General features: G+C 57.9%; 51 protein-coding genes, 2 tRNA genes and 2 pseudogenes (1 of these 55 only partly in view). 33 read left to right on the top strand and 22 right to left on the bottom strand.

All coding sequences use genetic code 11. The annotated features are described in order from the left end of the window. Window positions 1–132: 132 nt before the first annotated feature. Window positions 133–840: an RNA-guided endonuclease InsQ/TnpB family protein gene (locus tag ACVWY9_RS07925; protein WP_011432770.1), complete on the bottom strand. Its 708-nt coding sequence runs from the start codon at window positions 838–840 to the stop codon at window positions 133–135. A 256-nt stretch (window positions 841–1,096) separates the two neighbouring features. Here ACVWY9_RS07925 and gcvT point away from each other — a divergent pair, with 256 nt between their 5' ends. After that, on the top strand, window positions 1,097–2,221 hold the full coding sequence (gcvT, locus tag ACVWY9_RS07920; RefSeq protein ID WP_414413391.1) for a glycine cleavage system aminomethyltransferase GcvT: 1,125 nt from the start codon (window positions 1,097–1,099) through the stop codon (window positions 2,219–2,221). Window positions 2,222–2,230: 9 nt separating this feature from the next. Here the strand turns inward: gcvT and ACVWY9_RS07915 are convergent, their stop codons facing one another. Beyond that, the gene (locus tag ACVWY9_RS07915) at window positions 2,231–3,190 is read right to left on the bottom strand and encodes a sigma-70 family RNA polymerase sigma factor (protein ID WP_011432772.1); all 960 of its coding nucleotides are present in this window, start codon (window positions 3,188–3,190) and stop codon (window positions 2,231–2,233) included. 934 nt (window positions 3,191–4,124) lie between these two features. Between ACVWY9_RS07915 and ACVWY9_RS07910 the strand changes: the two genes are divergently transcribed. The 5 genes from ACVWY9_RS07910 (at window position 4,125) to ACVWY9_RS07890 (ending at window position 12,207) form a co-directional block, all read left to right on the top strand. Continuing rightward, window positions 4,125–4,499, top strand: coding sequence for a DUF1257 domain-containing protein (locus ACVWY9_RS07910; protein WP_457384385.1), 375 nt, complete (start codon window positions 4,125–4,127; stop codon window positions 4,497–4,499). Window positions 4,500–4,521: 22 nt separating this feature from the next. Continuing rightward, on the top strand, window positions 4,522–5,637 hold the full coding sequence (locus ACVWY9_RS07905; RefSeq protein WP_457387992.1) for a pentapeptide repeat-containing protein: 1,116 nt from the start codon (window positions 4,522–4,524) through the stop codon (window positions 5,635–5,637). A gap of 111 nt (window positions 5,638–5,748) precedes the next feature. Continuing rightward, entirely contained in the window at window positions 5,749–8,124 is a 2,376-nt protein-coding gene (locus ACVWY9_RS07900; protein WP_457387991.1) for a phosphoketolase family protein, read from the top strand. A gap of 173 nt (window positions 8,125–8,297) precedes the next feature. Continuing rightward, window positions 8,298–9,320, top strand: coding sequence for a phospho-N-acetylmuramoyl-pentapeptide-transferase (gene mraY, locus ACVWY9_RS07895; RefSeq protein ID WP_457387998.1), 1,023 nt, complete (start codon window positions 8,298–8,300; stop codon window positions 9,318–9,320). Between the two features lie 295 nt (window positions 9,321–9,615). Then, entirely contained in the window at window positions 9,616–12,207 is a 2,592-nt protein-coding gene (locus ACVWY9_RS07890; protein ID WP_457387990.1) for a DUF3536 domain-containing protein, read from the top strand. Window positions 12,208–12,249: 42 nt separating this feature from the next. Here the strand turns inward: ACVWY9_RS07890 and ACVWY9_RS07885 are convergent. Continuing rightward, a tRNA-Pro gene (locus ACVWY9_RS07885) sits at window positions 12,250–12,323 on the bottom strand. 144 nt (window positions 12,324–12,467) lie between these two features. Between ACVWY9_RS07885 and ACVWY9_RS07880 the strand changes: the two genes are divergently transcribed. After that, window positions 12,468–12,923, top strand: a complete 456-nt coding sequence (locus ACVWY9_RS07880) for an HHL1-like protein (protein WP_457387989.1) — start codon at window positions 12,468–12,470, stop codon at window positions 12,921–12,923. Here the strand turns inward: ACVWY9_RS07880 and ACVWY9_RS07875 are convergent. Further along, window positions 12,920–13,831 carry an alpha/beta fold hydrolase gene (locus ACVWY9_RS07875; protein WP_457387988.1) on the bottom strand — a complete coding sequence of 304 codons (912 nt, stop codon included), beginning with the start codon at window positions 13,829–13,831 and terminating at the stop codon, window positions 12,920–12,922. The two genes, ACVWY9_RS07880 and ACVWY9_RS07875, sit on opposite strands and share 4 nt — an antisense overlap. 308 nt (window positions 13,832–14,139) lie before the next feature. Here ACVWY9_RS07875 and ACVWY9_RS07870 point away from each other — a divergent pair, with 308 nt between their 5' ends. The 3 genes from ACVWY9_RS07870 to ACVWY9_RS07860 all read left to right on the top strand — a co-directional run bounded on the left by ACVWY9_RS07870 (window position 14,140) and on the right by ACVWY9_RS07860 (window position 17,552). Next, window positions 14,140–15,333, top strand: coding sequence for an RNA-guided endonuclease InsQ/TnpB family protein (locus tag ACVWY9_RS07870; RefSeq protein ID WP_457387997.1), 1,194 nt, complete (start codon window positions 14,140–14,142; stop codon window positions 15,331–15,333). A gap of 218 nt (window positions 15,334–15,551) precedes the next feature. Further along, on the top strand, window positions 15,552–16,979 hold the full coding sequence (locus ACVWY9_RS07865; protein ID WP_414349870.1) for a folate/biopterin family MFS transporter: 1,428 nt from the start codon (window positions 15,552–15,554) through the stop codon (window positions 16,977–16,979). Between the two features lie 117 nt (window positions 16,980–17,096). Beyond that, on the top strand, window positions 17,097–17,552 hold the full coding sequence (locus ACVWY9_RS07860; protein WP_011432782.1) for a DUF6679 family protein: 456 nt from the start codon (window positions 17,097–17,099) through the stop codon (window positions 17,550–17,552). A 151-nt stretch (window positions 17,553–17,703) separates the two neighbouring features. On the opposite strand, the gene ACVWY9_RS07855 is transcribed toward ACVWY9_RS07860, so the two are convergent. Continuing rightward, a complete protein-coding gene (locus tag ACVWY9_RS07855) occupies window positions 17,704–18,456 on the bottom strand; it encodes a segregation/condensation protein A (protein ID WP_457387987.1) in 753 nt (250 codons plus the stop codon). Between the two features lie 156 nt (window positions 18,457–18,612). Here ACVWY9_RS07855 and ACVWY9_RS07850 point away from each other — a divergent pair. Then, window positions 18,613–18,684 (top strand) — tRNA-Val (locus tag ACVWY9_RS07850). A gap of 125 nt (window positions 18,685–18,809) precedes the next feature. On the opposite strand, the gene ACVWY9_RS07845 is transcribed toward ACVWY9_RS07850, so the two are convergent. Next, entirely contained in the window at window positions 18,810–20,003 is a 1,194-nt protein-coding gene (locus ACVWY9_RS07845; RefSeq protein WP_457387996.1) for an RNA-guided endonuclease InsQ/TnpB family protein, read from the bottom strand. Window positions 20,004–20,278: 275 nt separating this feature from the next. Here ACVWY9_RS07845 and ACVWY9_RS07840 point away from each other — a divergent pair, with 275 nt between their 5' ends. Both ACVWY9_RS07840 and ACVWY9_RS07835 read left to right on the top strand, forming a co-directional pair. Beyond that, complete coding sequence (locus tag ACVWY9_RS07840) at window positions 20,279–20,719, top strand: hypothetical protein (RefSeq protein ID WP_238376922.1); 441 nt, start codon at window positions 20,279–20,281, stop codon at window positions 20,717–20,719. Next, window positions 20,707–21,603: a sulfatase-like hydrolase/transferase gene (locus tag ACVWY9_RS07835; RefSeq protein ID WP_457387986.1), complete on the top strand. Its 897-nt coding sequence runs from the start codon at window positions 20,707–20,709 to the stop codon at window positions 21,601–21,603. The genes ACVWY9_RS07840 and ACVWY9_RS07835 overlap by 13 nt, the downstream gene beginning before the upstream one ends. 153 nt (window positions 21,604–21,756) lie before the next feature. On the opposite strand, the gene ACVWY9_RS07830 is transcribed toward ACVWY9_RS07835, so the two are convergent. From ACVWY9_RS07830 to ACVWY9_RS07815, 4 genes are all read right to left on the bottom strand, one after another. Then, a complete protein-coding gene (locus ACVWY9_RS07830) occupies window positions 21,757–22,905 on the bottom strand; it encodes an AI-2E family transporter (RefSeq protein ID WP_414341734.1) in 1,149 nt (382 codons plus the stop codon). Window positions 22,906–22,937: 32 nt separating this feature from the next. Continuing rightward, complete coding sequence (fabI, locus tag ACVWY9_RS07825; RefSeq protein ID WP_457387985.1) at window positions 22,938–23,714, bottom strand: enoyl-ACP reductase FabI; 777 nt, start codon at window positions 23,712–23,714, stop codon at window positions 22,938–22,940. A gap of 219 nt (window positions 23,715–23,933) precedes the next feature. Further along, window positions 23,934–25,739, bottom strand: coding sequence for an aspartate--tRNA ligase (gene aspS / locus ACVWY9_RS07820; protein WP_011432789.1), 1,806 nt, complete (start codon window positions 25,737–25,739; stop codon window positions 23,934–23,936). 72 nt (window positions 25,740–25,811) lie between these two features. Next, on the bottom strand, window positions 25,812–26,777 hold the full coding sequence (locus tag ACVWY9_RS07815) for a metal ABC transporter solute-binding protein, Zn/Mn family (RefSeq protein ID WP_457387984.1): 966 nt from the start codon (window positions 26,775–26,777) through the stop codon (window positions 25,812–25,814). A 59-nt stretch (window positions 26,778–26,836) separates the two neighbouring features. On the opposite strand from ACVWY9_RS07815, the gene ACVWY9_RS07810 reads away from it, so the two are divergent. After that, window positions 26,837–27,598, top strand: a complete 762-nt coding sequence (locus ACVWY9_RS07810) for a metal ABC transporter ATP-binding protein (RefSeq protein ID WP_457387983.1) — start codon at window positions 26,837–26,839, stop codon at window positions 27,596–27,598. A gap of 24 nt (window positions 27,599–27,622) precedes the next feature. After that, window positions 27,623–28,456: a metal ABC transporter permease gene (locus tag ACVWY9_RS07805; protein ID WP_011432792.1), complete on the top strand. Its 834-nt coding sequence runs from the start codon at window positions 27,623–27,625 to the stop codon at window positions 28,454–28,456. A 75-nt stretch (window positions 28,457–28,531) separates the two neighbouring features. On the opposite strand, the gene ACVWY9_RS07800 is transcribed toward ACVWY9_RS07805, so the two are convergent. The 3 genes from ACVWY9_RS07800 to ACVWY9_RS07790 form a co-directional block, all read right to left on the bottom strand. After that, window positions 28,532–28,819 carry an RNA recognition motif domain-containing protein gene (locus ACVWY9_RS07800; protein WP_414329140.1) on the bottom strand — a complete coding sequence of 96 codons (288 nt, stop codon included), beginning with the start codon at window positions 28,817–28,819 and terminating at the stop codon, window positions 28,532–28,534. Between the two features lie 195 nt (window positions 28,820–29,014). Further along, window positions 29,015–29,797, bottom strand: a complete 783-nt coding sequence (gene rsmG, locus ACVWY9_RS07795) for a 16S rRNA (guanine(527)-N(7))-methyltransferase RsmG (RefSeq protein ID WP_457387982.1) — start codon at window positions 29,795–29,797, stop codon at window positions 29,015–29,017. Further along, window positions 29,794–30,783 (bottom strand): hypothetical protein, encoded by a 990-nt coding sequence (locus ACVWY9_RS07790; RefSeq protein WP_414341740.1) that lies wholly within the window; start codon window positions 30,781–30,783, stop codon window positions 29,794–29,796. The genes rsmG and ACVWY9_RS07790 overlap by 4 nt, the downstream gene beginning before the upstream one ends. A 420-nt stretch (window positions 30,784–31,203) precedes the next feature. On the opposite strand from ACVWY9_RS07790, the gene guaA reads away from it, so the two are divergent. Then, complete coding sequence (gene guaA / locus ACVWY9_RS07785; RefSeq protein WP_457387995.1) at window positions 31,204–32,754, top strand: glutamine-hydrolyzing GMP synthase; 1,551 nt, start codon at window positions 31,204–31,206, stop codon at window positions 32,752–32,754. Window positions 32,755–32,799: 45 nt separating this feature from the next. On the opposite strand, the gene ACVWY9_RS07780 is transcribed toward guaA, so the two are convergent. From ACVWY9_RS07780 to ACVWY9_RS07760, 5 genes are all read right to left on the bottom strand, one after another. Further along, window positions 32,800–33,021 (bottom strand): hypothetical protein, encoded by a 222-nt coding sequence (locus ACVWY9_RS07780; protein WP_011432797.1) that lies wholly within the window; start codon window positions 33,019–33,021, stop codon window positions 32,800–32,802. Between the two features lie 2 nt (window positions 33,022–33,023). Next, window positions 33,024–33,350, bottom strand: coding sequence for a hypothetical protein (locus tag ACVWY9_RS07775; protein ID WP_238376924.1), 327 nt, complete (start codon window positions 33,348–33,350; stop codon window positions 33,024–33,026). Window positions 33,351–33,441: 91 nt separating this feature from the next. Continuing rightward, the gene (locus ACVWY9_RS07770; RefSeq protein WP_457387981.1) at window positions 33,442–34,479 is read right to left on the bottom strand and encodes a CobW family GTP-binding protein; all 1,038 of its coding nucleotides are present in this window, start codon (window positions 34,477–34,479) and stop codon (window positions 33,442–33,444) included. Between the two features lie 398 nt (window positions 34,480–34,877). Further along, the gene (locus ACVWY9_RS07765) at window positions 34,878–35,906 is read right to left on the bottom strand and encodes a DUF4335 domain-containing protein (RefSeq protein WP_457387980.1); all 1,029 of its coding nucleotides are present in this window, start codon (window positions 35,904–35,906) and stop codon (window positions 34,878–34,880) included. Then, window positions 35,887–36,531: a DUF3038 domain-containing protein gene (locus tag ACVWY9_RS07760; RefSeq protein WP_011432801.1), complete on the bottom strand. Its 645-nt coding sequence runs from the start codon at window positions 36,529–36,531 to the stop codon at window positions 35,887–35,889. The genes ACVWY9_RS07765 and ACVWY9_RS07760 overlap by 20 nt, the downstream gene beginning before the upstream one ends. 502 nt (window positions 36,532–37,033) lie before the next feature. On the opposite strand from ACVWY9_RS07760, the gene ACVWY9_RS07755 reads away from it, so the two are divergent. From ACVWY9_RS07755 to ACVWY9_RS07710, 10 genes and pseudogenes are all read left to right on the top strand, one after another. Further along, window positions 37,034–37,450, top strand: coding sequence for an FHA domain-containing protein (locus tag ACVWY9_RS07755; protein WP_238376925.1), 417 nt, complete (start codon window positions 37,034–37,036; stop codon window positions 37,448–37,450). A 30-nt stretch (window positions 37,451–37,480) separates the two neighbouring features. After that, window positions 37,481–38,224: a class I SAM-dependent methyltransferase gene (locus ACVWY9_RS07750; protein ID WP_457387979.1), complete on the top strand. Its 744-nt coding sequence runs from the start codon at window positions 37,481–37,483 to the stop codon at window positions 38,222–38,224. A 17-nt stretch (window positions 38,225–38,241) separates the two neighbouring features. Beyond that, window positions 38,242–39,024: an ABC transporter permease gene (locus ACVWY9_RS07745; protein ID WP_457387994.1), complete on the top strand. Its 783-nt coding sequence runs from the start codon at window positions 38,242–38,244 to the stop codon at window positions 39,022–39,024. A gap of 344 nt (window positions 39,025–39,368) precedes the next feature. After that, window positions 39,369–39,686: a DUF4394 domain-containing protein gene (locus ACVWY9_RS07740; RefSeq protein WP_457387978.1), complete on the top strand. Its 318-nt coding sequence runs from the start codon at window positions 39,369–39,371 to the stop codon at window positions 39,684–39,686. Between the two features lie 234 nt (window positions 39,687–39,920). Continuing rightward, window positions 39,921–40,118, top strand: a pseudogene (locus tag ACVWY9_RS07735) (DUF4394 domain-containing protein); the annotation flags it as partial. A 303-nt stretch (window positions 40,119–40,421) separates the two neighbouring features. Beyond that, window positions 40,422–41,003, top strand: coding sequence for a sigma-70 family RNA polymerase sigma factor (locus tag ACVWY9_RS07730; protein ID WP_457387977.1), 582 nt, complete (start codon window positions 40,422–40,424; stop codon window positions 41,001–41,003). Beyond that, window positions 41,000–41,755, top strand: a complete 756-nt coding sequence (locus tag ACVWY9_RS07725; RefSeq protein ID WP_457387976.1) for an anti-sigma factor domain-containing protein — start codon at window positions 41,000–41,002, stop codon at window positions 41,753–41,755. Before ACVWY9_RS07730 ends, ACVWY9_RS07725 begins: the two co-directional genes overlap by 4 nt. Before the next feature lie 150 nt (window positions 41,756–41,905). Beyond that, entirely contained in the window at window positions 41,906–42,127 is a 222-nt protein-coding gene (locus ACVWY9_RS07720) for a DUF2839 domain-containing protein (protein WP_414329235.1), read from the top strand. A 40-nt stretch (window positions 42,128–42,167) separates the two neighbouring features. After that, on the top strand, window positions 42,168–42,995 hold the full coding sequence (locus ACVWY9_RS07715; RefSeq protein WP_457387975.1) for a carbon-nitrogen hydrolase family protein: 828 nt from the start codon (window positions 42,168–42,170) through the stop codon (window positions 42,993–42,995). A gap of 9 nt (window positions 42,996–43,004) precedes the next feature. Continuing rightward, the gene (locus tag ACVWY9_RS07710) at window positions 43,005–43,271 is read left to right on the top strand and encodes a glutaredoxin family protein (protein ID WP_457387974.1); all 267 of its coding nucleotides are present in this window, start codon (window positions 43,005–43,007) and stop codon (window positions 43,269–43,271) included. A 37-nt stretch (window positions 43,272–43,308) separates the two neighbouring features. Here ACVWY9_RS07710 and ACVWY9_RS07705 read toward each other — a convergent pair whose 3' ends face one another. Then, a complete protein-coding gene (locus tag ACVWY9_RS07705; protein ID WP_457387973.1) occupies window positions 43,309–46,806 on the bottom strand; it encodes a DNA polymerase III subunit alpha in 3,498 nt (1,165 codons plus the stop codon). Between the two features lie 117 nt (window positions 46,807–46,923). On the opposite strand from ACVWY9_RS07705, the gene selD reads away from it, so the two are divergent. From selD to ACVWY9_RS07690, 3 genes are all read left to right on the top strand, one after another. Next, window positions 46,924–47,991 (top strand): selenide, water dikinase SelD, encoded by a 1,068-nt coding sequence (selD, locus tag ACVWY9_RS07700; protein ID WP_414406871.1) that lies wholly within the window; start codon window positions 46,924–46,926, stop codon window positions 47,989–47,991. A 143-nt stretch (window positions 47,992–48,134) separates the two neighbouring features. Further along, a complete protein-coding gene (locus ACVWY9_RS07695; protein WP_414381897.1) occupies window positions 48,135–48,632 on the top strand; it encodes a hypothetical protein in 498 nt (165 codons plus the stop codon). Window positions 48,633–48,774: 142 nt separating this feature from the next. After that, window positions 48,775–49,911: an ABC transporter permease gene (locus tag ACVWY9_RS07690; protein WP_457387972.1), complete on the top strand. Its 1,137-nt coding sequence runs from the start codon at window positions 48,775–48,777 to the stop codon at window positions 49,909–49,911. A 47-nt stretch (window positions 49,912–49,958) separates the two neighbouring features. Here the strand turns inward: ACVWY9_RS07690 and ACVWY9_RS07685 are convergent, their stop codons facing one another. Next, a complete protein-coding gene (locus ACVWY9_RS07685; RefSeq protein ID WP_414357722.1) occupies window positions 49,959–50,900 on the bottom strand; it encodes a hypothetical protein in 942 nt (313 codons plus the stop codon). A gap of 322 nt (window positions 50,901–51,222) precedes the next feature. Here ACVWY9_RS07685 and ACVWY9_RS07680 point away from each other — a divergent pair, with 322 nt between their 5' ends. After that, window positions 51,223–51,810, top strand: a complete 588-nt coding sequence (locus ACVWY9_RS07680) for a hypothetical protein (RefSeq protein ID WP_457387971.1) — start codon at window positions 51,223–51,225, stop codon at window positions 51,808–51,810. A gap of 221 nt (window positions 51,811–52,031) precedes the next feature. Here the strand turns inward: ACVWY9_RS07680 and ACVWY9_RS07675 are convergent, their stop codons facing one another. Then, window positions 52,032–52,916, bottom strand: coding sequence for a hypothetical protein (locus tag ACVWY9_RS07675; protein ID WP_457387970.1), 885 nt, complete (start codon window positions 52,914–52,916; stop codon window positions 52,032–52,034). 72 nt (window positions 52,917–52,988) lie between these two features. Between ACVWY9_RS07675 and ACVWY9_RS07670 the strand changes: the two are divergent. The 3 genes and pseudogenes from ACVWY9_RS07670 to mnmA all read left to right on the top strand — a co-directional run. After that, window positions 52,989–53,172, top strand: a pseudogene (locus ACVWY9_RS07670) (hypothetical protein); the annotation flags it as partial. A 249-nt stretch (window positions 53,173–53,421) separates the two neighbouring features. Continuing rightward, window positions 53,422–54,171 (top strand): HEAT repeat domain-containing protein, encoded by a 750-nt coding sequence (locus ACVWY9_RS07665; RefSeq protein ID WP_049749566.1) that lies wholly within the window; start codon window positions 53,422–53,424, stop codon window positions 54,169–54,171. Window positions 54,172–54,273: 102 nt separating this feature from the next. Beyond that, the gene (mnmA, locus tag ACVWY9_RS07660; protein ID WP_457387969.1) at window positions 54,274–55,380 is read left to right on the top strand and encodes a tRNA 2-thiouridine(34) synthase MnmA; all 1,107 of its coding nucleotides are present in this window, start codon (window positions 54,274–54,276) and stop codon (window positions 55,378–55,380) included. A 58-nt stretch (window positions 55,381–55,438) separates the two neighbouring features. On the opposite strand, the gene ACVWY9_RS07655 is transcribed toward mnmA, so the two are convergent. Beyond that, on the bottom strand, window positions 55,439–55,529 hold the 3' portion of the coding sequence (locus tag ACVWY9_RS07655; RefSeq protein WP_457387968.1) for a glycerophosphoryl diester phosphodiesterase membrane domain-containing protein. The gene runs 617 nt beyond the window's last position; 91 of the gene's 708 nt are visible here — the last part of the coding sequence; its start codon lies beyond the right edge, outside the window; its stop codon occupies window positions 55,439–55,441.

Raw genomic sequence — 55,529 nt, 5'->3', positions numbered from 1 at the left:
CAGAGTAGGCTTTTAGTAGCCCTGCAGTTAGTAAACTAACCACGGACCTCTGGGATGGTTTACGACACCCCCAATCGACCGTTACCAGTGCCTTAAACAACCGTTTCTGGTGTCCGCATTATTATTATTATATCACAAGGCAAGTGAAGTTGTGTATTCCTCCCGATACTGACTTAATCTGCGCTGGTGCTGCTTTAACCTCCTTTCGCTGCGTCTGAGAAACTTTGGACACTCTACAGAGTTGCCGTTCTGGTCGGTGTAGAAAGCCTTCCAGCCCAAGTCAATGCCAATAACATTGCCTGTGTATTCTCCCTGCTCCTTGCGCTCCACATCCAAGCAGAACTGGGCATAGTACCCATCTGCCCTGCGTATCACCCGCACCCGATTGATTTTGGAGTTTAGGATATGGTGTCTTGCCTCACCATTGCAGTACAAGGCAAATGTTCCTGCGTTGAAGCCGTCGGTGAACGTGATGGACATGCCGTCAGGAGACAGCTTCCAGCCGGACAGCTTGTACTCGACCGACCGACAGTTCTTCTTGAACTGCGGATAGCCTTTCCTTGGCTCTTTGTTCTTGCAACGGCGGTAGAAGTTGGAGAGGGCAGACCAAGCTCTTTCGGCACTAGCTTGACGGGCGGCAGAGTTGAGCTGGCGGGCGAAGGGGAACTCTTTGGCCAAGTCCTTGCAGAGGGAATACAGAACCGCTTTGGTCGCGCCCCGGTTATCCATCCAGTACCGTAGACACTTGTTTTGCACAAACTGCGCAGTGCGAATGGCTTCATCCAGAGCTTGGTACTGCTCTGCTGTGCCGTTGAGCAGCTTGGCTTCTCTGACCAACATATTGCTATTTTAAAGTGCTACGCACCGCTACCGCGAACAGCGTTCCTGAAGGGATAAAACGGTCTGCGCCTTACATCCCTACCCTCAAGGGCAGGGCTTTACGGCGTTTTTTCGGTAAAACCGCAGGGAGCGCTCCAGGTTGCCGACGCGGATCATGGTGTGGAGAAGGCGCATGGCACAAGCTCCGAGAAATGGGCGATGCTGCACTTATTTTAGTCTTTGACCTTTTAGTCTTTAGACCGCTGAGGATCCCTTGATGAGCCAAACGCCTCTGCAACGCACCCCCTTGTTCTCCCTTCATCAAGCTTTGGGGGCGCGATTTGTCTCTTTTGCCGGCTGGGAAATGCCGCTGCAGTATCGGGGAGTGATAGCAGAACATCGGGCAGTGCGGGAGAGGGTGGGGACATTCGACATTTCCCACATGGGCAAGTTCACCCTCTGGGGGCCGGAGCTGGGATCCCACCTCAGCCGTCTGGTTCCCAGCGATCTGAGCGCCGTTCCTGTGGGATCCGGTCGCTACACCGTCCTGCTCAATCCACTGGGGGGCATTTTGGATGATGTCATCTTCTACCGGCATCCACCGGAGGGTGAGCTGGAGCACTGGAGCGTGATCGTCAATGCAGCTACCCGGCAGAAGGATTGGGATTGGCTCAACCACCACTTCCAAGGGATCCCCGGAGTCAACCTTCAGGATCACTCCGACACTCGGGTCTTGTTGGCGGTGCAGGGGCCGGCAGCCGAACAGGTTCTCCAGCCCTTTTTGGAGGGATCCCTGAAGGCTTTGCGCCGGTTTCAGCACGGTCAGTTTGCCGGAGCGGCGGGAGCCTTGGGAGAGTCTATCTTCGTGGCCCGCACCGGCTACACCGGAGAAGATGGCTTTGAAGTCATGCTCAGCCCCGAAGACGGCATCCGCCTTTGGGAGCAACTGATTCAGGCCGGCGTACAACCCTGTGGGCTGGGCTGCCGCGATACCCTGCGCCTGGAGGCTGCCTTCCATCTTTACGGGCAGGACATGGACGAGAGCACCACTCCCTTAGAAGCCGGCTTGGGCTGGTTGGTGAACAACCCAGGGGACTACATCGGCAAGCCCGCCATCGAAAGCCAACGGCAGCAAGGGATCCCTCGCCACCTGGTGGGGTTTCGCATGCTGCATCCGGCCATCCCCCGCAGCGGCTATGCCATCTACGCTCCCAACTCCCCTGAGCCGATCGGACGGGTAACCAGCGGCACCCATTCTCCCAGTTTGGGCTACGGCATCGGCTTGGGCTATGTCGCTCCGGCTTGGGCCAAGGTGGGATCCCGGCTGGAAATTGAAATTCGGGGGCAGCGCCAGCCTGCCGAAGTGGTGAAAAAACCTTTCTACAGTGCTGCGCACCGCTGACGCAAACGGTTACAGGTTCCCGTTAACCCAGGGTTTGGCAGCTTTGGGCGTGGAGTATTCCTGTTGCAGCCGCCGCAATTTCCGCAAGGCCCGCCGCTCAATTTGTCGGACTCGCTCTCGCGAAAGGCCGATGTGCTCCCCAATTTCCCGCAGCGTTAGGCCCCTCGATCCATCCAGCCCATAGCGAGCCACAATGACCTGTCGTTCTCGTTCACTCAGTTGGCCCACCAGCGCGCGGACTTCCTCTCGACGGGCAAGCTGGGTTAGGTGTTCAACAGGGTCGTTGTCTTCATCTGGGATGAAGTGCTGCAGCTCGGTGCCGTCTTCATCCCCTACCCCCACGTTCAAGGAACGCATCTCTGCCATGTGGCGGGTGATCAGCTCCCGGTAGTTATCGCCAATATCCAGAGAATCAAAAACTTCTTCTGCCTGGGGGCGGGATCCCCTTTCGGCAGATAACTCGCGGTAGCGCCGCTTCACCTGGGAGACTTTTTCGTACATGTGGGCCGGCAGACGGATCATCCGCCCCTTGTTCTGGATGCCCCGGTTCACGCTTTGCCGGATCCACCAAGTGGCATAGGTGGAGAACTTGTAGCCACGGGTGGGATCGAACTTTTCCACGGCGCGGGTGAGGCCGATGGTGCCTTCCTGAATCAGATCCAGAAACGGCAAGCCGCGATTGCGATAGCGCTTGGCAATCGACACCACCAAGCGGAGGTTACACTCCACCATTCGTTTCTTGGCTGCTTCCCCCTGCCGCAGGATCTGCTGCAGCTCTGCTAAAGGGATCCCCAGCCGCTGGCTCCAACCTTCCACAGACTCATGGGGCTGCCGTTGCTCCAAGAGCGTCACCATCCGCTGCACCTGGTGAGCCAGGCGGAGCTCTTCTTCAGCGGTGAGCAACGAGTAGCGGCCAATCGTCTTTAAGAAACGCCCCACCGCATCTTGCAAGTCAAGACTTTCTGACATATCAAACCCCACACCATAAATTCATGTCCTGTCAGAATCTCTACTTCTCCTGCTGCATCGGGCCCTCTTCCTACACACGAAGCTGACCTTTCTGCAAACAGCACCTTATTCATACCAGCACAAAAGCCTTTTCGTAAAGGCTTTGACTTCGAAAAATCTAATCCAGAACTCGGTGTTTGACTCACTAAATTTATTGAGGCTGCTTCACTAGACACTACCGGCAGTGCTTTAAGTCCTTTTTTGTTGAGTAGTAACTCTACCTTAAGTAGGAGGGAAGAGATCAACTATTTTATAAACTCAATCTTAAGTTCTAGATAGATTGAAAAAATTATTCCACTTGCTTGACCAGTTTTTGGTACCAAATCAGATCTTCAAGAGATCTTCAAGAGACAAAAAAGCAATTTTTTCATCCAATTTGTGGGACTAGAGATGAGTATTTTTGTTCGCAGAGCCATCGGAAAAGCTTACTTGGCAAGGCACAGCAAGGGTCATCGGCGGGTTTTTGGAACGGCTTGGGGCTGGTTTGGTACCTCATCGCCGGCAATTCCAGCCGGAGACAGACGAGAACAGATCCCTGTGGGACAGATTTTTGCTGCTGCCTCCAAACATAGTGGAGACTATCGTCAATTCTTGACTTTAGACTCTAGATGTAGATCCAAGATTTCTGTGTTACCGAACACGCCAGGCGCGGATGCCTCAGCCTTGGTGCTCCGTACCGCTATCGCGAATGCCGCAGCGCGCGCCTACATAAGAAGGCAGGTCAGGCCAGCCCAGCGACCCTCCAGGCCCAGGTGTGTTGCACTCCTGCGGGAGAAAGGGGGAGCTGCGTTCCGCTCGCTCGACCCACCGCAGGATGGTTTACATTTCTTCCACCACCCCAAGGGCGCTTTATAGTGAGGATCCGGTCTCCATCGGTCAAAGGATTGGAAGGGCCATGTCTCACTTCACCACCCTGCAAGTGCAAATCAAAGACGCCGATCTCCTGGAAGAGACTCTGAAGGAATTGGGCTACGCTGTGCAGCGGAATGCCAGCCTGCGGGGCTATCTCTGGAACCGCACCCGCGCCGATCTGGTGATCCGGCAAAAGAATGGCTTCGACATCGGGTTTCGTCGCAACGGGGATCACTACGAGCTGGTGGCCGATCTGTGGGGGGCGGGCATCGATCCCAAGACCTTCCTGGAGCCGATTTTGCAGCGCTACGCCCACAAAAGTTTGCTGCGCTCAGCCCGTGAGCAGGGCTATACCATCGAGGCCGAAGAAGTGCTGGAGGATGGCACCATCCGCGTGGTGGTGGGGCGTTGGGTATAGCTAGGCCCATCGGCATCCGCCCATGGTAGGTAAGCCTCAGCCGGCTGTCAGGACTGACCAGGGATCCCGGCCCCAACCTTGGGATCTGGTGTTGGGGGGGCAAACGGCAACCGGGAGCGCCCCGGCCCATGCCTTAGTGCTGGGAGGTCTCGAGGGGGCGCGGCGACGACTCGCCCATAGCGATGAAGCCGTGCGCTTAGCCACGCTATCCCAGTTGCTGCAGTACGGGTCGGCGGGCCTGGCCGAACTCATTGCAGCCCTCGCTGGCAACAGCTCTTGGGCGGTGCGGCTGGAAGCTTGGCGGCTGTTGTCTCAGCTAGGCCAGCCGGAGGCAGAACAGGCCTGTTGCACCTACAGCCCCTTTCGCCCGGTGGGGGGAGCGCAAGGGGTGATCGTGGCCTATCGGCGTGGGGAGCGGAACTTTGCCTACGCCGACCTGGAGGGAGTGGATCTGCAAGAGGCGCGGCTAGGGGGCGTTAACCTCTACGAAGCCAATTTGAGAAAGGCCAACCTGCGCCTTTGCAACTTCAACGGCGCCCGGCTGCGGCAAACGGATTTGCGCCAAGCGGATTTGCAAGGGGCCAAGCTGAGCGGAGCCGACTTACAGGGAGCCGACCTGCGGGGATCCGACCTGAGGGGGGTAAAAGTTAGCGGCACCAGCCTGCGGGGATCCCGGCTTTCGGAAGAGACCTACCTAGAAGAACGGGTGCGCCACATCTGGCAGTTGCAGAACTGGGGGGGACAGGGGCAAGATTTCTCCGGCCAAGACCTGAGCAAAGCCGATCTGCGAGAACTGGTGCTCTGTCAGATCCGGCTGAGGGGAGCGGATCTGAACCGGGCGGATCTGCGTGGATCCAACCTGGAGGGAGCGGACTTGGGGGGAGCCAACCTACAGCGGGCGGACTTGCGGGGGGCCAACTTGCAAAATGCCGACCTGGAAGGGGCCAATCTCAGCGGCGCCGAGCTGCGTCAGGCCCAGTTTCAGGGGGCTAACCTGCGGCGGGCCGATGTCAGCGGGGCCAACCTAACCCAAGCCAACTTGGAAGGCGCCCAGATTGAAGGCCTCAAGCACAGCGGCGCCCGGATTGGCGGCCTGATCTTTCCCGACGGCACCCCGATCAAGCCCTGGTGGTGGTAACAGGTGCCTACCGCTCACCCAATGAGCCAAATCCAAAGGAATCCCAAGATCCCCCGGCAATTGGGCAAACCCGGATCACCATAGGAGTAGAGATACCTATGGGGTACAGCTATGGTTCTGGCAGAACAGCTCTCGACAAAACCGCTCACCGCCGACGAGCTTCGCAAAATGGATGCCTACTGGCGGGCCGCCAACTATCTGTCGGTCGGGCAAATCTATTTGATGGACAACCCGCTGCTGCGAGAACCCCTAAAACTGGAACATGTGAAGCCACGCCTGCTGGGGCACTGGGGCACCACACCCGGGTTGAACTTCATCTACGTGCATCTCAACCGCATCATCAAACGGGAAAACCTCAACATCCTCTACATCACCGGCCCCGGCCACGGTGGCCCTGCTCTGGTGGCCAACACCTACTTGGAAGGCACCTACAGCGAGGTGTATCCCAACATCGGCCAAGACGCCGAAGGCATGCGCAAGCTCTTCAAGCAATTCTCCTTCCCCGGCGGCGTGCCCAGCCACGTGGCTCCGGAAACCCCTGGCTCCATCCACGAGGGGGGAGAACTGGGCTATGCCCTGGCCCACGCCTTTGGGGCTGCCTTTGATAACCCCGATCTGCTGGTGGCCTGTGTGGTGGGGGATGGAGAAGCGGAAACCGGCCCCTTGGCCGCTTCCTGGCATTCCAACAAGTTCCTCAACCCCATCCACGACGGAGCAGTGCTGCCGATTCTGCACCTGAACGGCTACAAGATCGCCAATCCCACCGTTTTGGCCCGCCTCAGCCGTGACGAGCTGCAAAATCTGTTTGTGGGCTACGGCTACAAACCCTACTTCGTAGAAGGCTGCGAGCCGGCAGAGATGCACCAGTTGATGGCCGCCACTTTGGACACGGTGATCCACGAGATCCAAGAAATCCAGCAGCATGCCCGCAGCAAAGGGGATCCCACTCGTCCCCAGTGGCCGATGATCATCCTGCGCACCCCCAAAGGCTGGACCGGCCCCAAAGAGGTGGACGGCAAAAAGGTGGAAGATTTCTGGCGCTCCCACCAAGTGCCTCTGGCGGATCTGGCCAAAAAACCCGATCACCTCAAAGCTCTGGAAGACTGGATGCGCAGCTACAAGCCGGAAGAACTCTTCGATGAAAATGGCCGTCTGCTGCCGGAGCTGCAAGAGCTGGCCCCCAAAGGGGAAAAACGCATGGGCGCTTTGCCCCACGCCAACGGCGGCCTGCTGACGCAGGAGCTGAAAATGCCAGATTTCCGCCGCTACGCCGTGCCTGTCCCCCGCCCCGGCACCACCGAAGCCGAGGCCACGCGAGTGCTGGGGCAATTTCTGCGGGATGTGATGAAGCTCAACCCCCACAACTTCCGCCTCTTTGGCCCCGACGAGACGGCTTCCAACCGCTTGGATGCTGTGTTTGAGGCCAGTGACCGCACCTGGGTAGCTCCCATCTACGATTGCGACGAGCACCTCTCCCCAGATGGACGGGTGATGGAGATCCTCAGCGAGCACGTCTGTCAGGGCTGGCTAGAAGGCTACCTGTTGACCGGGCGACACGGGTTCTTCTCCTGTTACGAAGCCTTCATCCACCTGGTGGACTCCATGTTCAACCAACACGCCAAGTGGCTGAAAACCACCCGTCACATTCCTTGGCGGCGGCCCATCCCTTCCCTCAACTACCTGCTGACTTCCCACGTGTGGCGGCAGGATCACAACGGCTTTAGCCATCAGGATCCCGGCTTTTTGGATCACGTGGTCAACAAAAAGGCCGAAATCATCCGCGTCTACCTGCCCCCGGATACCAATACTCTGCTCTCGGTGGCCGACCACTGTCTGCGCAGTCGCCACTACGTGAACGTGATCGTGGCAGGCAAACAGCCGGCCCTGCAGTACCTGGATATGGATGCGGCCATCAAACACTGCACCCAGGGCTTGGGAATCTGGGAATGGGCCAGCAATGATCAGGGTTCAGAGCCGGATGTGGTCATGGCCTGCTGTGGCGATGTGCCCACCATGGAAACCCTGGCGGCGGTGGACTTTTTGCGGCAGCACCTGCCGGAGATCAAGATCCGGGTGGTGAACGTGGTGAACCTAATGAAGCTGCAGCCGCCCAGCGAACACCCCCACGGCATTAGCGACAAGGAGTTTGTCAGTATCTTCACCCCCGACAAGCCCATCGTGTTTGCCTTCCACGGCTATCCCTGGCTGATTCACCGCCTCACCTACCGTCGCCCCAACCACCACAACCTGCACGTGCGCGGCTACAAGGAGGAAGGCACCACCACCACCCCCTTCGACATGTGCGTTCTCAACCAGGTGGATCGCTTTAACTTGGCCAACGACGTCTTGGAGCGGGTGGATCGCTTCAAGTACCGGCGGGATCACGTCCAGCAGCTTATCCGGGACAAGCTGGTGGAGCACAAGCAGTACATCTGCAAACACGGGGAAGATCTGCCGGAGGTGCGCAACTGGAAGTGGCCCTATTGAAGGGATCCCCACTCAACTAACTTTCGCCTCTGAGCTCTGGCAGGATAGAGTTTTCTTGGGCTCTGCCTGCCGGAGTTTTCTGAAGTCTAGAGGTTGAGGGTGTGAGGGGTTCAGAAAGGGTGGATGCGGATACCCTTCCCGATCTGGAGGTGGAAGAAACAGAGTGGGGCGGGATGGCGCTCTCGCTGGGGCTGGGTTTGGCCCTCTCGACCCTTGTGATCGGGATCCGCCCCCAGGTGTTTGTTCCTTTTGGATTGAGCGCGTTGGGTTCGGCCCTGCTGGGATCCCTGCTCATCCCCGGGTTGCGGCGCTGGAAGGCGGGGCAGGTGATCCGCCAGGAGGGGCCCCAATCCCACCAGAAAAAAGCAGGCACACCCACCATGGGCGGGATCAGCTTTTTGCCCGTGGGGCTACTGGTGGCCGGGATCTGGATCGGCTGGGATCCCCATTGGCTGGCCGTCGCGCTGCTCACGCTGGCCTACAGCTTTGTCGGCTGGCTGGACGATTGGCTGGTGATCCGACAGCAATCCAACAAGGGGTTGTCTCCCAAACACAAGCTGTTGCTCCAGGTGGGAGTTGCCCTTGGGTTTTGTGTCTACCTGGCCTGGCAGGGGATCCCGACCAGTCTGACCTTGCCGGGGATAGGCACCCTCTCTCTGGGCTGGCTGTTCTGGCCCTTGGCCCTGTTTGTGTTGGTGGGCACCAATAATGCCGTAAACCTCACCGATGGTATGGACGGCTTGGCGGCAGGGGTGGTGGCCATCCTGCTGATTGGGCTGGGGCTCCTTCACAGGGATCCAGAGCTATCGGTGTTGGCTTTCACCCTGAGCGGTGCCTGCTTGGGGTTCCTGGTTCACAACCACCACCGGGCGCGGCTGTTCATGGGCGATACCGGATCCCTGGGGTTGGGGGGCGCTCTGGCCGGGTTGGCGCTGCTGGGGGATCAGCTCTGGGCCTTGGCCCTGATGGGGGGAGTGCTGGTGGCAGAGGCGCTGTCGGTGATGCTGCAGGTGGGCTACTTCCAATACACCAAACGCAAAACCGGCACAGGCAGACGGCTGTTGCGCATGTCGCCCTTGCACCACCATCTGGAGCTGGGGGGCTGGTCGGAGGTGCAGGTGGTGGGATCCCTCTATGGGATAACGGCGCTGCTGGTGGGGCTGGGCTGGGCCTGGTGGCACTGGACCGGAATGTGAGTTCGAGCTGGGGATCCACCGGGATTCCAATGAGGGCCTGACCTCAAACGGGTTGTTCGGCGTGGGAAATGGCCACCGGCAGATCGGCCCCCACCCGCTAAGTCCCGGGATCCCTTCTGTTGTGAGGAAAACGCAAAGATTACTGACCGATGTTTGTTCCCTGTCAAATTTCCAACTGAATCTTTTACATTCACCGTTGCAGATCGGGGATCGCTGTAACGTATGGATATGAACTTAAGTTAACATTGCCTTCCCCTGTAACCCAGTTGGAGGCCTCTAAAAGGAGTGTAATCTCATGATGCCGAGTGGCTCCAAAAATTCCGATAGGCCAGCGGCACAGTCAGGGCACAGCGATTTGGTCTCCGACCCGCCGATGCAAGCGGCTCCTTCTCCGGCAGGTGCTGCTGAGCTTTCCTCTGCGCGGCCGTACGTGGTGTTGCACGGCCATTTCTATCAGCCGCCCCGAGAGGATCCCTGCCTCAACCGCATTCAGCGACAGCCGAGCGCCAGCCCCTTTCACGACTGGAACGAGCGCATTTGGGCGGAATGTTACCGCCCCAACGCCTTTGCCCGCGTTCTGGACGACCAAGGACGGGTGGTGCGCATTGTCAACAACTATGAATTCCTGAGTTTTAACTTCGGCCCCACTCTCCTCTCTTGGTTAGAGGAGCATGACATTGAAGTTTACCAACGCATTTTGGCCGGCGACCGCCTCAGCGCTGAGCGGCTGGAGGGTCATGGCAATGCCATCGCCCAAGTCTACAACCACGTCATCCTGCCCCTGGCCAACGAGCGAGACAAGTACACCCAGATCCGCTGGGGAATTGCCGATTTTCAACACCGCTTTGGGCGCCATCCCCAGGGGATGTGGCTGGCCGAAACCGCCATTGATGCAGCAACGGTCACGGCCTTGGTCGAATGTGGGATCCGCTTCGTCATTTTGGCCCCCAGCCAAGCGCAGCGCATTCGCCCCTTGGGACAAACGGAGTGGATCGACGTTAGCCAAGGCCAGATCGATCCCCGCCGGCCCTACCGCTGCTTTACCCCCGATCGGGAGGGGTACTTGGATATTTTCTTTTTCGATGGCCCCATTTCCCGTGACTTGGGCTTTGGGGATATCGTTTACAGTACTTATTCGCTGGCGGAGCGGATCCGTTCCGCTCTGCGCTCGGACAAAGAGGGGGAAGCCTATCTGGTCAACTGTGCCACCGATGGCGAGACTTTTGGCCACCACAAGCGGGGTGTAGAACGCACACTGGCCTATGCCTTTTGCGAGGAATTTCCCCGCCGGGGCTGGCAGGTGGGCAATTACAGCCATTTTCTCAGCCAACATCCCCCCACTTGGGAGGTGCAACTGAAACCGGTCACCGCCTGGAGCTGCGCCCACGGGGTAGGACGGTGGTCGCGAGACTGTGGCTGCGGAGCGGTGGGAGGGTGGCACCAACGCTGGCGGCAACCGCTGCGGGAGGCCCTCAACTGGCTGCGGGATCAGCTGGCCGAGATCTACGAGACGGAGGCCAGAGCCTACCTGCGGGATCCCTGGCTGGCGCGGGATCGTCACATCGAGGTGATTTTGGATCGGGAGCGCTGTGATGCCTTTTTGCAGGAGCACCAAAGCCACCGCCTCACCGCCGAAGATCGGGTGCAAGTGCTGCGCCTGTTGGAGATGCAGCGCTACAGCCAGTTGATGTTCACCAGTTGTGGCTGGTTTTTCGAGGAGCTATCCCGTCCTGAAGGGGTGCAGATCCTGCGTTACGCGGCACGGGCTATCCAGTTGGCGGCAGCAGTGGCGGATGTAAACCTGGAAGAGGAGTTTTTGCAGCGCCTGAGCAAGGCCCCCAGCAACCTCGACCTCTACAGAGACGGCAAGGGGGTCTATTGCGCCTTGGTGCGCCCCAGCTTGATCAGCCCGCAACGGCTGGTGGCTCAGCACGCCATGTTTTCCCTGTTTAACGGGATCCCCCGTTCCCAAGGATATGTGCTGGATCAAGTGGATCAAGAGCGCCTGACGATAGGCGGGTCGACACTGGCTATCGGGCGGGTGAAGCTCACTTTTCCCACCACCCGCGAAGAGCACGATCTAATCTACGCCGTGCTCCACCTCGGCGGCTGGGACTTTCAATGTGGCGTCAAGCCGTTTGCTGGGCGGCGCATCTACGAGCAGATAAAAGCGCGGCTGCTGGCCGGATCCCACAGTCGGATCCAGATGATCCTGATCCTGCAAGATCTGTTTGGGCCGGAAACCTTCGACCTGAACGCCCTGAACGACGAAGACCGGCAGCAGATGATGCGCTGGCTCACTCAAGATACCCTAGACCGCCTGGCCCAGCTCTACCGCCAAACCTACCTGGACAATTACGGGGTCTTGATGGCCTTTCGGGCCGACGGCCTGCCGATCCCGGAAGAGTTGTTGGCTGCCGCTCAGATCACCCTCAACCAACGCCTGTTGACCAGTTTGCGGGCGATGGAAATGGAAGAGGGCAAGCGGGATCACCTGCTGGAATTGCGGGCAATTGTGCGCGAGGCCGAGCAGTTGGGGTGTCAGTTGCGGCGGGAAGAGGCAGCCCGGGTTCTGGATCGGCTCCTGCAGCGGGGGATGTGGCACCTTGCCCACGCTTTTGAGCCGGAGACCTTCGGCGAACAGCTCTACAACCTGGAAGAATGGCTGCAATTGGCTGCAGACCTGCGCCTGCCCATCAACTTGGATCGCCTGCAAGAGCTCTATCTGACAGCGCTGGAGCGTCAAATTGGCCCGCGTTGCCCAGCTTGGCCCCAAGAAGACTGCCGAGACATTTCTGCCGAAAACCTGCACCGCCTCTTACAGGTTGGGCAGCGAATTCGGGTCAACGTCAATGCCTGGCTGCGTCACCTACACCCCCAAAATTAAACCCCCAAGATTAAGTTGAGAGCTCAGTGAACTTTAAAGCCATCGGGATGACAGGATTCGAACCTGCGACCCCTTCGTCCCGAACGAAGTGCGCTACCAAGCTGCGCTACATCCCGACTGACAGGCCCCTTTAACCGCCCGCCGAAGCTCAACAAGTATAGCACGCCGGCTACGGACAATGAGGACAAGGGATCCCCAGCAGAGAAGGGGATCCAATCTGCGCTAAGCTGCAAAAAATCCCCCCTCTCGTCAGCCCAAGTATGAGTCAGTCTAAGGGTTTTCGCAAATCCAAGCCTGAGAAAAAACCGGCCAGCTCCAACACTGCCAAGCGTAAGGAAGCCGCCCAACGGTACGACGAGCTGAAAGCCAAGGGGATGCCGGAGTTCAACATCTTTGCCCGCCGTCGCCAGCCCGCGCCTGGCCAGCCCAATCCTTGGCTGCCGGTGGGATCCCTGGCAGTGGGGCGTTCCAGCGCCATTCACCAGGCCATTTTCCAAAACGAGGAAGAACTCAAAAAAGCAGCCGTCAGGCTGTTTCCCCGTCTCGGCAAGGTGAAAGATGACCTGGAGTTTGGGTTTCGCCTTAAGGACAAGGACTTCCAAGACGAGCCGATCCAGGTGGCGATCCGCCCCCAGCCCTCGCCCCTTCAAGTCTGGATGGCCAAAATCCGAGGTTGGTTGGGCCTCTCCGGCAAAGGAACCTCTAAAAAAGGCTAGACTGCCGCAAAGGCTCTGGGCAGCCAGCTCAAAATCAGAGGGTTGACCACCTCTGGGCGCTCGTCGTGGGGGCAATGGCCTGTATCGGGGATGGGCAAGAACTGGTAGTCGATCCCTTGCACATGGTTTTGAAAGCCGCGACCCCGTTGAATGGGTGTCCAGGGATCCCCCTCTCCCCAGAGCACCAACAGCGGGCAGCGCACCTGAGGCAATAGGGCTTCAGGAGTTGGGCCAGGGGGAGCGGTGAGAATCGAGGCAAACACCTGCTGAGCGCCCACATCACAGGAAGGGGCATAGAGAATCTCCACCAGCTCATCCGTAATGGCGGCGGGGTTGCGGTACACCTGCTTGAGAGTTGCGCGAATACGCTGCCGCTGCCGCACCCGATCGAACAAAAATGGCCCCGTCACCGGAGAAGCCGCCAGAGCGGTGAAAACACTCATGAAAAGGCGGAAAATCGGGCTGAGCTCATGGGAGCGATGGTTCAACCCCCCGGCGCAGTTGAGCAACACTGCTCCTGCCGTTAACTGGGGATGCCGGGCGGCCATGATCAAGCTGAGCAAGGCACCAATGGAATTGCCGATAAACACAGCAGGCTGCTGAATGTGCTGCTGCCAAAAATCCACCAGCAACTCCGCCCACAGATCCAAGGTGTAGGGGAGAGCAGGCTTGGCCGAGCCGCCAAACCCGAGCAAATCCAGGGCATAGACCCGGTATCCTGCCGCAGCCAGCACGGGGATGTTGTGCCGCCAATGGCCGATGGAAGCCCCAAATCCATGCACCAAGACCAGCGGGGATCCGGATCCCTGCACCACGTAGCGAATGGCATGTCCGCGCCAGCTCCAGACTTGGGGAGCAAAAGGAGCAATGGCCTCAGCCGCAGAACCGGCAGGAGAAGCAGTCAGCACAGCCTGAAAACAGACCCAGTTAAAGATGTAGGTAGAAACTCAGAGCCATCCCTGTTCATCATAGCTTCGGAATGCCTTTGTCTCCCGTCTCTACTGCCCTGCCTGCTGCTGCAGTTGCGGGTTCAGGTGCCGCCGAGGTGGGGTTGGGCCGGTCAACATGGGACGAAAGCATGCTGGACTTCTTGGGATCCCCGCCCTTGGCTGGATGGCATAGCACCCGGGGATCAGCTAGAAATCGCAGGAGCCCCGCACTGTGCCCGTAGGGTCACTGCCGGGAGGAATGCGCTTTGATGAAGTACAATGAACTTATGAGCCAAGTCCTGACCATCTCCTGCAAGCTCAAGGTGTCCCAGTCGCAAGCCGCTAAATTGGACGCGACGATGGATGCCTTTGTGCAGGCACTGAACTGGGTCAACCAGAACACGCCGGAGAAGATCGTCAACGCGGTCAAACTGCAATCCCTTTGCTACTACGAGATTCGAGCCCGGTTCGGCTTGTCCAGTAACTTGGCTCAACAGGTGTGCAGACGGGTAGCGGGTTCCCGCAAAGTGGCTAAGCAGAAAAAGCGTCCCGTCAAGGAGTTTAAGAGCGGCTTTGTTACCTACGACGCCCGTATCTTTTCGTTCCGTCAAAAAGACTGGACGGTGTCGCTCACCACGGTGGAAGGGAGAGAACGCTTTGAGCTAGCCATTGGCAACTACCAGCGTGGGATGCTGGCTGGTTCCAACCCAAAAGCTGCCACCCTGGTCAAGCGCAAAGATGGCTCCTACTACATCCAGATTTGCGTAGAGGAAAAGCCACCCAAGCAACAAGATACCGACAAGGTGATCGGGGTGGACTTTGGGAGGACGGATATTGCCCATACGTCAGAGGGGGACAATTGGAATGGACAGCAGTTGAACAGAGTCCGAGACCACTACTCCCGGTTGAGGGCGGTACTCCAACGCAAAGCCAGTAAGGGCACACGCAGTTCGCGGCGCAGATGCAGAGAACTGTTGCAACGGCTGTCTGGCAAGGAGAGGCGCTTTCAGGCGTGGGTCAATCATCGCATCTCCAAAGCTATTGTCTCTAGGGCAAAGGCGACAAATAGCGCTATTGCCCTGGAAGACTTGACAGGGATCCGGGAAAGGGTCAATCAACAACCCCGCAGCAAAACCGAAAGGCGCAGGGCCAACAGTTGGGCGTTCTACCAACTACGTCAATTTCTGGAATACAAGGCGAGGGTTGCAGGGGTTTCTCTGATTCTTGTGCCGCCTGCCTACACGTCGCAGACCTGCCACCGGTGTTTGCACATTCATCCCGACCCTGCGCAATCCTATCGCAGTGGTAAGTCGTTCAAGTGTGGGCACTGTGGATGGGAAGGAGATGCGGACTTGAATGGTGCAAACGTAATTGCGCTCTTGGGGGCTGCCGTAAACCAGCCTAGAGGTTCGGGCTTGTTTTGTTCTCTGGTAGAGCAGAGCAGGCCCAGGGCTACTGAAAGCCCGCTCCGTACCGCTTAGCGGTCGGAGCCGGGTAGTTTACCTTTCGACCTCATTATTTTTTTGTAGCTCGGCTGGGTTGAGCAGAAAGAGCGCTGGGAAGCGCAACCCGTCCAAGGAGGTCGGAGCCGGAAGCCAGTTGGACAGGTTAAGGTGAAGAGACTGTTAAGATTCTTATGGTTTTGCTGTTGCCAAGGCAACACCGCACCAACTAACATCTCGCTACACTGCGACCGCTCATGATTCATCCTCTGCTGCAACGGCTGCACCAATCCACCCTGACCCCGCTGCGGGATATCCACTGGACGCCGGAATTGTTCGGAATCCTCTTGGTGTACTTTGTGCAGGGGGCGGTGGGGCTGGCACGGCTGGCCACCAGCTTTTACCTGAAGGATAGCTTGGGCCTCAGCCCGTCTCAGGTGGCGGCGTTGATGGGCGTTGCCATGAGCCCCTGGATCCTCAAGCCCCTCTACGGCCTGCTGTCGGATACCGTACCGGTGGCGGGCTATCGGCGTCGTCCCTACCTCTTGTTGTCGGGGCTTCTGGGGTGTGGGGCTTGGCTGGGGATGGCCCTGTGGGCACCGACGGCTGGTCTGGCCACCCTGTGGATGGTTTTGGGATCCCTGGCGGTGGCGGTAGGGGATGTAATCGTAGATTCGCTGGTGGTGGAGCGGGTACACGGCAGTGACTGGGCGGGGACGGGCACGCTGCAATCTTTAACTTGGGGAGCAACGGCCTTGGGATCCCTGCTCACCGCCTATTTGGGAGGAGCGCTCTTGGCCCATTATCCGCCGCAGGTGGTGTTTGGCCTGACAGCCTTGTTGCCGTTGTTCATCGCTCTGGCAGCTTGGGTTATTGCCGATCAACCGGTGGTGTTGTCTCAGGGCTGGGATCCCTTGCAACAACAGGTGGGGCAGGTGTGGCGGGCGCTGCGGCAACCCAGCATTTTGCTGCCGGTGCTGTTTGTGTTCGTTTGGCAGGCCACTCCCAGCGCCGATGCGGCTCTTTTTTACTTTGTCACCAACGATCTCGGCTTTGGGCCGGAATTTTTGGGTCAGGTGCGCTTGGTAACCAGCATCGCCAGTTTGCTGGGGGTAGGGATCTTCCAGGTGTATCTGCGGCGGATCCCACTGCGGCCCCTGTTCGGCTGGATGACGGTGATCTCGGCAGGGTTGGGCCTGACCAGCCTTATCTTGGTCTATCACCTCAACCGGGATTGGGGCATCGACGATCATTGGTTTAGCTTGGGGGACAGCCTGGTGCTGACGGTGGCAGGACAGATTGCCTTTATGCCGGTGTTGGTCTTGGCCGCCCGCCTCTGCCCCCCTGGGATCGAGGCCACCCTCTTTGCCCTGCTGATGTCGGCCTTTAATTTGGCGGGGTTTCTCTCCCAAGAGCTGGGATCCCTGCTGATGCATGGGCTGGGGGTAACGGAGACCGATTTCAGCCGGCTGGGGCTGCTGCTGATCCTGACCAACCTTTCTACCCTCTTGCCCCTGCCGTTTTTGGGCTGGCTGCCGGAAGAGAGCATAACCCTTGGCGGAGCAGAACTTGAGGCGGAAGCCCATGCCTCTCTGGAATCCTTTCTGCGGGATGTGCAGGCAGAAGAAGCGGAGACAGCCTTGGCGATGGAAGGGGTCTCTCTGGCCGAAACCGACCCAACCTAAAGAGACTCTGTCTGGCCTCGGGAAAGGCATACAGCCTCGGTGTCCAGCCGCTAAGATGGAGGGATGAGCTGGGTAGCCCCCACAACTCACTCGGATCTTTCACTTCAGGAGGGGACCGTGCTTCATCGTAGGATCTATCAACTCAGCCGCGAAGGCAAGGATGTGTGGATCTATCTGCGGGATCAGGGACGCTGGCTGGAACGGGCCAAGATCCTCGATATCGAAGGGGACACCATCCTAGTTCGCTACGAGACAGAAGATGAGGAGGAGATCTGCTCCTGGGAGGAGATGATTCGCCTGGAAAGCATTGGAGCTGTTGCTCAGCGCCTTTCCACCATTCCCAAGGGGATGCTCAGCACGTCAGATTTGCTCACCTCAGAAGACTGCCCTCCGGCTGAATTGCTGCATCCGCCACTGTTGCCTACCGAAGGAGAAGATCATCCCAGCAGCGAGCGCCTCGTGGAGGATTACTACCTGGATCGGGAGGCTCCTGCCGAGCTGCCGGTGCGCTCCAGTGGGGAAGATCTCAAACGGGCGGATCGTGCCCGGCACGATGCTGAAGGCACGGATTGAGTTCTCCGTTTGCCAGAGCGGCGCAGAAGAGCGCTTGACATCCTCAGGTTCAGACGCCAGCTCAGAAGCCTAGAGGTGGATGGCCCGGCCACGGCCAGAAAAGTTCTCTAGAGTTCACCTTGGCAGATAAAGGGGATCCCAAGGGCGGGATCTACTTTGCCAGGCTCTCAGTTGTGCAGGGTCGGATGGTCAGTGGGCCGTAGAACTCCTCTTGGCACAGCTCCACCTGAGAGCGGGCAGCCATTAGCAGCAATGACCAGAAGACTTGAATGGGGTGAATGGTCCCGCTGCTGCCGTTTTGATAGCTTTTTTGGCAAAAGTGTTGCTGGAGATCGACAAAGCTGATCTGGGTCAGACCCTGCTGCCAAAGCTGAGCCAGCAGAGATTCTAGCTCGGCGGTGGTTTCCAAAAGGTTTTCTGGGTGGGCTAGCTGAGTGATGGCCGACAGCGCTTGCTGGCGAGAAATCCGTTGGGCCAGCGGCTTTGGGGCAGCTTCGGGCTGGTGTTCCAGCAGGGTTTCCAGCTCTTGCAGGTGGGCGATGAGTTCTTTGAGGGTGATGGGCCGGGTACGTTGAAGACGGGGTGCTGCCCTGGGTTGCAACACGCGATCCAAGTGCGCCAAAGACCAGCTTGGCCAGGGATCCACTTCTACCTCCACCGGGCTGGGCTCACTTTCTTCTGCTTCTGGTTCTGCCAAAGCCATCGCCTTAAGATAGACCAACATGGCAGCGTGGAGCAGGGCTTGTCCCGACTCAGACAGGTCATGGCTGCTGCCGGTGGGAGCCATACGGGCCAGAAAGCGATCGATAACCTCGATGACCTGCACATCCCAGGGATCGATCTCGCCTCGTTCTGCCAAATCAATGAGCAGAGCAATTGCCTCTTCGGTCGGTGAGTAGGCCATAGCACCCCACAGCTCCCTGACCCTTACTGTAGCCCTCAGGCCGGATCCCGGCTATCTCTAGCCATCTCCCATGCCGATCCGAATCCTCTGGCTCAATCGCTGACGTGGTAATATAGAGATCCTGCTCTAGTCGATAGCTGCTAGAGTGGTATCTGCGGGCGGTTAGCACAGTGGTAGCGCACTTCCTTCACACGGAAGGGGTCACAAGTTCGAATCTTGTACCGCCCATACCCGCAAACCTGCTCCTGCAGCGAGCTTCAACAGTCCAAGTCCTTCTCCTGGAGGAGAGATACAGGCGGCTAGAAACGACTTTTTCCGCCCCGGGGTCTCCGTAAACTACCCGACTCCGACCGCTAAGCGGTACGGAGCGGGCTTTCAGTAGCCCTGGGCCTGCTCTGCTCTACCAGAGAACAAAACAAGCCCGAACCTCTAGGCTGGTTTACAGCAGCCCCCAAGAGCGCAATCACATTCGCACCATTCAAATCCGCATCCCCTTCCCATCCACAGTGCCCACACTTGAACGACTTGCCACTGCGGTAGGATTGCGCAGGATCGGGATGGATATGCAAACACTTGTGGCAGGTCTGCGACGTGTAGGCGGGCGGCACAAGAATCAGAGAAACCCCTGCAACCCTCGCCTTGTATTCCAGAAACTGACGTAGTTGGTAGAACGCCCAACTGTTGGCCCTGCGCCTTTCGGTTTTGCTGCGTGGCTGTTGATTGACCCTTTCCCGGATCCCTGTCAGGTCTTCCAGAGCAATAGCGCTGTTGGTAGCTTTTGCCCTAGAGACAATAGCTTTAGAGATGCGATGATTGACCCACACTTGAAAGCGTCTTTCCTTGCCAGACAGCCGTTGCAACAGTTCTCTGCATCTGCGCCGCGAACTGCGTGTGCCCTTACTGGCTTTGCGTTGGAGTGCCGCCCTCAACCGGGAGTAGTGGTCTCGGACTCTGTTCAACTGCTGTCCATTCCAGTTGTCCCCCTCTGACGTATGGGCAATATCTGTCCTCCCCAAGTCCACGCCGATCACCTTGTCGGTATCTTGTTGCTTGGGTGGTTTTTTCTCTACGCAAATCTGGATGTAGTAGGAGCCGTCTTTCCGCTTGACCAGCGTGGCGGCTTTTGGGTTGGAGCCAGCCAGCATCCCACACTGGTAGTTGCCAATGGCCAGTCCAAAGCGCTCTCGCCCTTCCACCGTGGTCAGCGACACCGTCCAGTCTTTCTCGCGGAACGAGAAGATACGAGCGTCGTAGGTAGCGAACCTACGCTTGAACTCTTTAACTGGACGGTTGCGCTGTCTCGCCACTTTGCGAGCGCCTGCCACCCGTCTGCACACCTGTTGAGCCAAGTTACTGGACAAGCCGAACCGGGCTCGAATCTCGTAGTAGCAAAGGGATTGCAGTTTGACCGCGTTGACGATCTTCTCCGGCGTGTTCTGGTTGACCCAGTTCAAGGCTTGGCCAAAAGCCTCCATCGTCGCGTCCAATTTAGCGGCTTGCGACTGGGACACCTTGAGCTTGCAGGAGATGGTCAGGACTTGGCTCATAAGTTCATTGTACTTCATCAAAGCGCATTCCTCCCGACACTGACCCTACGGGTACAGTGCGGGGCTCCTGCGCTAGTAAGCTGAAGCGCGCCTTAGGGAGAGGGCTAATGGCTGTTGAGAACAACTCCGCTTGAGCTTCCAGCGTCTTTGCTGCCAGGCCAGTGGAGAAAGGGAAGAATGGTAGCCTAATAAAGGGTAGGGTTGAGGCCATGCAAGAATTTCGTCCCGCTAACGCGATCAGAAACCTTCGCTTCATACTCCTGGGCTTGTGGATCTTGAGCCTGCTCGTTCTCCTCATCCAAAACTGGGGATCCCCGGCAAGGGTTGTGGTGGGTGGGCAATCGGGATCCCCGCTTCCTCTATCGTTGGTGCTATTGGCCTCTTATGGGGCAGGGATGGGGCTGGGATTTTTGTATGTAGGCTCCTGGCGATTGCACGACCGGGTGTTCCAGCGACAGGCAATCCGTAAGTTAACTCAGTTGAGCGACCGAGTTCGCTTTTTGGAAGCCCAGCTGATTCCCCCCGACCACTATTTGCCCCAAGATCTGCCGGAGTACGAGCCGGATCCCCAAGCAGGCCGCTATTCCTATTCCAATATCCCGCCGGAACGCATTCGCGATCCCGCTCCTGAGGACGACGATGCGGCAGCAGCTCCCAACTGGCGGATTGTCCAGCGGCCCTACGCCGACGAGGAGGAGGAAGGATGGGATTCCTAAACTGGTGGAAATCGTCTGCCGCTCCTGCGTCTGAGCCCGACCCCTGCCCTGAACCGCGGGGACAGAACAACTATCTGCTCATCGTCCTAGACAGTTGCCGCTTCGACAGCCTGCTGGCGGCCAACCCCAAGCACTTGCTGAAGTTGGGCCCTCTGGAAAAGCGCTGGAGCTACGCTTCCTGGACGGCCCCTGCCCATTACAACCTGCTCATGGGCCTGCTGCCCCACACCAGCCCCATCCACGTTTTTGCGTCCGAGCACTACAAGCAGGATTATCTGCGCTACAACGAGCGGCTCGGCACCCGGCAACCCATTGAGTTCAAGCATCTGCTGCCTCATCTCTATTTGCCGACGCTGCTGAAGCATCAACTGGGCTACACCACCCACGCCATGGTCTCCATGCCGGTGCTCAACCCCAGCACGCTGCTGAATCGGGATTTCGATTCCTACCGCCTCATGCCCCAGCACAACGATATGGCGGCCATGGTGGAACAGTTGCGCTTCGAGCCGGATCGCCCCAGCTTTTACCTGTTAAACGTGGGCGAAACTCACTATCCCTACGCGCTGCCCGATGAGGATCCCAGCTTGTGGCCCCGCATCTCGGGGGTGAATGGGGTGTTGAAGCGGCTGGATGAAGGAGAAGAGGACGGGATCCCCTTTTTCGATTCGGCCCAGTTGGAAGAGCTACGGCAGCGACAGATCCAGGCGGTGCGCTACCTGGATGGGATCTTTGAACAGCTGTTCGACCTGGTTCCCAAAAACACCTACATCACGGTTACAGCCGATCACGGCGAACTGTTTGGGGAGGGAGGCTACTTCGGCCACGGCCCTATCCACCACGAAAAAGTGCTGGAGGTGCCTTTTATCGAGGGCAAGATTCGCTAGGATGAGGCCCTCACCCCCAGCCCCTCTCCCTGAGGACAAGGGTGGCCATCGATAGCCCAGCAACTGGGCTTACCAGGATTGAGCCTCTGTTTGCCTGCCGGTTAACGCGATCGCCTGAATCGCATGGGCAGAGCTTCTTCCTTTTTCGGGTGGCTAGATCTGCTGGGTCTCCGGCTTGGGCAGGGTGGGATCCCGGCGGGGTTCGCCGTTGGCGCTACTCGGACGGAGCCCTTGCGGGGATCCTTTTACACCGGAACCCAACCCATCTTCGGCGGCCAGGTCGGCAGAGCGGGCGATCTCGTAAAGGCTTTTCACCACACTGCTGAGGGGAATGGCGACGATCACGCCCAGGATGCCCCCCAATTGCGCCCCCACCAGAAGGGCGATCAAAATCCACACCGGGTTCAATCCGATCAACTCCCCCATCAGGCGCGGGGCAATCACCCGATCCTTCACCTGCTGCACGATCAGGGAAACCAGCACCACTTTAAGGCTGAGCCAAATGTCCTGAAAGGCCAGCAACACCGCCGCCGCCCCAATGCCAATCACCCCCCCCACCAGGGGGATGACCTCCAGCAGGCCGATCAGCAGGCCAAACAGGAGCCCGAAAGGTACCCGCAAAAACCCAAAAACCGGCACCAGCATCAGGGCCATGATGAACCCCAACACCAACTGGCTGATGAGGAAGTTCTGAAAGCTGAGGGCTAGGGCTTCGCCAATGCGCGGCCCCCAAGGTTTGGGGAAGAGGCTGAGCAACCCCTGCCAGAACTGGCCCCCGTAGAGCAGCATGTAGAGGGCCAACACCAGCACCAGCACCAAGTCGATCACCTGGTTGAACGTACCCAGAAGGAGATCCAGGGATTGGCCGGCAATTTTCTCGGCGCTGGCCTGCAGGCGGTTGAGAAGGGTATTGACCAGCTCCGTCTGGCCAAGGTTGATGTTGCGCTCGGCGGCCCAAAGGCTAATCTGGTCGAGCCAATTTTGTAAGGTGTCCACCCACTCTGGGATCCGCGCCCCCAGCTGCACCACTTGCTTGGCCAAGACCGGCACCACGGCAATCCCCACCAAAACCAGCAGCACCACCGACAGGGCAAAAACCAGGGTGACCGCCAAACCTCGACTGACCCGATAGCGCCGCAGCACCTGCACCGGGTAGTTGAGCAAAAAGGCCAGCACCGCCGCTGTCAGGATGGTGGTGAGCAAATGCCCAAACAGCCGACCCACCTGTATGGCCAGCCAGCCGCTGATGACGATCAAGATCCAGGTGAGCAGCAACCGCTGCAAGGGTGAGAAGCGATTCATGCCGGAGCCATCCCCAAGGGATCCCAAAGCGCTTAAAAACCCAGGATGCTATACCCACTATCCACGTAGATCACCTGGCCGGTAATGCCGCTGGCCAGGTCGCTGGCCAGAAAAGCCGCCACATTGCCCACCTCTATTTGAGTGACATTGCGCCGTAGGGGAGCTTTCTCCTCCACAGCATGCAGCATGGCATGAAAATCGGAAATGGCCGATGAGGCCAAGGTGCGGATTGGGCCGGCGGAAATGGCGTTCACCCGGATCCCGGCAGGGCCCAGCTCGGCAGCCAGGTAGCGGACACAGGTTTCCAGGCCCGCTTTGGTGACGGCAGCCATGTTGTAGTTGGGCACCACTCGCACTCCTCCCAAGTAGGTCAAGGTGAGGACACTGCTGCCGGATCTCAGTAGGGGCTTGGCAGCCCGGCAGAGGGCAATCAGGGAGTAGGTGCTCACATCCATGGCCAGGGCAAACCCCTCCCGCGAGATATCGCTGAAGTTGCCGCTCAGCTCCTCTTTTTTGACATAGGCCAGGCAGTGAACCAGAATATCGACCTGACCCCATTTTTCGGTTACCCCCTGAAACAGATCGCTGATCTGCTGATCGCTTCGCACGTCGCAGGGGAGGAGAAAATCTGGCTGCAAGGGATCCGTGAGTTGCTGAACTTTGGTTTTGAAGCGATCCCGCTCGTCCGGCAGATAGGTAACCCCTAAGCTGGCCCCCGCTTTGTGCAGTTGCTGAGCAATGCCCCAGGCAATGGAGCGCTCGTTGGCAATGCCGGTTACCAAGGCTTTCTTTCCCGTCAGCTGTAGCATGGCAAAAAAAGTAGGGGTGTATTCCTTTCTATCCTCCCACAGGTGGGGGCTGGAGCTGGGAGAAGGGATCCCAGGCACTCCTGAACTCCCGTTAAAAAGGCCCGGCTTCCACAATGAAAGTCCTTTTGGTTGAAAAGGAATATTGTCTGCTGGATCTCCGCAGCCCTGTTACCCGTGCCGAAATCATCGAGCACCCGTGGTCGTTGGAAGATACCTCCCTCAACCGGGCTGATAGGTGGAAGCAACGTGCAGTTCCTTGAGCTGCTTCGCCTCAACGCTGGAAGGAGCGCCGGTGAGCAAACATCGCGCCTGCTGGGTTTTGGGAAAGGCGATGACATCCCGGATGGAATCTTCCCCGGCCAGCAACATCACCAGCCGATCCAGGCCGTAGGCAATGCCGCCGTGGGGCGGGGTGCCATACTCAAAGGCTTCCAACAAAAAGCCAAACTTGTCCCGCGCCTGTTCGGGGGTGAGGCCAATCGCTTGAAAAACCTGCTCCTGAATTTCCCGCTGGTAAATCCGCAGGGATCCCCCTCCTACTTCCACGCCGTTCCACACCAGGTCATAAGCCTGGGCCCGCGCCGTTTTCAGGTCGGCCAAGTCGTCGGGGTGGGGGGCGGTAAAGGGGTGGTGCAGGGCTTCCAGGCGATTTTCTTCGGCGTTGAACTCAAACATGGGAAAGTCGGTGATCCAGAGGAGATTCAAGGCGTTCTCTGGGATCAAACCCAGCTCCTGGCCCAGGTGCAGCCGCAGCCGGCCCAAAGACTCGTTCACCACTGCCGCCGGCCCTGCCCCAAACAGCAACAGATCCCCTGGCTTGGCCTGGGTGAGATCCAGCAACCGCTTCTCCTGCTCGGGGCTCAAGCTCTCTTTCAGGGCGCCGATGGTATCGAGGCTGTCGGGCCGCACCCGGATAAAGGCCAAGCCGCCCGCCCCATACTGGGTGACCAGCTTGAACAGATCCCCGCCTGGTTTGATGCGGGTGTTGGAGATCTTTTCATCGCCGCCGGGCACTGGCAGGATTTTGATCAAACCGCCCTCAGCCAGCACTTTGGCGAAGACTTTGAATCGGGATCCCTGAAACACCTCCGAAACATCCACCAACTCCATCCCAAAGCGGGTGTCAGGCTTGTCGGAGCCGTAGCGGGCCATGGCCTCGGCATAGGTCAGGCGCGGGAAGGGACGGGGCAGGTGGATCCCTTTGACAGTTTTGAAGATATGGCAGATCAGTCGCTCGTTGAGCTCCAGGATCCCTTCTTGATCCATGAAGCTCATCTCCATGTCCAACTGGGTGAACTCCGGCTGCCGATCCGCCCGCAGATCCTCATCCCGAAAGCAGCGGGCGATCTGGTAGTAGCGATCCACGCCAGCCACCATCAGCAACTGCTTAAAGAGCTGGGGCGACTGCGGCAGGGCAAACCACTCGCCGGGGTTGACGCGGCTGGGCACCAGGTAGTCTCTGGCCCCTTCTGGGGTGGAGCGGGTGAGAATGGGAGTCTCCACCTCGACAAAGCCCTCCTCGTCTTCTAGGAAACGGCGGATGGCCTGGATGACCCGGTGGCGCAGTTGCAGGTTACGGGACATGCGCTCCCGCCGCAAATCCAGGTAGCGATAGCGCAGGCGGATCTCTTCTCGCACTTCCTCTGCTTCTTCTCCCGAGACGCTGAAGGGGAGCTGCTTGCCGACTGGACTGAGCACTTCCAACTGTTCGGCGTAGATCTCGACCTCGCCGGTGGCCAGGCGAGGGTTGAAGGAGTCGGGGGGCCGTTGCTGGACAGTTCCCGTTACCCGCACCACATATTCGTTGCGCACTTCCCCCGCCAGTGGATATGACTGCGGAGTTTTCTGCGGATCCGCCACCAGTTGCACAATGCCAGAGCGATCCCGCAAATCCAGAAAGATCACCCCCCCGTGGTCGCGGCGGCGGTCGATCCAGCCGTAGAGGGTGACGGTCTGGCCAATGTGGGCCGGGCGGACTTCGCCACAGTAGAGGGTGCGGGCCGGGCGATGGATGGCAGCAGGCATGGAAGAGGTGAGAGAACAAGGGTCTGAGCCCCTATCATACAAAACTTAGACCTCCTGCCTCGACTCAGCTTCTCAAGAGCAGTCAGGGGATCCGCCCAAGGCTGCCACGATGGTGCAGGTGTTGAGGCGCATCATGGCGATGTAGGTTTCAGCACCGCTGCCTGCTTCCCCCAAAGAATCGGAGTACAGCTCCTGTTCCGCTACCTTGACTCCCGCTTCAGCGGCCACCGTTTGGATCAGGGCCGGGTTGAGGGTGGTCTCGGCAAAGACAGCCGGCACCCGCAGAGCGCGGATCTCGGCTACCAACCGGGCCACAGTCTGGGCGCTGGGCTGTTCTTCGGTGCTGATCCCCAGCAGGGATCCCCCCATTTTCAGGCCGTAGGCTTGGGTGTAGTAGGCAAAGGCATCGTGAGTGGTCACCAAAACCCGGTTGGGAGGGGGGATGGTCTGAATTTGCTCCCCAATCCAGGCATGAAGCTCCTCCAGCTCTGCTCGATAGGCAGCAGCATTGGTTTGGAAGAAGGTCGCCTCGCCAGGCACCTGTTCCGCCAGCTCTTGGGCGATGCGCTCCACCATGCGGATGACGTTTTCCACATTGCCCCACACGTGGGGGTCGGGAGTGGGGATCCCATCCTCCTCATTGGTGACGATGGGATCGAGGATCTCGGCCAAGGCAACCCGCCGCGCCTGTTGGGCTGTGGCCTCGATGAGGCGCATCAACCCCGGCTCCAGGTTGTAGCCATTCCAGAACACCAAGTCTGCCTGCTCTAGGGCCACCCCATCCGCCGGCGTTGGCTCGTAGACATGGGGATCCATTCCCGGCTGCAGCAGGCTGGTGAGCTGGATGCGATCTTGGCCCACCTGCTCTACCCAATCGGCGATCAACGTAGTGGTAGCCACAACGCGGGGACGCGCCCAACCCGAACCGGCCAAGGCCAGAAAACTGCCGTTCCCGTCAGCGAGACAGAGTCCTATTGCCAAGCCGAAGGCTGCTACCCAACGGCGCCGCCCCCAAAGGAAGACAAGACTTTTGATCATCGTTTCATGGTTTAGATGTCCCTTTAGGGTACACTGGACTTACCGAAAATGAAAACAAAATGAAAAAGCAACTTCCTCCTCTCCCTCTTGGTCCGGCCAGGGGATCCCTGGTGGTGCGGGATCTGACGGTGCGTTACGGCAGCCTGCAGGTGCTGCAAGGGATCCAAGCTGAAATCGCGCCGGGCCGCGTCACGGGCATCCTCGGGCCCAACGGGGCCGGCAAAAGCACCTTTCTCAAGGGGCTGTTGGGGTTGGTGCCGCTGGAACGGGGGGAAGTGCGCTACGGCGGACAAGCGCTGCGGGGAGAGCAAGTGGCCTATGTACCCCAGCGCTCGGCCATCGACTGGACGTTTCCCGCCACGGTGTGGGATGTGGTGTTGATGGGGCAGGTGAGAGCTGCTGGCTGGTTTCGCCGCATCGGGAAAAAGGGGCAGCAGCGGGCTGCTCAAGCCCTGGAGCGGGTGGGGATGGGGGCCTACCGGGATCGCCCCATTGGAAAGCTGTCGGGGGGACAACAGCAGCGGGTGTTCCTGGCGCGGGCCTTGGCGCAAGAAGCGGAGATCTACGCCCTTGACGAACCCTTTGCCGGGATCGACCAGCCCAGCGAAGCTATTTTGTTCCAGGTGTTGCGGGAGCTGGCAGATGCCGGCCACATCGTGATGGTGGTGCACCACGATTTGGGGCAGGCCCGGGCCTACTTCGACGAAGTGCTCCTCCTCAACCGTGTCTTAATTGCCCAGGGATCCCCGCGGGAGGTGTTGCAGCCAGCGGTGTTGCAGCGGGCCTATGGCCGAGCCCTGCTGCTGGACTCAGCTGCCTAGGGAGAGTTTGAGGTCAACAACGTTATGGAATGGCTCTGGCACAGCCTGGCGGATCCCTTGAGTTTTGCCTTCATGCAACGGGCTCTGCTGGTGGCGGTGGCCGTCGGCATTCTCTGTGCCGTGGTGGGCAGCTATCTGCTGGTGCAAAGCTTGGCCCTCCTGGGGGATGCCATCAGCCATTCGCTGCTGCCGGGCCTGGCCATTGCCTACATGCTGGGCCTCAACCTGTTTGTGGGAGCCTTTGTGGCCGGTCTCCTCAGCGCCCTCTTAATTCAATGGATCCGCTCCGCCAGCCCCCTCAAGCCGGATGCAGCCATGGGGATCGTCTTTTCGGCCTTTTTTGCCTTGGGGATCCTGTTGATCACTTTGATCCAACGGCGGGCTCGCATCGATCTCAACCACTTCCTCTTCGGCAACCTCCTGGGGGTGAATGCTGTCGATGTGCTGACAGTGGTGGGCATCACCCTTTTGGTGTTGGGGTTAGTGGCCCTCTTCTTCAAGGAATTGACCTTTTACAGCTTCGATCCCTTGGGGGCCAAAGCAGCCGGCCTGCCCACCGAGCGGCTGGGGTGGGGGCTGATGGTGCTCACCTCCCTGACGTTGGTGGCCAGCATGAAGGCAGTGGGCGTGCTCTTGGTGTTGGCCATGCTGATCACGCCAGCGGCAACCGCCTATCTGGTGGTGCCTCGATTGCACCAGGTGATGCTGCTGGGATCCCTATTTGGGGTGAGCGCCAGCCTGCTGGGGATGTACGCCAGCTACTACCTCAATGTGGCCTCCGGCCCGGCCATCGTCCTGGTGGCCTCCGCCTGGTTTAGCCTGGCCTTTCTGGGCAGAGTGTTCTCAGGAACGCGCTAGAAACCAGGGATCGCAGGTCGGGATCCCTGGTTCGAACCTCATCTGAGAGAGGGTAGAAAGCGGTAGGTAGTCAACTCAGAAGCGGGAAGAGCGGCCATCCCGACTGCCGCCTGCACCGGCCTGCCGAGGCAACGCCTTGTTGACCCTCAGATCCCGGCCCATCCAAGTAGCACCGTCCAGCTCGTCGATGGCCTTTTGCTCATCGGCTTCGTTTTCCAGCTCCACAAAGGCAAAGCCCCGTTTACGGCCAGTCTCCCGATCCACCGGCAGCTTAATTTGCTTAACAGTGCCGTATTCGGCGAACACAAGTCGCAGGTCTTCTTCGCTGGCCTTGAAGGACAAGTTACCTACAAAAATGGTCATGGTGTAGCAAACTCCGAACCTTACCCTTTAGCGTTCAGTTCGGAGGCTCACCTGGTTAAACCATTCGCTCAATCCGAACCTCATGCCAACCACATCTTAGTCTTCCCAATGGCATTTGCAAAGCTATCCTTGCAGCTTTTTGTCCGAGAATTGGGAGAACTTTTGTAGCAAGATGGAAACTCAGGATCCTAACCTTCATGGGCGATTGCTTTGGCCCAAGGGTTGGCGTTTGGGAGTGCCGGGAGAGCGGGGATAAGGAGGCGGCGTGGGGGCTACTTTCTCCAGCAGTAGGCAGTGGCGCACCCCACGGCTGCGGGGTGTGGTGAAGGCTTCTACATGGATCAGTTTTCCACCCAGGATCTTGAGGGCCCGCTCCAGCGTTTGGGCTTCTGCCTCCGTCCAATGGCCACGATAGAGAATGGCACGCCCCCCTACTTTGAGCAGTGGCAGACAATACTCGGCGCAGATCTCCGCCGAGGCCAAAGCCCTGGCCAGAGCGACATCATAGCTGCCCCGTTCCTGCCGGATTTGTCCCCAGATTTCGGCCCGCTGAGCCACTGCCCGCGCTTGGGTGAGGGAGAGCCTTTGCAAGGTGTCCTGTACAAAGGCAATCTTGCGTTGGGTGCTGTCCAGCAGGGTAAAGCGGGTTTGGGGCAGGGCAATTTGGGCCGGGATCCCTGGAAACCCTGCCCCGGTGCCGATGTCGATCCCCCGCCAGGGCTGAGCTTGGATTGCCTCCCAGGATCCCAGCAGGCGTAGGCCCCGCAGCGAATCCCACAGGTGTTTCTCCCAAAAGTCGATGGGATCGGTGATGCGGGTCAGGTTCTGGGTTCGGTTTCCGGCCATCACCAGCGGATAGAGCTGTTGCAGTTGTTGCTGCTGCTGTTCAGAAGGCTGCCAACCCAGATCCGCCAGCCAGCTTTCCCACAGGGCCTTGAGCTCTGGAGGCTCAGAGGAAGAAGCGTCAGCCTTCTTCATCCCAGGGATCCCAGTTTCAATCCAGCGGGGATGGCTCTGTCGGCCCAGCCTTTCAGCTCTTGGGTCAAGCCCTGCAAAGAACGGTCGGTGCCCAGCAGCTCTTGGTTTAAGCAAACCAACTCCTGCAAATCCAGCTCCTGACAGCTGGCCCAATCTTCCGCCAGCAAGTTAATCGGCTGCGGCTGAGCCTGAAGCAACTGATGAGAGGCCAACTCCAGCTCTACATTCAAAAGCACCTGCTCCAACCGCTCTACCCGCTCCTGCATTTGCGCCAGCAGGGCTGCCAACTGCTGACAGCAATGGTGAACCCGCTGAGCATAGACCTTGAGCGGCAGGGTCAGCGGCAGCAACGACTCAGACAACAGTTGAATCAGGTGCTGGGCCTCCAGTTCTTCCAGTTGCAGGTCTTGCCAAATGGCGTGGTAAAGATGGAGCGAAAGACGACAGGTTTCCAGGCGCTGGTAGCAGGGCTGTAATACAGAACCGCGCAGCTCCTGCAGATAGTCGGCCCACAGTTGCCCAGCCTCTACTACCCAACCTGTCTGGAAAAAACTCCACCCCTGGGCCAACAGCCAACTGATCAACAGGCCCGCCAACAATTGGTTTTTTTGTCGCAACAGGAAAGGCGAAAGGTGCTCTCCCCAAACGGCTAACCCCAGCCAGATCAGGGCAGCCAAAGTCAAATGGGGCAAGCTGATCATCTCGGCCAACAGCTGGGCAGACCAGCGCTGGCGCAGCATCCAGATCACCCCGGCGCCCAAGCTGTACAGCCCTCCCCCCAACAGCGGGATCAACACCAGCCACAGGGGTTGTCCCCTCCACAGGTGCGATAGTGACCCATCTTCGCCCAGCGCATCCCAACTGAGCAAGTACAAAGCCAGCAGAGCCAAAACCACGACCCAGCCCTGCTGTCGCTTGAGACGGCGGGCTAGAAGACGACGGCGGCGGCGCAGATAGGTTTGAAAGGACTCGGCAACAATCGACATAAAAAAATGGCACTGCGGATCCCTACCAATACCCCCACCGGCCTGGAGCGCTCCTTCACGATCATAAGTCTTAACTTTGCTAGGTCATCTGGCTTCTGTATTGCGTTGTTGGCGGGAGTCATGCCCAGCCGGTGGCCAGCTTTTTCAGGGGCTCATCAGGCGGTTTTTCGGCGAGACTCCTCCGAGAAGCGCTGTTTTCTCGGCAAGCCTGACAGAGGCTTTTTAGAGCAGGCAGCCGCGTGCAAGCTCTCCACCCCTGTTACCATGGAAGAGCCCTTAATGTTTCTTTCGTATCCATCGTATCCATAGCCAAGCTAGTCTCTTGGACCGGCTTTTTTATTGTGCACTGTGCCAGGTTTTGTGATCCCTTCTGCATCTCCTCCCAGTTCCGGCCTTTCCCCCCTCGAAGTGCAGCGCCAGATGATCGTCATTCTCGATTTTGGATCCCAGTACTCTGAGCTCATTGCCCGCCGCATTCGCGAAACCCACGTCTATTCGGAAATCCTTTCCTATCGCACCACTGCTGAGCAACTGCGGCAACTGCAACCGCAGGGCATCATCCTCTCCGGGGGCCCCAACTCGGTGTATGAGCCAGGCGCTCCGGTGTGTGACCCCGAGATTTGGAACCTGGGGATCCCGGTTCTGGGGGTGTGCTACGGCATGCAACTCATGGTGCAGCAGTTGGGGGGCAAGGTGGAAGCAGCCCAGAAGGGGGAATATGGCCGTGCCGCTCTGCACATTTTGGATCCCACCGACCTGCTCACCAACCTGCCGGAAAACAGCATCATGTGGATGAGCCACGGGGATTCGGTTACCGAACTGCCGCCGGGCTTTCACACCTTGGCCTCTACCGACAACACCCCCTGTGCCGCCATTGCCGATCCAAGGCGTCGTCTCTACGGGGTGCAATTTCATCCGGAGGTGGCCCACTCAGAGGCTGGCGCCTTTCTCATCCGCAACTTTGTCTATCACATCTGCGGTTGCGAGCCCACCTGGACAACGGCAGCTTTTCTGGAGGAAGCCATTCGAGAGGTACGTGCCCGTGTGGGCAATAAGAAGGTGCTGTTGGCCCTCTCGGGGGGGGTAGACAGCTCTACTTTGGCTTTTCTGCTGCACAAGGCCATCGGCGACCAGCTCACCTGCGTGTTCATCGACCAAGGGTTTATGCGCAAGGAAGAGCCCCAGCGGCTGCTGCGCCTTTTCCAAGAGCAATTTCACATTCCCGTCCACTACGTGGATGGCCAGGAGCGGTTTCTCCGGCAGTTGCAGGGGGTTACCGATCCCGAAGAAAAACGCAAACGAATTGGGGCAGAGTTTATTCGCGTGTTTGAGGAAGAATCCCAGCGGCTGGGTCCTTTTGAGTACTTAGCCCAAGGCACTCTCTACCCAGACGTGATCGAGTCTGCCAATACCCATGTGGATCCGGTTACTGGAGAACGCATTGCCGTCAAGATCAAAAGCCATCACAATGTCGGCGGCCTGCCCGAAAATCTGCGCTTTAAGCTGGTAGAGCCTTTGCGCAAGCTCTTCAAAGACGAGGTGCGGCAACTGGCCCGCTCTTTGGGGCTGCCGGAAGAGATTGTGGGCCGCCATCCTTTTCCCGGGCCGGGGCTGGCCATCCGCATTGTAGGCGAGGTTACCAAAGAACGGCTGGAAACCCTGCGAGAAGCGGACATGATCGTGCGGCAGGAGATCAACCGCTCCGGCTACTATCCCAAACTTTGGCAAGCCTTTGCCGTGCTGCTGCCAGAGGTGCGGTCGGTGGGGGTGATGGGGGATAAGCGCACCTATGCCTGCCCGGTGGTGGTGCGGCTGGTTACCAGCGAAGACGGTATGACCGCCGATTGGGCGCGAGTTCCCTACGACCTCTTGGCCACCATTTCCAACCGCATCGTCAACGAGGTGCCCGGCATCAACCGCGTGGTTTACGACATCACCTCCAAGCCCCCTGGCACCATCGAGTGGGAGTAGGCGGGATCCCTTGCGTCTGGCCTCGATTCCCGGCTGGATCGATGGCTACCTATGGCCAGCTTCCGGCAGGGAATAGGAAGGGCTTGAGCTGAAGGGCTGAGCGGCTTGGACTTCCATTCGGGCCAAAGTCGTAGCGGCATCCGCCAGTTGCAGAGCAAGGTTGGCACGGCTAATCGGATCCCGGGCATTCCAGAGATCCTGTCCCAAACAAAACACCCGATAGCGAAAGGCTTTGATCGAGCGCGATGGGATGACCTTGACAGTCATGGCTACAACCTCTTCTCCACAGAGACGTGAATAGTCAGCAGAACCCGCTCGGGCTCAAGGTAAACAAATGTTACCAAAACAACCTCGTCCTCAGAGGCAATACTGACCGGGCAGGTGGCTTTCGGGGGCTCCACCCGTTCATGCCGTACCCCCACAGTGTATTCTCCAATTGGCAGGTCATCAAATCCAGCGTCCGCATAGATCAACTCAATGGTTTCTTCTGCAATCAACTGCCCCTCTCGCTCCAGGAAACTGAGAAAAGGGATCCCATCGATGGAGGTGAGCGCGTTGTTGGCCTGGTTGCGGATCATCACGAAGATGTCGGACATGGAGGGTGCGCCATCACCTCAGGGGTTTATGATCGAGGGTGCTGGAATGTAGCCCAACTTTCTTTAGCCTGGACTGCCGCCAAGTCCTGATTCAGCGACCAAACCCTTGACCCCACGTGGCCGGGCGGGCAAGACAGGCTTGGAGTTTTTTCCGCAGCTGGGCTGTATCGAGGCGCTGACCGATGAGCACCAACTGGTTTTTGGGCTGGCGAGGCCACTCATCGCTGCTGAGGGTATAGCGCCGACCGCTGAGGTGAAAGATATGTCGCTCTGGGCTTTCCTCGAACCACAACACCCCTTTGGCACGAAAGACTGCATCGGGCAACTCGTTGAGAAAATTTTGGAAAGCATCCAAAGAGAAGGGCTGATCGCTCTCAAAGGCTAGGGAGTTAAAGCCGTCAGCCTCGATGTGGCTGTGATGGGAGTGGTGGTGGTCATGATCGTGCTCATGGTCATGGTGGTCGTGACTGTCGTGATCATGGGCTTCTTCTTGGGGCAAGGAACTGGCCTGAAACAAATCGGTATCCAAGATTAGCTCCAGGGGGACTGCGCTGTTGACGGTGCGCAAAATGCGGGCATCTTCTTTGATCTCGCGGATGCGTTTTTCCAGACGCTCGATCTCGGCTTCCTCGACCAAATCGATTTTGTTGAGGAGAATCACATCCCCATAGGCAATTTGGCTGTAGGCCACGTTGCTGTTGAACAGATCGGGGGCAAAGTTGGTGGCATCTACCAGGGTGATAATCGAGTCTAGCCGCGTCAGATCTCGCAATTCTGGCCCCAAAAAGGTGAGGGCCACCGGCAAGGGATCCGCCAATCCCGTAGTCTCCACCACCAAGTAGTCGATGTGGTCAGAGCGTTCCATCAGCCGCAAAACACTCTCGGCGATGTCGTCCCGGATGGTGCAGCAGATGCAGCCGTTGTTCAGCTCCACCAAGTCTTCTTTGCTGGAGACGATCAGCTCCGCATCGATGCTGATCTCGCCGAATTCGTTGACCAGCACCGCTGTGCGCATCCCTTTCCGGTTGTTGAGGATGTGGTTGAGAAGGGTGGTTTTTCCACTGCCCAAAAAGCCTGTGATGATGGTGACAGGTAAGCCGCGCTGGGGCACTTCGATGGTTGCAGTCATAGAATGGCAGCGATCCGATATAGAGGGAACTCTTCCACTTTATCCTCTTGTCCTCATTGCCCTAGCTGTCTGAAGCCGATTAAACCCTTCAGATGCGATCAGTAGAGCCTTTGCGCCTCGGCATTGGCGGCAGCCTTGGCTGTCTGAACTGGATGGTCTCTCTCTTTCCGGCTTAATCCTCCAGGGTCAGATCGCTTCCTCTAATCCCCCGGCCCTGAAAGTAGGGTTATTTCGATTCAAACTGGGACAATGCACCCAACACCTAAAACGTTGAACGCAGGGGGCCAGAGAGCTGTTCTCAGTGGCCCACGGGTCTCACCCTAACCTGAAGTGACTATCGATAACATCCCTAGGTAGACTATAGTGCTGACCCACCCCAGCTTGGCCTGTCAAGATGCCTACCTGTCCTGGGTTACTTCCACCTGGTTGCCCGGCTCTAGGCTGACGCGGAACTGTTGTGCACCTGTTGGCAAGGGATCCGGCGGTAGCTCCGGCAGGTCGGCAAATGGGGTTTCGGCTCGGCGCTCCCGGGCAAGCTCATTCTCCGGCTCGGCAGCCAGCAGGGATCCCGTCTCATCTACAGTTACTCGATAGGCCAAGCTCTCTGGCCAATCGGGGGGAGACTGCCACTGCTCTGCCAAAATGTCTCGCAGACGGGAAAGGGGATCCGCCCCTGCTGCCTCTCTTCCCGCTGTTGGGTCAGATTCTTGGAGGGATGTGGCCAAAGGCTGTGACTGATCCGACAAGGCAGGGGTGGTGAGCTGCTCTTGCGGGGAAGGGGAAACTGTGGGATCCCTAGGGGGGCGACTGGCCCAGATCCCAACACCGGCCACAACTGCGATCCCGCCCACCAGCAGGGCCGCGATCCCGGTGGGCTGTCGATACCAAGCCCGCGTCACCGGAGTTCCCAGATTGGCCAGTTGGGGAATGTCATCCGCCACCTGGGAGAGGTTCTCCAGCAGGTCGTACAACTGCGTCATCGACAAATCCACCTGCGCGATGCGATCTTCCCCTTGGCGCACCGTGAGACGATGAAAAATAAAATCAAGCGGACGGATGGCCACGGTACCGCTGAAGGTTCCCTTGGGTTCCCCACTCAAGTGGGATCCCACGTAGCGGTCGATTACGGTGATCAAATCGTTGAGCCAAACGTTATCGCCGTGTAAAGTTTTGACTGTCTCCCCCTGGCGGATTTCCAACTGACACTCGAAGCTGCGCTGGATGGCTTGCAGCGGCGGCGTTGCAGAGGAGTCTGAAGAATTGGAATCGGCAGGGGCTTCTCCCCGTACAGTCAGCGTAGAAGTGGGTTGTTGATAGGTGTGGCTAATCAGGGTGAGGCTGGGCATGGCAACTGCGGGCAAACAACACGGGTAGAGGGCTACAGAGGCGATAATTGACAAAACTGCCTCAAGAAGAGGGTGAGGCATCGGGGCCGGAGCTGTGGGCCACCCCCTCTTCTTCCAGATCGCTGCCGGCGGGCAAATCCATCTCAGGACGGCTGAGCAAGGCTTTCCACAGGCGCTGAGCGCCTTTCGGGCTACTGTAGAACATCAGCTCAATCAAGATGCGCAGGGCCAGCTCGGTGAGGCTATTCTCATCGCGCACGTCCCCATCCACCATGCGGCTGCGGTAGTGAGAGAGGAATTCATCCAAGTAATCTCCCACCAGCGGCTGACGGAAGGGGCTGAGCTCTTGATCGACAGCGGCTTCCAGTTGCTCCAAGGTGCTGCGGATACGGGCTTGTTGCTGAGCAGCCAGATAGGCAATCACCATCACCAGGGCACGGGCCTCTTCGATATCCACCTTTTTGCGCCCACCGCTGCTGCGGCGTAAGGGGTTAGCATTGCGCAGTCGCCAGAGAGTCACCCGATCGCCAATCTGCTCTTCCAAGTTGAGGGCTTTGGCTGCGGCCAGAACCGCTTCGGAACTTTCTCCGCTCAGGGACTCCAACCCCAGCAGTAGCAAGTCCAACTGGGCTTTGATGGTACCGGTGGCTGTGTTCAGGCCAACGGGCCGACTGTCTAACTGAATGTGCTTGTGTTCCACCGTCACGCTGTCAATGGGAGCTTTGGGTTTCGACGAAACTCTATGATCTCCTGTCCAAGCCAAACCTGCAACCTACCTCCCTGCGCTCTAGTCTAAAAGACTTTGGGCATGCTAGACTGCTCGCCAGCCTGCCGAGAGTTGAGCTCTCAGGGTTCTTCCCCAAAACGGGGTAACTCTGGATGCATCTTAGACCAATAAGAATGGGTTTTCTGGGCCGGTTTCTGTTTCGGCAACACCCCTACTCCTAGCTGAACTTGGGCTTTTGGACTCAGGGGGATGGCTACTTATAATGGGGAAAGCAGCTGCTGCTTTGGCCTTTAAGAGCTAAGTGACTACCCACCTTCATTGAGTTTCCCTTTTGTTGACACCAGCGACTCTAGGTGCAGCTTGATTCATCATGGCCTCTTCTGCTCGCTGCAGTACTCAGCCTGTCCCTGTTCACTGGGTCTTGATCTTCAGGGATCGATTGGGGCAGAGGGGGGTTGTTCTGGATAGTATCTATTACTCAGTGGGACGGTCTAAAGACAATCATATTCGCCTTTACGATCCCTGCGTCTCTCGGAAACACGCTTCCCTCATCCGCATCCCAGGTTCAGGGCCAACTGCACAGGGATCCCTGCAGTACAGCTACATGGTATTCGATGGCAGTCCGGGATCCAGGCCCAGCACCAATGGCCTATTCGTCAACGGAAAACGGGTTTTGTCCCATCGCCTTCAGCTCCTAGATAAGATAAGGTTTGGGCCGAACGTAACAGCAATTGTGGAGACAACGGATCGACTCAGCCCGGAAACCCTAGCCAAGTTATTGCAGCCTCTGGATGCTGCTAGCTCTACATCCCCATCCACCTTTGATTTTAATAAAGACACGGAGCCGAACCCGGAAAACCTGGCTCAGCCAGAGGAAGAGGATTTCACTGTTGCCTAAGCCAACCCAACCAGTCTTCTGAATCTTCCTGTGCCCCCCATCCCACCTGCTCTGAGCGGCTACTGGCAAAATGCCTTTGACCTAGAAGCCCATCTGGGATCCTTCCTGGGCCTTGGGGCTGCCGATCTGCGGGAGAAACTGCGGGCAGGGCAGCAGCAATTGGCGGAGTTGGGCCGGCGAGACTTTGGCTGGGATCGGGCAGATGCGTTTTATCGGGATCAGGTGAGATCCACCTATCTGCTGGATTTGGCGGCTTGGCACCTGAGCAGCACCGACTACATCGGCGATACCTTACGCCTGGTGGCGGATCATGCCCGCGGGTTGGTGTTGGATTTTGGCGGCGGCATCGGCACCCATGCTATCGGGGCGGCCCTCTGCGCAGCGGTGGATCAGGTGATCTTCTGGGATATCAACCCCATCCATCGGCAGTTTGTGCAATGGCGGGCGGAAAAGCTGGGCTTAACCGAGCGCATCCACTGTCCAGAAAACTTCCCAGAAGAGATCTTTTTTGACACCGTCATCTGCTTCGATGTGGTGGAACATCTGGCGGATCCGGCAGCGCAGTTGCGGCAGTTTTACGACTGGCTCAAGCCGTCAGGTAAGCTTTTGATCAACTGGTACTTTTTCAAGGGGTTTAACGGCGAGTTTCCTTTTCACCTGGACGACCCGCAAAAGGTAGAGCAATTCTTTCAGGTGCTGCAAAGCCGTTTTTTGGAGGTGTTTCACCCCTATTTCATTACCGCCCGCTGTTACCGCAAGTGGGATAAAAGCTGAGATTGGAGAAAACCAAGGTGCTGCGCTATTTGCGGATATTGTGGCTGTTTTGGAGCACCTCAATCGCGGCAGAAATGGAGTACCGTGCCAATTTTTTCTTTGCCAGCCTCAGCAGTCTGGGTGGCTTGGGATCCGCTCTGTTTGGGCTGTCGTTGTTTTACCAGCAGGGGCACCGGCTGGGCGGTTGGAGTTGGCCGGAAGCCCTCATCGTGTTGGGGGTGTTCACCATTCTGCAGGGGGTGTCGGCCAGTCTCTTTAACGTCAACCTCAATCGCATTGTGCAGCAGGTGCAGGAAGGCACCTTGGATTTTGTTTTGCTAAAGCCAATGAGCAGCCAGTTTTGGCTGTCGGCCAGGGTGTTTTCCCCCTGGGGCCTGGTGGATATCGGCTTTGGCCTGTTGCTGATTCTCTACGCCGGGATCCAGCTCCATTTGCCTGCTTGGGCCTATGCTCTGGGGCTGCTGCCTCTGCTGCTGGGGCTGATCATCCTCTACAGCCTCTGGTTTATGTTGGGAGCCACCAGCATTTGGTTTGTCAAAATCTACAACGTCACCGAGGTGCTGCGGGGCCTAGTAGAGGCAGGACGATTTCCGATAGTGGCCTATCCGGTGGCCTACCGCGTGTTTTTCACCTTCGTCGTGCCGGTGGCTTTCCTGACCACCATCCCGGCGGAGACCCTGCTGGGGCGAGCCCAATGGCCGTGGCTGCTGGGATCCGCTCTGCTGGCGGCAGGGCTGTTGTGGGGATCCCATCTCTTCTGGCGCTTTGCCCTGCGCTTTTACACCAGCGCTTCCAGTTAAAGTCTGGGCCAAAAAGCTTGGATCCCACGCATCCGAGTTTCCAGGAGTTGAGTAATTTCTACAGACGCGCCCCACGCGCTGACATCGCGGAGAACAACTGCCTTCTCCTTCACAAGGCAGAGGGAATCGCAGAGTTCTCTGGGTTGAGGGCAAAAAAGTTTTCACTGCAGCGCTTTGCAGCCACAGGCTCTGTGGTTTAGGGGGGCTTGTCTGTCAGTGGTTTTGATGGTTTGTCGATCTTTTGAGGAGCCTGTTCAATGCACAAACACACAAGCTTTGTAGCAGCATCTGTGATAGCCGGCAGTTTTGCTCTCTTGGGCTGTGGCAGCAGCACTTCGTCTTCGATGATGCCTTCCCAAGCGGATTTGGTGGCTTTGAGCAGCGGCAACCGCCTCACCTTTATCCGCTCTGCCGATGCCTTTGTGCAGGGATCCCTGACGGTAACAGGAGTGAACGGCAGCCTTATTGGTATCGATGTGCGTCCTGCCAACCGGCTGCTTTACGGGCTGACCGACACCAGCATCCTTTACACCATCAACTTGCAGACCGGTGCCGCTACCGTGGCCAGTACCCTGTCAGCGCCCTTTACGGCGGGCATGCTTTCTGGCATGGACTTCAACCGTTCCGCAACTCATGGTCGTTTATTTCACCGCCCAGGATGAACTAAACAACCGGTTGCTTCCTGCTTCTACGACCCTTACCTAGCTGAGCTTTTGACCCAACCCCGGCAGAGGAATCTCCACAGGCGCGACTTCCCCCAGAACTTGAGGTAGAGTTAGCAAAGCTAACTAGGTCGGTGGTAACAAAAACCGTAGCTGCCGTCAACTTGCCGTGAACCTAGAACCGCTCAAATAAACGATGATAGAAACAGCAGCTGCTGTTAACCCCCCAACGATGGGGTTCAGGTGCCCATTGGCCCTCTGGGGGTGAACTTCGGCCCTATGGGTGGGTTTGACATCCGTACTGCTGATGGGGTGGATACCGGCTTTGCCATCGGCGGCTCCACCTTGTATCGAATTGACCTCGACACCGGTCGGGCCACATCCCTGGGCACGCTGCCGGGTGGGCCGTTCTTTGGCTTGGCCGCCCTCTAGGAAAGCCGATTCCCATTTGCCTATCTAAATTAAATCAAGGTTAATCAACATTAATCAATGTTTTGGATTCATTGATTTGGAACCAATTGTTGGAATCGTTTTGAGATCGTTGCTGCTGTTGATCCTTGACCCGGCCCGATCCCAGCTCAGGATTGGGCCTTCTATCTCCCCTTAGCTCGGGGTTGACCTCCGCCTATGCAGACGATAAATTATGAGAGCCGCTGCCCTGCTTGGATTACTCTGGGCGATGCTTGTGCCTCTGCAGTTTCTTTCTCTTTTCCATCCCGTTTCCTCTTCCCACTCATGAAGATCGAGGGTGACAAAGCTGAGGAATCCCTGCAGGAAAAAACCGATGCAGAGGTGTTTGCGGCTCTAAAAGCAGGCCGGTCACAAGCTCTGGCCATTCTCTACGACCGACATGCCGGCTTGGTGTACGGAATTGCCTGCAAAATGCTGGGCAGTACTGCCGAAGCCGAAGATCTCACCCAGGATATTTTTTTGAACTTGGCTCGTTCCTCCTTTGATCCCAGACGGGGATCCCTGCGCACCTACCTGAGCATCTTGGCTCGCTCTCGCTGTTTGGATCGGCTGCGCTCTTGGCGGAATCGACAGCGCTCCCTGGAACAGGGCAGAGTGGAATTGCAGGGTAGTCCTGCTGCGGATCCCACCTTGGAGCAGTTGGCCCAAGCGGAACGGGTGGCCGAGGTGCAAACGGCTTTGGCCGAGTTGTCCGAAAGTCAACGGCAAGTCTTGAAGATGGCCTATTACGAAGGCATGAGCCAAACGGAAATTGCCAAGCAACTGGATCTGCCTTTGGGAACGGTCAAAGCCAGAGCTCGGCGGGCTTTGCTGCGGCTGCGCGAGTTGTTGGGAGGCCCCTCATGAAAGCCGAATCTGTGTCTCCCGAAGAACTGCAACTGTGGCTGGCGGGCTACGTGCTGGGGGATCTCTCCCCGGAAGAGGCCGACCGGCTGGAGGCATTGCTCAAGCTGCGCCCGGAGCTGCACCGAGAACTGCAAGCGTTGCAACGGGCGTTGGAGACAGCCTACGGCGTGGAGGAAAAGCAACCTCCCCCCGCCCTGCGGGCTTCTCTGTTGCAGGCACATGCGGAGCAGGCAGCCCAACCGATGCGCACCCCCGCCTGGATTGCCAAGGGATCCCGTCTCTGGCAACGGGGCTTGGGGGCGGTGGCCGCAGGCTTGATCGTCGCTTTGGGGCTGGGGAACCTCTACCTGTGGCGCAGGCTGCAGCTAGCCCAGACGCAAGGGATCCCTGGCGAGGTGTTGACCTATGAATTGCAGCCGACTGCGGAGAACCTAACCGGCTCGGTCAAGCTTGAGGTGGATCCCCAGCGCTTGCAAGGGCGATTGGTGGCCCAAGGGTTGCCGCCTTTGCCGGAAGGCCGGGTCTATGCCCTGTGGGTGGTGCTGGAACCGGAGGCGCCCTTTACCACCGATAGGGCGGGGGCCGTTCTCGTGGCAGCTTTTCCGGTGGATGAAACAGGAAATCGCCAACAGGAGCTGCGCCTACCGCCGGTGTTTGAATCTACAGAATGGGTGCGGGCTGTGGCCATTACCGAAGAGGATGGCAATCGTCCCCAAGAGCACCAGGGATCCCCTTTGTGGATTTCCGGCTAGGGAAAGCATCGGCAGGCCCATGGATTGGCGTGGCCTGATGGCGTAAATAGGCGATTATTATGCAGATTGATATCCACCCAGTCTTGTGACCCAGACAGAAAACCTTAAGATAAAAGTCGCCACCCCAGCGAAGAACTTGGAGGCCACCCCATGGGCGAAGCGAAGCGCCGTAAAACCCGCATCAGCCAAGATCCCGACCAAGAGCTGGTGTTTCCCAACCTCAAGGATATTCCCCTCACCAAAGGGCAAGCTCGCGCCATCTACAATTGGACAACCCGTGGCGCTTGGGCAGGCATCATTCTCCTGGCCATCATTTGGGTGGTGATCCGATTTGTAGGGCCTGCCTTCGGCTGGTGGCATCTGGTCGGCTAGCCGGCCGGATCCCCTTTAGCATCCTTTGGAGTTTCCGTCTATGCGCTCTTATCTGGCAGCCGCCATTCAAATGACCAGCATTCCCGATCTGGCCAGCAACTTGCAGCAGGCGGAAGAGTGGATCGACTTTGCAGTGCGCCAGGGATGCGAGCTGGTGACGCTACCAGAAAACTTTGCCTTCATGGGGCCGGAAGCCGAGAAAGCCCGCCTTGCTCCTGAGATTGCGGAGCGGGCGGAGGAGTTTTTGGCCAAGATGGCCCAGCGTTACCAAGTATTTATTTTGGGAGGAGGGTATCCTGTGCCGGACGGGCAGGGCAAAGTTTACAATACCGCTGCCCTCTACAGCCCTGACGGCAAAGAGCTGGCCCGCTATCGCAAAATCCACCTGTTCGATGTCAATCTGCCCGACGGCAATACCTACCGCGAGTCGAACACGGTGGTCAGCGGAGATGAGGTGGTCACCTGCGAGCAAGAGCAACTGGGGAACCTCGGTTTGTCGGTCTGCTACGACGTACGCTTTCCAGAGCTGTACCGATCCCTGGTGGATCGCGGAGCCCAGATTTTGCTCATCCCTGCCGCCTTCACGGCCTACACGGGTCGGGATCACTGGCAGGTTTTGCTGCAATGCCGGGCCATTGAGAACACCTGTTACGTGATAGCCCCCGCCCAGGTGGGCACCCACTACGAGCGGCGGCAATGTCATGGCCACGCCATGATTGTGGACCCCTGGGGGGCTATCTTGGCGGATGCGGGTGGCGAAAAACCGGGGGTGGCCATTGCTGAAATTAACCCAGAGCGTTTCCAGTTGGTCAGGCGGCAGATGCCTTCCCTACAACACCGTCGGCTGGCCTGCACCGTCACCCGCTAGGGATCCGCTATGCCATCCCCTTGGCCTGCGCTGATTCTCTACAGCAAGCCCGGCTGCCACCTCTGCGAGAGCTTGGTGGAGAAGTTGCGGCAGATCCCCGAAATCCGTGATCTGGAAGTCCGCGACATCACCTCCAACCCGAGTTGGTGGGAGCAATACCAACTGGAAGTTCCCGTGCTCACTCTGGCAAGGGATCCCGAGCGACCTTTGCCACGTCCTTCCCCTCGGCTGACGGTGAGCCAGTTGCGGGCTTGGCTTGAGAAACAGCTCCGTTGAATTTCTCCTGCTGTTGCCGGAGCTTTCTCTGCCATGCCTATGGAGAGAGCAGCGATTCGCTGCGGGCGGTGTAGCCGGCTTGACGCAGGGCTTCAACGGCGGCTTGGGCATTTTTAACCCAAAATTGGGATCCCATTCTCACCCAAAGGGTATGGGGATGGGCGGTGATGGCAGCCACGACAGGAATGCGATTTTCTTCTTTAATTTCCGAGCGTTGGCGAGCGATTAGCGTCTGTAAACGGTATCGATCCTCCAGTGTCCCAGCAGAGTCGAGAGGGATCTCCACCGTTACCCAACTAACAGATTCAATCGGTTGTAAATCTTCCACAATCAGTTGCACCTGTTCATCCCGCTGATCCACTTTGGCCCAAACCAATAGCCGTTGATCCACCTCCAGGCAACCGCGCAAACGTTCATAGGTTTTGGGGAAGATCACTGCTTCACAACTGCCGGTGAGATCTTCCAGTTGCAAAATGGCCATGCGATCCCCTTTCTTGGTTGTGACATTTTTAATGGCAGTCACCAGGGCGAGAACGCCCACAGAGGCATCGGCTGCGCAGCCGCCCAAGTCAGCTAGGTTTACAGGGGCCAGCAGCCGCGCTTGCTCCTGAATGCGCCGCAGCGGATGATCCGAGACATAAAACCCCAGCAGCTCCCGTTCTAGCCTCAACTTTTCCTGAGGTGGAAAATCTTCAGTAGCCGGCCCACGCGGAGCCTCCACAAATCCATTGCCGGCGCTGCTATTGCTCCCCAGTAGATCGAACAAGCTGGCTTGGCCGATGGCTTTGGACTTGGCTCGCTGCGCTGCCCAACTGAGGATGGGATCCAAATCGGCAATTAGTTGTTTACGATTTCCAGAAATACAATCAAAAGCGCCCGCACAAATCAGGGCCTCCAGGGCACGACGGTTAACAATGCGCAGATCCACCCGCTGGCAAAAATCCGCCAGAGAGGTGAAGGGGCCATCAGCTTGACGGGCAGCCAAAATGTTTTGAATGGCCCCCTCCCCTACATTCTTCACTGCCCCCAGACCAAACAAAATGCTGGATCCCTGGGGAGTAAAGTCCATTCCAGAACGGTTGATATCCGGCGGCTGAATTTGGATCCCAATTGACAAGCAATAGGTAATGTAGCGCTGTACCTTGTCCTGATCTCCCCCCACAGAAGAGAGCAAGGCTGCCATATATTCCGTTGGGTAATTGGCCTTGAGGTAAGCTGTTTGAAAAGTAATCAACCCATAGGCAGTAGAATGCGATTTATTGAAGCAATACTCGGCAAAAGCAATCATTTGATCAAACAATTCTGTGGCAACTTCTTGGCTTACACCCCGCTTGGCTGCCCCCTGTACAAATTGCTCGCGGTGTTTCTCCATCTCGGAGACTTTCTTTTTCCCCATCGCTCGCCGCAGCAGATCGGCTTGGCCTAAGGTGTATCCGGCCATGTCTTGGGCAATGCGCATGATCTGTTCCTGGTAGAGGATGGCCCCGTAGGTATCCTGAAGAATGGGCTTGAGGAGTTCGTGGGCATAGGTTACCGGTTTGCGACCGTGCTTGCGATCGATAAAGTCGGGGATCATTCCCGTATCCAATGGGCCTGGCCGGTACAAGGCCAATACTGAAGAAATATCTTCCAGGTTGGAAGGTTTGAGCTCCCGCACCACCTGCTTCATGCCAGAAGATTCCAGTTGGAAGATCCCTTCCAGCTCTCCCTTTTCCAAAAGCTGGTAGGTTTTCTTGTCGTCTAGGGGTAGGTTATCCAGATCTATATTGACGCCATTGTGTTCTCGGATCAGTTCCACTGCCCGCTGAATCATCGTCAGGTTGCGCAGACCCAAAAAGTCCATCTTCAGCAAGCCCAAAGACTCGATATCTTCCATCGAGTACTGGGTGATAATTTGGCCTTCATTGTTGTACTGCAGAGGCACGATCTCATCTAAGGGATCCTTAGCAATCACCACACCGGCAGCGTGAACCCCGAAGGTTTTGTTGGTGCCCTCCAACAAACGTGCCAGCTCGATCCAGCGGTGGGTGGTTGGGTCTTTCTCGTATTTTTCTTTGAACTCTGGAGCGGGAGTATCCTCGCCAATCATCTCTTCCAATTTTGCGGGCTTGCCTCGGGATACCGGGATCAATTTCGCCATTTTGTCGGCTTCTGAGTAGGGAATGTCTAAGACTCGACCGACATCTTTGAGAATGGCTTTAGAGGTCATGCGGTTAAAGGTGATGATCTGGGCGACTCGCTCTTGGCCGTATTTGCGGGTCACATAGTCGATCAGCTCTCCCCGCCGCTCGATGCAAAAATCCGTATCGATATCCGGCATCGATTGACGTTCTGGATTGAGAAATCGCTCAAACAGTAGGCCGTATTTAACCGGGTCAATGTTGGTAATTTGTAGGGCATAGGCCACCAGGGATCCTGCTGCCGAGCCTCGCCCCGGCCCCACCGGGATCCCCTGCTCGCGGGCATAGCGAACGTAGTCCCAGACCACCAGGAAATAGCTGGAGAAGCCCTTTTGTTGGATGATGTTCAGCTCAAAGCGCAGGCGCTCCTGGTAGTTTTGGGGGATCTGATCCGGCTGAGCAACACCGCAGCGCTTCGCCAGCCCCTGCCAGGCCAATTCTGTGAGATAGCTATCGGCAGAATGGCCCGGTGGAACCGGGTAGTCGGGCATGCGCATTTCCCCAAATAGGTCATAGCCCTCGATCTTTTCCAGCACCTTCAGGGTGTTGGCGATGGCCTCGTCAATCACCTCCTGTTCCAAATGGTCACGGCAGAGACGGCGCATCTCTTCTGAGCTTTTCAGGTATTCGGTTCCGGTGTAGCGAAGGCGATTTTTTTCAGTAAGGGATTTGCCTGTTTGAATGCAGAGCAGCGCATCGTGGGCCTCTACATCCCAGCAGGAAATAAAATGGCTATCGTTGGTGAGGATGATCGGGATCCCCAATTCGCGGGCGATGCGCACCAACTGCACATTGACAAAGCGATCTTCTTGATAACCGTGATCCTGAATCTCGATGTAATAATCATCCCCAAACTGCTCTTGGTACCAAGCGGCAACTTCACGGGCAATTTCTGGCCGCCGCTGCAAAATAGCTTGAGGCACTTCTCCTGCCAAGCAGCCGCTGGTGACGATCAGCCCTTCTTTGTATTGCACCAAATACTCTTTGTTGATGCAGGGGCGAGAGAAAATCCCTTTCCCTTGAATGCCATGTAGATGGGAAATGGTGGTTAGCTTCACTAAGTTTTTGTAGCCCTGGGTATTTTTGGCCAGAACCACTTGGTGATACTTGGGGTACTTGCGGCTTTTGTCGCGGATATCGCCGTTGATTACATACATTTCATTGCCGATGATTGGAGTAATCCCTTTGCTTTTACACAGTTTCACTAGCTCTAACGCCCCATACATGACACCGTGATCCGTCAGGGCCAGCCCCGGCAAACCCATAGCCACCACCTGCTCGATCAGACGCGGCAATTGGCTGGCGCCATCCAAGAGGCTGTATTCGCTGTGGAGATGCAAAGGAACAAAAGACATGGCAACGCTATGGATAGTGGGATCCCTTTAACCTTAACTCAGCGTGTCCATTTCTCGACTGCCTGCAGATGCCGCTACAGTAAAGTCAGCTGATGTTTTTTCCCTTTTCTTGAATCTATGGATGCTCCCATTCGCCTCACCCAGTACTCCCACGGCGGTGGCTGCGGCTGTAAAATTGCCCCGGCCCTGCTGCAACAAATTCTTAAGGATGTGCCCCTGCTATCCCCAAATCCGGCTTTGTTGGTGGGAGCTGAAACCAGCGATGATGCGGCTGTCTATCAACTAAACGACCACCAAGCCCTAATTTTGACCACCGACTTCTTCATGCCGATTGTGGATGAGCCGGTGGATTTTGGTCGGATCGCGGCGACCAATGCCCTTTCCGATGTCTACGCGATGGGGGGCACTCCCATTCTGGCTTTGGCGGTTTTGGGCATGCCGGTCAATACCCTGCCGATGCAGGCCATCCAAGGGATCATGGCCGGAGGGATCCAGGTTTGCCAAGAAGCCGGGATCCCTTTGGCAGGGGGGCACTCCATCGATTCGCCGGAGCCCATCTTCGGCTTGGTGGCAGCAGGTTTGGCCCATCCACACCACATTCGCCGCAATGCCACGGCCCAAGCCGGGGACGATCTGATCCTGACCAAGCCGCTGGGGATCGGGGTGATGACCACCGCTCTGAAAAAGGGTCAGCTCAGTGCGGCAGGCTACGCGGAAGTTTTGCAGGTGATGACCCAGCTGAATCGCATCGGCTCGCAACTGGCTCGGCGACCGCAAGTTCACGCCATGACTGATGTAACAGGGTTTGGCCTGGTGGGACACTTGCTGGAAGTCTGTCGCGGCTCGGGGGTGGGGGCCAGTTTGGATCTGGCTTCCATTCCGTTTTTGGCAGAAGCGCTCTCGCTGGCAGAGGCGGGGATCTTCCCAGGGGCGGCTCGTCGCAATTGGCAGGGCTATGAGGGGGTACAGGCAGAATCCCTGCCCGAGTGGCAGCAACTGCTGCTGGCAGATCCCCAAACCAGCGGGGGCTTGCTGGTGGCGGTGGATCCCGGCTACACCTCAGACCTCTTGCAAGAGCTGCACAGTGCCGGCTACCCCTACGCCCGTCGCATTGGCCGATGCCAAGCTGGAGACACCAGAATCCATGTTACCGGCAAGATCAGCCTCAGCCCAGCGGCAGCCTGAAGAAGACCCTCTGGCAATACTCACCATGCAAAGTCTCATGCAAAGTCTCGATAGAGGGCTCAGTATGAAGATTGCGTCAAGCAGCTCTGAGAAAGTTAAAGATACCATGTAAGGCAAGGGAAGGTTAGGATATCCTGAGGTCTATGAGCGAGCTTCCCCCCAGCCGTAGTCTGGTTCAGCGAGTTGAGCCTGGCCAGCTGATTCGAACCCTCAGCAGTGGGCAATTGCTGATGGTGGATCCCCAGCGGCACAACGCCCTGATCATCTGCAAGACGTTTCATGCCGAGTTTGCCGGGCCGGGTGCTGCTGTTGGGGGGCCATTGGATGTGGAGTCCGGCGGCGTTGTCCCCATTGGGGATGTGGTTTTGCTGCATCCGCAAGACCACCAAGAGCGGCAAAATGCCTATGCCAAGCGGCTGCACTGGATGCGTTGGCTGCAGCAAATCACCGACAATCCTTTGCCGGCCCAGCGGGCGCGGGTTTTGCTCTTTAGCTTAGAGGAATTTTTCTCTGCGGATTTGGTTAGCCAATTGCCCGATGACATTTTGGCACGGCTGGTGGGGGTGCTGCCCCAGACGATTGCTGCGGTGCGGATGGAGATGACGGCCCTCTACAGCCCCAGCTATTCCTTGGCAGGCTGAGCTTGTCTTGGACTGGGGAAGGGACTCGTCCTGCCAGCATGAATCGGTGACACCTTGCAGCCCTCTCTGCAACTGGAACAAGACACGATCAGCTACACTGCTGGCATTTGGTTCAACTGGACTCGACTGGAATCTCTGCCTTATGCAGTGGTGGAAACGGCTTCGCCGCAATCGATGGGCCCAAGCAGGAGCCTACATTCTTCTTGTTTTCTACGCCTGCGCCATTTTTGCCGAGTTCGTTGCCCCCTACAGCCCGCTGGAATCGCAGCCGGGGGGATCCCTTCTGCCGCCCACCGCCATTCACTTTTGGGATGAATCGGGCGCTTGGATTGGGCCCCACGTTTATCCAACCCGCCAGGGGCCAGTGGATCTGGAAACGGGAGAACGCCCGCTCTTGGTGGATACCAGCCGTCCAGCCGGGATCCGCTTGTTTGTGGCCGGTACTCCCTACCGTTGGTTGGGGTTGATCCCCTCCAATCGGCATCTGTTCGGCACCGTCCCGCTGCGGCCTGTTGCAGAAGCAGGACAAGTGGGATCGCAAATCAGCGAAGAGCCACCTCTGGCACGGCTGCACCTGCTGGGCACCGATGATCAAGGTCGGGACTATTTCAGTCGCTTGGTCTATGGCGGGCGCGTCAGCCTGTTTATCGGCTTGGTGGGCATTGGCATCTCTTTCCCCATTAGTCTGCTGGTGGGGGCCATATCCGGCTACCTTGGGGGCTGGGTGGATACGCTCCTGATGCGCTTGGCAGAGGTGTTGATGTCGATTCCGACGCTGTATCTGCTGGTGTCGCTGGCAGCGGTGTTGCAGGTGAATCCGCTGACCGGGGTGCCCTTCAGCAATGCCGAGCGCTTCTTGGTGATTGTGGTGATCCTCTCTTTTGTGGGTTGGGCGGGCCTAGCCAGGGTGATTCGTGGGCAGGTGCTGTCCTTGCGAGAGCGGGACTTTGTGCAGGCAGCGCGGGTAGCCGGGGCTGGATCCCTGTATCTGCTGGTGCGGCATATTTTGCCCCAGACAGCCACTTATGTGGTGATCTCGGCAACCTTGGCGGTGCCCGGCTACATTGCGGCAGAGTCGGTGCTGAGCCTCATCGGGTTGGGGATCCAACAGCCGGATGCCTCTTGGGGCAACATGCTCTCGCTGGCCACCAACGCTTCGGTGATCATCCTACAGCCCTGGCTGGTGCTGGCCCCCACTTTGATGGTGGTGCTGACCTCTCTATCCTTTAACCTGCTGGGGGATGGTTTGCGGGACGCCCTCGATCCTCGGGAAGGGTGAGCTGCTTCCCCATTGCGCCGAGTGAGGGGAATGGAGTGGCCTGCAAATCACCGCTTTCCGTCGGGATAGAGCCGGTTTAGACCCTTGCGAGCCTTAGCATGGACATCCAGGGTGGCATCCATTTTCAGGATCTGCCGGTAAACTTGCTCGGCACGAGCCACTTCCCCTTCCTGTTCCAACTTTTCTCCTAGCTTGAGCAAGTTTTGGGCTGAGAGATCTGCCCAAGGATTCTGTTCGGCTGTTGGCTCCTGCAGTTGCCGCAGCTCTTCTAGGCGCTCTTGCACCATCGGTCGTAACAGCCAAGAGTCATCCAGATCCAAAACCTCTCGGTAGTAGCGCTGGGCCTCTTTAAAGTTCTTTTGCTCGTCGTAGGCTTCCGCCAGTTGTAGCGCCAGTTCCGCTGTGGGCTGATCCTTAAACTGGCGATGCAGTTGGTTCAGTCGCCGCACAAAGGGGGATCCCTGCTGCGGGTTTTTCAAATCCGGGGCGTGCTGAACCGGCAGATAGTCGTCCCTCTCCGCCGATGGTTGAGGGGAAGGGGCAGGCTCTGCAGCTTGAGGTCGAAGGGGCGCTTGGCGGCTGATGCTTTTGGGATCGATGGGGGTGGGCTTGTAAACCCAAATTGGCTGATCCGGAGGAGATGCGGGTGGGGTTGGGCGTGGGATCGGCTGCGGCAAGGGAATGGTCTTGCGATCCGGCGGTTCAGGAGATGGCTGCTTCAGCTCCTCAAGGGTGCTGGGAGGTTTGGGGGCCTGAAATTGAATCGCTTTGGGAGTCTCCCTGCGCTCTTGGGCCAATTCTCGGTACAGAGCGGCCAATTGCAGGTACCCCGCTTCTTCATAGGCAGTGGCCAGCCAACGGGCATTCTCTGGGCTGGGATCCGCACGATAAGCTCGCCGGAGCAACTGCAAAGCAGTGCCGTAGTTGCGCTCTCGAATGGCTGCCCGTCCCAAACTCGCTGAGCTGACCCCGATGGTATCGCTGGCCATAGTCCCCCATCTGTCTTGGCGCCGACAATAGAGCTAAGAGTCAAGGCTGAGCTGCTGATAATTCAGGTTTTCCAAGCCAGCCACGTGGGTTGACGCTTGCTTAATATAACTGGATTCCTTGGCCATAGCATACCCTCACCAGCCGGGATGTTATCTGCTCGGACAGCTCCCTCTTGTAATGAGATCTCTCGCTTTATATCAATTCAATATATCAATTCAATGTCGATATTGAGGGTGGGATTGGATTGAGATCTGGATGCCAAGTTAACTTTCGGGCTAGCTTGTAGTCAGAGCTTCAGCAGCAACAGGTTCTGACGCCAACATGATCCAAGACTTTCGAGAGCGGTACCCTATGGGCAGTTTGCTCACCGATCTGTTGCGGGTGGAAGAAGGGATCTACATCATCAGAGCCCAGGTGGTGGTGAACAACACGGTTTTGGGCAGTGGCATGGCTGGCTCGAACACCGTCGAAGAGGCGGAAGATGCTGCCTTGAAGCGCGCCCTCCACCACGCAGGATTTGGTCGCCCCACTTCCTCTTTGAGTTTGGGCATGGATTCTGCTGCCGCCAGGGTGCCTTATCTGCCAACTCCTGAGTTGGCCAACGGACACGCTCAGTCTTCCCCTGCTTCTCCAGCCCCCGAGTCGATAGGGATCCCTGCAAAGCCAAGTTCCCCAGAGCTGCCCGGTCTAAGTGAGCCGGCGGCCTATGGGGATGACCTATCGGACATCATTGCCCAAACGGATGTGGAGATGCAGCGCATTGGCTGGGGCCGCAAGGAAGGACAAGAGTTTTTGGAACGTCGCTTTCAGAAGAAATCTCGCCACCAACTCAGCGACGCCGAGCTGCGGGAGTTTTTGCGCTACCTAAAACAGCAGCCCTCCCGCCTCAGCAGCGAACCCCGCTTTTGAAGTCTTCTCGGCCTTGCCGCCAAGATCTCGGGATCTGGAGATCTGGCAACTCCTATCTTCCAACTAGGGTTGTTCCGAGCCCGTTCAAGTAGCCTCTGACCCTTGCCCCCGGCCCCTCTGGAAGGGGGAGTTGGGAATCAAGCCAGCCAACTGTTTTACTGCTAGTTGGCTGCTACTTGGAATAAGCCCGTTCTACCGTCGGTGTCTTGCTGCTGCTGAAGCTAGGGCGCACCTACAATCACGCTGGTGTCTCCCATTTGCTTCACGACCGTTTCTCCCCCTTCCGAGAGCACAACCCGTCGCTCTGGCACCGATACTCCGGCCACCTTGGCGGTTTGGTAGTTTTGCCCGGCCTGCACCACAGAGGGAATGACACCTGGGCCAGAAACCAGAGCAAAGGACTCGCCGCCAATCTGTATCATCCCGGAAACCTGTACACTGCGGGCAAAGGCAGCCGGGTCAGGGGTAGGCGTTGGGATCGGGGTAGCCACGGCTACAGGGGCGCCATTGCCGTCGCCAGGAGGGGGCAAAACCGGAGGTGGAGGCAGGGGCGGCAGGACAATCTGCGGTTCAGGAGCACGCACGTTTTGAGGCACAAAGGGATCCACACGGCCAGCCCCACTCAAGGCCCGCTGGGTTTCCTGCTCTCGATCCACTGGCGGGATCAGGCTAGAGGCAGCTTGGGTAGCCTGCAGAAGGGAGGGCACCGGCGGCGGGGGTTGATCGGGGGCGGTCTGGCCAAAGCCGGCAGGCAAGTTCACCGTTTGTTGCCGGGCGAGAGCTTGCATCTGGCTGGCTCCGCGGGCCAAGGTGGCGCTCATATCCTGTTCCCAAGTCCCTGCAGCATTCAGCCGCATGATCACAGGGCTGGTTCCCCCCCGAGACTCCACCCAAATTTCCGCTTCTGTGTCGCTCAATCGCCGCGAGCTGAGGATCCGGGATCCCGGAGGCAAGAGGGGCCGAAGCGCCAGTTCGGCCTCAGGAACAGCCTGTTCGTTGGCCAGAGCCGGGAACCAACGGGGGGCCAAAAACGCAACGCCCCCTGCCAACAGCAGGCCGGCTACAAGAAAGCAGGACAATGGGCGAGCAGGCAGCGATTTCAGCATAGAGACCACCGGGAGAGAGCATGACTCTAGTCAATAATAAGCTCAACTATACTGAAAATAATGTATAATATGTTCAGTACGGATTACTACCAGTTGATCTTTCTGTTTACTTTCGAGTCTGCCAACATGGTAGCCAAAGCAAAGCAGAAAATTGGTAGTAAGACGACACGGAAACTGCGCTTTGGGTATTCTACTCAAAGCTTTGCGGGATACCGCCATTCTGTTTGGAAACAAACAGAATGCTATCGCTGCATAGTTGAACAGTGATGTTCAGCAGTGTTCAGCGTAAATGTATCAGCCTCGTATCCTCTCCACCAAAATATCCAAAATCTTCGTGATGGGGCCAAGTCAACCTGCTTTTCTCGACAACAGTGCTAGGATTTGTCGATCGAAACAGTGGCACCATGTCCCCAGAGATCCCGACCGGGCCAGACAAAGACGGCCTCTGTCCAAGCGCAGCCTCGTTTGCCATACTGAAGAAAGATTGTAAATATTTGTTAACGCTATGACTGTCTCTGCTTTGGATCCCGCCAACCCCGCCCGTTTACAGGAGATCGCTCAACGCTTGCGCAGCCCGCGTTCTGCAGACCGGATGGTGGCCTTGGCCCAGTTGCGGGATGTGCCGGCAGAGCAGGCGGTGCCGCTGATTTTGCAGGTCATCGACGATGAGAACCTGCAGGTGCGCTCTTTTGCCGTCTTTGCCCTGGGGATCAAGCAAACGGACGCCTGTCTGCCCAAATTGCTGGAAATCCTCACCCAAGACCCGGATTATGGCATTCGCGCCGACGCGGCAGGTGCCCTGGGCTACTTGGAAGATCCGCGGGCTTTTGAAGCTTTAGTGCGTGCTTTCTACGAGGATGTAGAATGGCTGGTGCGCTTCAGTGCCGCGGTGGCCTTGGGGAACTTGAAGGATCCGCGGGCTTACGACGTGCTGCTGCGGGCGTTGGAGGGGCCAGAAGAGCTGCTACAACAGGCGGCCATCGCAGCTTTGGGAGAACTGGGGGATCCGCGGGCCCTGGATCACATCCTGCGGTTTGCCCAATCGGAAGACTGGCTGGTGCGGCAGCGGCTGGCCCAAGCGCTGGGCAATTTGCCTTCCCCCAAGAGCGTTTCTGCTCTCAACTACCTGGCCAGGGATCCCCACGATAGCGTTGCGGCGGCGGCTCTGGATTCGCTGCGGCGCTTGCGGCAAAGGGGCATCTCAGAAACCACCCCTGAGAAGGGATCCGGGCCAGCCAATTCTGAGGAAGGCTAAGGTAAAGATCCCGGCTCAGCTTGTTCCGGGTTCCCCAATCCCCAGAGAGAGGCTTCCTCTGTTTCCGGCTGAGCCTTTCTTTTCCTAGGATCCCTTATCTCAATGGTTATCAGCCCCCACTCATCGGTTTCACCTGTTGCATCCCCGTCGCGGCCCCGCATTGTGGCGGCCCTTTCTGGGGGTGTGGATAGCTCTACGGTGGCGGCCCTTTTGCAGGAACAGGGCTACGCCGTGGAGGGGGTCACCCTCTGGCTCATGAGGGGGAAGGGCCAGTGCTGCACCGAAGGCTTGGTGGATGCGGCAGCTGTTTGTGAGCAGTTGGGGATCCCTCACCATGTGGTGGATAGCCGCGAGCTGTTTCAGGCCAACATTGTGGACTATCTGGTGGCCGGCTATGCGGAGGGCATTACCCCTCTACCCTGCTCCCAATGCAACAAAACGGTGAAATTCGGCCCGTTGCTGGCCTATGCCCGCGAAAAGCTGGGCATCTCCCAGATTGCCACCGGCCACTACGCACGGGTGCGCTTGGACACCGAATCGGGGCGCTATCAACTGCTGCGGGCGGTGGATCGGCAAAAGGATCAGTCCTATTTCCTCTACGACCTCAGCCAAGAGCACCTAGCCCATAGCCTCTTCCCCTTGGGCGAGTACACCAAGGCCCAAACCCGTCAGTTGGCTGCCCGCTACGGGCTGGTTACAGCCGACAAGCCCGAAAGCCAGGATCTCTGCTTGATTGAAACCTATGGCTCGATGCGGAGCTTTTTGGATCAGTACCTTGGGCAAAGGCCAGGGGAAATCGTCGATACCCAGGGGCGAGTGCTGGGATCCCATGAGGGCATCCACCACTACACGGTGGGCCAGCGCAAGGGGTTGGGGATTGCCTCTTCCCGTCCGCTTTACGTGGTGCGCATCGATGCGGCCATGAACCGCGTTGTCGTGGGGGAACGGGAGGAGGCTACCCAGGCTGAAGCGTGGGTAAGCCAAGTCAACTGGGTCTCTATCCCGGCGCCGACGGCATCCTTGGCTGTTGAGGTTCAGGTGCGCTACCGTACCCCCCCAGTGCCCGCCATGGTGATCCCGGAATCGCCAGAGCGGGTAAAGCTGCAGTTTGCCGAGCCGCAGTTTGGGGTCACTCCTGGCCAAGCCGCCGTCTGGTACCGCGGGGATCTCCTGCTGGGGGGAGGGATCCTGGAGCGCCCTTCTCCCTAGGCCAACTGCAACTTCCCTCTCGCCAGGGAGGAAGGATTGGGGGTGAGGGCAAGCCAAACTACGCTGCTTGCGCTTGCAGCTGCTGCAGGGATCGGAACAGGAGCACCGTATAGACATCGAGGATAGGCGCAACTGCCGTGGCGGCAGCA

The sequence above is a fragment of the Thermostichus sp. OS-CIW-31 genome (assembly GCF_054060305.1).
Note: the sequence above shows the minus strand (reverse complement) of the source record. Positions and strands in the feature narration are given on the sequence as shown.

Excerpts from the sequence above, each read along its gene's own strand:
- ACVWY9_RS07925 (WP_011432770.1), bottom strand. The coding sequence starts at position 840 with ATGTTGGTCAGAGAAGCCAAGCTGCTCAACGGCACAGCAGAGCAGTAC.
- gcvT (WP_414413391.1), top strand. The coding sequence starts at position 1,097 with ATGAGCCAAACGCCTCTGCAACGCACCCCCTTGTTCTCCCTTCATCAA.
- ACVWY9_RS07915 (WP_011432772.1), bottom strand. The coding sequence starts at position 3,190 with ATGTCAGAAAGTCTTGACTTGCAAGATGCGGTGGGGCGTTTCTTAAAG.
- ACVWY9_RS07910 (WP_457384385.1), top strand. The coding sequence starts at position 4,125 with ATGTCTCACTTCACCACCCTGCAAGTGCAAATCAAAGACGCCGATCTC.
- ACVWY9_RS07905 (WP_457387992.1), top strand. The coding sequence starts at position 4,522 with ATGGTAGGTAAGCCTCAGCCGGCTGTCAGGACTGACCAGGGATCCCGG.
- ACVWY9_RS07900 (WP_457387991.1), top strand. The coding sequence starts at position 5,749 with ATGGTTCTGGCAGAACAGCTCTCGACAAAACCGCTCACCGCCGACGAG.
- mraY (WP_457387998.1), top strand. The coding sequence starts at position 8,298 with ATGGCGCTCTCGCTGGGGCTGGGTTTGGCCCTCTCGACCCTTGTGATC.
- ACVWY9_RS07890 (WP_457387990.1), top strand. The coding sequence starts at position 9,616 with ATGATGCCGAGTGGCTCCAAAAATTCCGATAGGCCAGCGGCACAGTCA.
- ACVWY9_RS07880 (WP_457387989.1), top strand. The coding sequence starts at position 12,468 with ATGAGTCAGTCTAAGGGTTTTCGCAAATCCAAGCCTGAGAAAAAACCG.
- ACVWY9_RS07870 (WP_457387997.1), top strand. The coding sequence starts at position 14,140 with ATGAGCCAAGTCCTGACCATCTCCTGCAAGCTCAAGGTGTCCCAGTCG.
- ACVWY9_RS07865 (WP_414349870.1), top strand. The coding sequence starts at position 15,552 with ATGATTCATCCTCTGCTGCAACGGCTGCACCAATCCACCCTGACCCCG.
- ACVWY9_RS07855 (WP_457387987.1), bottom strand. The coding sequence starts at position 18,456 with ATGGCCTACTCACCGACCGAAGAGGCAATTGCTCTGCTCATTGATTTG.
- ACVWY9_RS07845 (WP_457387996.1), bottom strand. The coding sequence starts at position 20,003 with ATGAGCCAAGTCCTGACCATCTCCTGCAAGCTCAAGGTGTCCCAGTCG.
- ACVWY9_RS07835 (WP_457387986.1), top strand. The coding sequence starts at position 20,707 with ATGGGATTCCTAAACTGGTGGAAATCGTCTGCCGCTCCTGCGTCTGAG.
- ACVWY9_RS07830 (WP_414341734.1), bottom strand. The coding sequence starts at position 22,905 with ATGAATCGCTTCTCACCCTTGCAGCGGTTGCTGCTCACCTGGATCTTG.
- fabI (WP_457387985.1), bottom strand. The coding sequence starts at position 23,714 with ATGCTACAGCTGACGGGAAAGAAAGCCTTGGTAACCGGCATTGCCAAC.
- aspS (WP_011432789.1), bottom strand. The coding sequence starts at position 25,739 with ATGCCTGCTGCCATCCATCGCCCGGCCCGCACCCTCTACTGTGGCGAA.
- ACVWY9_RS07815 (WP_457387984.1), bottom strand. The coding sequence starts at position 26,777 with ATGATCAAAAGTCTTGTCTTCCTTTGGGGGCGGCGCCGTTGGGTAGCA.
- ACVWY9_RS07810 (WP_457387983.1), top strand. The coding sequence starts at position 26,837 with ATGAAAAAGCAACTTCCTCCTCTCCCTCTTGGTCCGGCCAGGGGATCC.
- ACVWY9_RS07805 (WP_011432792.1), top strand. The coding sequence starts at position 27,623 with ATGGAATGGCTCTGGCACAGCCTGGCGGATCCCTTGAGTTTTGCCTTC.
- ACVWY9_RS07800 (WP_414329140.1), bottom strand. The coding sequence starts at position 28,819 with ATGACCATTTTTGTAGGTAACTTGTCCTTCAAGGCCAGCGAAGAAGAC.
- rsmG (WP_457387982.1), bottom strand. The coding sequence starts at position 29,797 with ATGAAGAAGGCTGACGCTTCTTCCTCTGAGCCTCCAGAGCTCAAGGCC.
- ACVWY9_RS07790 (WP_414341740.1), bottom strand. The coding sequence starts at position 30,783 with ATGTCGATTGTTGCCGAGTCCTTTCAAACCTATCTGCGCCGCCGCCGT.
- guaA (WP_457387995.1), top strand. The coding sequence starts at position 31,204 with ATGATCGTCATTCTCGATTTTGGATCCCAGTACTCTGAGCTCATTGCC.
- ACVWY9_RS07780 (WP_011432797.1), bottom strand. The coding sequence starts at position 33,021 with ATGACTGTCAAGGTCATCCCATCGCGCTCGATCAAAGCCTTTCGCTAT.
- ACVWY9_RS07775 (WP_238376924.1), bottom strand. The coding sequence starts at position 33,350 with ATGTCCGACATCTTCGTGATGATCCGCAACCAGGCCAACAACGCGCTC.
- ACVWY9_RS07770 (WP_457387981.1), bottom strand. The coding sequence starts at position 34,479 with ATGACTGCAACCATCGAAGTGCCCCAGCGCGGCTTACCTGTCACCATC.
- ACVWY9_RS07765 (WP_457387980.1), bottom strand. The coding sequence starts at position 35,906 with ATGCCTCACCCTCTTCTTGAGGCAGTTTTGTCAATTATCGCCTCTGTA.
- ACVWY9_RS07740 (WP_457387978.1), top strand. The coding sequence starts at position 39,369 with ATGATGCCTTCCCAAGCGGATTTGGTGGCTTTGAGCAGCGGCAACCGC.
- ACVWY9_RS07730 (WP_457387977.1), top strand. The coding sequence starts at position 40,422 with ATGAAGATCGAGGGTGACAAAGCTGAGGAATCCCTGCAGGAAAAAACC.
- ACVWY9_RS07725 (WP_457387976.1), top strand. The coding sequence starts at position 41,000 with ATGAAAGCCGAATCTGTGTCTCCCGAAGAACTGCAACTGTGGCTGGCG.
- ACVWY9_RS07720 (WP_414329235.1), top strand. The coding sequence starts at position 41,906 with ATGGGCGAAGCGAAGCGCCGTAAAACCCGCATCAGCCAAGATCCCGAC.
- ACVWY9_RS07715 (WP_457387975.1), top strand. The coding sequence starts at position 42,168 with ATGCGCTCTTATCTGGCAGCCGCCATTCAAATGACCAGCATTCCCGAT.
- ACVWY9_RS07710 (WP_457387974.1), top strand. The coding sequence starts at position 43,005 with ATGCCATCCCCTTGGCCTGCGCTGATTCTCTACAGCAAGCCCGGCTGC.
- ACVWY9_RS07705 (WP_457387973.1), bottom strand. The coding sequence starts at position 46,806 with ATGTCTTTTGTTCCTTTGCATCTCCACAGCGAATACAGCCTCTTGGAT.
- selD (WP_414406871.1), top strand. The coding sequence starts at position 46,924 with ATGGATGCTCCCATTCGCCTCACCCAGTACTCCCACGGCGGTGGCTGC.
- ACVWY9_RS07695 (WP_414381897.1), top strand. The coding sequence starts at position 48,135 with ATGAGCGAGCTTCCCCCCAGCCGTAGTCTGGTTCAGCGAGTTGAGCCT.
- ACVWY9_RS07690 (WP_457387972.1), top strand. The coding sequence starts at position 48,775 with ATGCAGTGGTGGAAACGGCTTCGCCGCAATCGATGGGCCCAAGCAGGA.
- ACVWY9_RS07685 (WP_414357722.1), bottom strand. The coding sequence starts at position 50,900 with ATGGCCAGCGATACCATCGGGGTCAGCTCAGCGAGTTTGGGACGGGCA.
- ACVWY9_RS07680 (WP_457387971.1), top strand. The coding sequence starts at position 51,223 with ATGATCCAAGACTTTCGAGAGCGGTACCCTATGGGCAGTTTGCTCACC.
- ACVWY9_RS07675 (WP_457387970.1), bottom strand. The coding sequence starts at position 52,916 with ATGCTGAAATCGCTGCCTGCTCGCCCATTGTCCTGCTTTCTTGTAGCC.
- ACVWY9_RS07665 (WP_049749566.1), top strand. The coding sequence starts at position 53,422 with ATGACTGTCTCTGCTTTGGATCCCGCCAACCCCGCCCGTTTACAGGAG.
- mnmA (WP_457387969.1), top strand. The coding sequence starts at position 54,274 with ATGGTTATCAGCCCCCACTCATCGGTTTCACCTGTTGCATCCCCGTCG.